48 protein-coding genes and 3 pseudogenes (2 of these 51 running past the window's edge) are annotated in these 57,671 nt (G+C 66.1%); 27 read left to right on the top strand and 24 right to left on the bottom strand.

What is annotated here, in order from left to right; all coding sequences use genetic code 11:
• From ACWMMN_RS19365 to ACWMMN_RS19330, 8 genes are all read right to left on the bottom strand, one after another.
• Positions 1–1,299, bottom strand: the 5' portion of a protein-coding gene (locus ACWMMN_RS19365; RefSeq protein WP_486423808.1) for a HipA domain-containing protein. The gene continues 54 nt to the left of window position 1, outside the view; the window shows 1,299 of its 1,353 coding nt (coding positions 1–1,299); it begins with the start codon at positions 1,297–1,299; the stop codon falls past the left edge of the window.
• Complete coding sequence (locus tag ACWMMN_RS19360; RefSeq protein WP_059239109.1) at positions 1,299–1,625, bottom strand: helix-turn-helix domain-containing protein; 327 nt, start codon at positions 1,623–1,625, stop codon at positions 1,299–1,301. Before ACWMMN_RS19360 ends, ACWMMN_RS19365 begins: the two co-directional genes overlap by 1 nt.
• Before the next feature lie 208 nt (positions 1,626–1,833).
• Positions 1,834–2,274, bottom strand: a complete 441-nt coding sequence (locus ACWMMN_RS19355; RefSeq protein ID WP_059239107.1) for a dihydroneopterin aldolase — start codon at positions 2,272–2,274, stop codon at positions 1,834–1,836.
• On the bottom strand, positions 2,271–2,903 hold the full coding sequence (locus ACWMMN_RS19350; protein ID WP_486423807.1) for a sarcosine oxidase subunit gamma: 633 nt from the start codon (positions 2,901–2,903) through the stop codon (positions 2,271–2,273). The genes ACWMMN_RS19355 and ACWMMN_RS19350 overlap by 4 nt, the downstream gene beginning before the upstream one ends.
• Positions 2,893–5,904 carry a sarcosine oxidase subunit alpha family protein gene (locus ACWMMN_RS19345; RefSeq protein WP_059239104.1) on the bottom strand — a complete coding sequence of 1,004 codons (3,012 nt, stop codon included), beginning with the start codon at positions 5,902–5,904 and terminating at the stop codon, positions 2,893–2,895. The genes ACWMMN_RS19350 and ACWMMN_RS19345 overlap by 11 nt, the downstream gene beginning before the upstream one ends.
• Positions 5,901–6,200, bottom strand: a complete 300-nt coding sequence (locus ACWMMN_RS19340) for a sarcosine oxidase subunit delta (RefSeq protein ID WP_059239102.1) — start codon at positions 6,198–6,200, stop codon at positions 5,901–5,903. The genes ACWMMN_RS19345 and ACWMMN_RS19340 overlap by 4 nt, the downstream gene beginning before the upstream one ends.
• 14 nt (positions 6,201–6,214) lie before the next feature.
• Entirely contained in the window at positions 6,215–7,459 is a 1,245-nt protein-coding gene (locus tag ACWMMN_RS19335; protein WP_486423806.1) for a sarcosine oxidase subunit beta family protein, read from the bottom strand.
• Between the two features lie 15 nt (positions 7,460–7,474).
• Positions 7,475–8,860: an L-serine ammonia-lyase gene (locus ACWMMN_RS19330; protein WP_486424080.1), complete on the bottom strand. Its 1,386-nt coding sequence runs from the start codon at positions 8,858–8,860 to the stop codon at positions 7,475–7,477.
• A 285-nt stretch (positions 8,861–9,145) separates the two neighbouring features.
• Between ACWMMN_RS19330 and ACWMMN_RS19325 the strand changes: the two genes are divergently transcribed.
• From ACWMMN_RS19325 to denD, 8 genes are all read left to right on the top strand, one after another.
• Positions 9,146–10,213, top strand: coding sequence for a GlxA family transcriptional regulator (locus ACWMMN_RS19325; protein ID WP_486423805.1), 1,068 nt, complete (start codon positions 9,146–9,148; stop codon positions 10,211–10,213).
• Between the two features lie 190 nt (positions 10,214–10,403).
• Complete coding sequence (locus tag ACWMMN_RS19320; RefSeq protein ID WP_059239098.1) at positions 10,404–11,108, top strand: FadR/GntR family transcriptional regulator; 705 nt, start codon at positions 10,404–10,406, stop codon at positions 11,106–11,108.
• Between the two features lie 70 nt (positions 11,109–11,178).
• Positions 11,179–12,069 (top strand): L-threonate dehydrogenase, encoded by an 891-nt coding sequence (ltnD, locus tag ACWMMN_RS19315; RefSeq protein ID WP_486423804.1) that lies wholly within the window; start codon positions 11,179–11,181, stop codon positions 12,067–12,069.
• A 19-nt stretch (positions 12,070–12,088) separates the two neighbouring features.
• Positions 12,089–13,378: a 3-oxo-tetronate kinase gene (gene otnK, locus ACWMMN_RS19310; protein WP_342705356.1), complete on the top strand. Its 1,290-nt coding sequence runs from the start codon at positions 12,089–12,091 to the stop codon at positions 13,376–13,378.
• Entirely contained in the window at positions 13,375–14,013 is a 639-nt protein-coding gene (gene otnC / locus ACWMMN_RS19305; protein WP_059239092.1) for a 3-oxo-tetronate 4-phosphate decarboxylase, read from the top strand. The genes otnK and otnC overlap by 4 nt, the downstream gene beginning before the upstream one ends.
• A 117-nt stretch (positions 14,014–14,130) precedes the next feature.
• Positions 14,131–15,456, top strand: coding sequence for an MFS transporter (locus tag ACWMMN_RS19300; RefSeq protein ID WP_059240909.1), 1,326 nt, complete (start codon positions 14,131–14,133; stop codon positions 15,454–15,456).
• 67 nt (positions 15,457–15,523) lie between these two features.
• Positions 15,524–16,300 carry a 2-oxo-tetronate isomerase gene (otnI, locus tag ACWMMN_RS19295; protein WP_059239090.1) on the top strand — a complete coding sequence of 259 codons (777 nt, stop codon included), beginning with the start codon at positions 15,524–15,526 and terminating at the stop codon, positions 16,298–16,300.
• A gap of 28 nt (positions 16,301–16,328) precedes the next feature.
• On the top strand, positions 16,329–17,300 hold the full coding sequence (gene denD / locus ACWMMN_RS19290; protein WP_486423803.1) for a D-erythronate dehydrogenase: 972 nt from the start codon (positions 16,329–16,331) through the stop codon (positions 17,298–17,300).
• Between the two features lie 28 nt (positions 17,301–17,328).
• Here denD and ACWMMN_RS19285 read toward each other — a convergent pair whose 3' ends face one another.
• The 3 genes from ACWMMN_RS19285 to ACWMMN_RS19275 all read right to left on the bottom strand — a co-directional run bounded on the left by ACWMMN_RS19285 (position 17,329) and on the right by ACWMMN_RS19275 (position 19,996).
• Positions 17,329–18,411 carry a lysylphosphatidylglycerol synthase domain-containing protein gene (locus ACWMMN_RS19285; protein WP_486423802.1) on the bottom strand — a complete coding sequence of 361 codons (1,083 nt, stop codon included), beginning with the start codon at positions 18,409–18,411 and terminating at the stop codon, positions 17,329–17,331.
• A gap of 2 nt (positions 18,412–18,413) precedes the next feature.
• Positions 18,414–19,583: a bacteriohopanetetrol glucosamine biosynthesis glycosyltransferase HpnI gene (gene hpnI, locus ACWMMN_RS19280; protein WP_059239084.1), complete on the bottom strand. Its 1,170-nt coding sequence runs from the start codon at positions 19,581–19,583 to the stop codon at positions 18,414–18,416.
• A gap of 62 nt (positions 19,584–19,645) precedes the next feature.
• The gene (locus tag ACWMMN_RS19275; RefSeq protein WP_059239082.1) at positions 19,646–19,996 is read right to left on the bottom strand and encodes a hypothetical protein; all 351 of its coding nucleotides are present in this window, start codon (positions 19,994–19,996) and stop codon (positions 19,646–19,648) included.
• A gap of 295 nt (positions 19,997–20,291) precedes the next feature.
• On the opposite strand from ACWMMN_RS19275, the gene ACWMMN_RS19270 reads away from it, so the two are divergent.
• From ACWMMN_RS19270 to ACWMMN_RS19260, 3 genes are all read left to right on the top strand, one after another.
• Positions 20,292–20,951, top strand: coding sequence for a response regulator (locus ACWMMN_RS19270; RefSeq protein ID WP_486423801.1), 660 nt, complete (start codon positions 20,292–20,294; stop codon positions 20,949–20,951).
• The gene (locus tag ACWMMN_RS19265) at positions 20,948–22,363 is read left to right on the top strand and encodes an ATP-binding protein (RefSeq protein WP_059239078.1); all 1,416 of its coding nucleotides are present in this window, start codon (positions 20,948–20,950) and stop codon (positions 22,361–22,363) included. Before ACWMMN_RS19270 ends, ACWMMN_RS19265 begins: the two co-directional genes overlap by 4 nt.
• 70 nt (positions 22,364–22,433) lie before the next feature.
• Complete coding sequence (locus tag ACWMMN_RS19260) at positions 22,434–22,961, top strand: cytochrome b (RefSeq protein WP_486423800.1); 528 nt, start codon at positions 22,434–22,436, stop codon at positions 22,959–22,961.
• Positions 22,962–23,138: 177 nt separating this feature from the next.
• Here the strand turns inward: ACWMMN_RS19260 and ACWMMN_RS19255 are convergent, their stop codons facing one another.
• Together ACWMMN_RS19255 and ACWMMN_RS19250 are read right to left on the bottom strand one after the other, a co-directional pair.
• Positions 23,139–23,414, bottom strand: a complete 276-nt coding sequence (locus ACWMMN_RS19255; protein ID WP_059240908.1) for a DUF4148 domain-containing protein — start codon at positions 23,412–23,414, stop codon at positions 23,139–23,141.
• A 71-nt stretch (positions 23,415–23,485) separates the two neighbouring features.
• Entirely contained in the window at positions 23,486–23,830 is a 345-nt protein-coding gene (locus tag ACWMMN_RS19250) for a DUF4148 domain-containing protein (protein ID WP_486423799.1), read from the bottom strand.
• 210 nt (positions 23,831–24,040) lie between these two features.
• Here ACWMMN_RS19250 and ACWMMN_RS19245 point away from each other — a divergent pair, with 210 nt between their 5' ends.
• From ACWMMN_RS19245 to ACWMMN_RS19235, 3 genes are all read left to right on the top strand, one after another.
• Positions 24,041–24,730 carry an aspartyl/asparaginyl beta-hydroxylase domain-containing protein gene (locus ACWMMN_RS19245; protein WP_059239072.1) on the top strand — a complete coding sequence of 230 codons (690 nt, stop codon included), beginning with the start codon at positions 24,041–24,043 and terminating at the stop codon, positions 24,728–24,730.
• A 108-nt stretch (positions 24,731–24,838) separates the two neighbouring features.
• Positions 24,839–25,108, top strand: coding sequence for a MoaD/ThiS family protein (locus tag ACWMMN_RS19240; RefSeq protein ID WP_174993867.1), 270 nt, complete (start codon positions 24,839–24,841; stop codon positions 25,106–25,108).
• 69 nt (positions 25,109–25,177) lie between these two features.
• Positions 25,178–26,326 (top strand): WD40/YVTN/BNR-like repeat-containing protein, encoded by a 1,149-nt coding sequence (locus tag ACWMMN_RS19235; protein WP_486423798.1) that lies wholly within the window; start codon positions 25,178–25,180, stop codon positions 26,324–26,326.
• A 45-nt stretch (positions 26,327–26,371) separates the two neighbouring features.
• Here the strand turns inward: ACWMMN_RS19235 and ACWMMN_RS19230 are convergent.
• Positions 26,372–26,622, bottom strand: a pseudogene (locus ACWMMN_RS19230) (hypothetical protein); the annotation flags it as partial.
• Between the two features lie 353 nt (positions 26,623–26,975).
• On the opposite strand from ACWMMN_RS19230, the gene ACWMMN_RS19225 reads away from it, so the two are divergent.
• From ACWMMN_RS19225 to ACWMMN_RS19215, 3 genes are read left to right on the top strand one after another with little or no spacing between them, the layout of a single operon-like run.
• Positions 26,976–29,204 (top strand): type VI secretion system Vgr family protein, encoded by a 2,229-nt coding sequence (locus ACWMMN_RS19225; protein WP_226196206.1) that lies wholly within the window; start codon positions 26,976–26,978, stop codon positions 29,202–29,204.
• An 8-nt stretch (positions 29,205–29,212) separates the two neighbouring features.
• Positions 29,213–30,244, top strand: coding sequence for a hypothetical protein (locus tag ACWMMN_RS19220; protein ID WP_486423797.1), 1,032 nt, complete (start codon positions 29,213–29,215; stop codon positions 30,242–30,244).
• On the top strand, positions 30,241–31,071 hold the full coding sequence (locus tag ACWMMN_RS19215; protein ID WP_486423796.1) for a hypothetical protein: 831 nt from the start codon (positions 30,241–30,243) through the stop codon (positions 31,069–31,071). The genes ACWMMN_RS19220 and ACWMMN_RS19215 overlap by 4 nt, the downstream gene beginning before the upstream one ends.
• Positions 31,072–31,494: 423 nt before the next feature.
• Here the strand turns inward: ACWMMN_RS19215 and ACWMMN_RS19210 are convergent, their stop codons facing one another.
• Entirely contained in the window at positions 31,495–32,415 is a 921-nt protein-coding gene (locus ACWMMN_RS19210; protein WP_059239062.1) for a LysR substrate-binding domain-containing protein, read from the bottom strand.
• Positions 32,416–32,562: 147 nt separating this feature from the next.
• Here ACWMMN_RS19210 and ACWMMN_RS19205 point away from each other — a divergent pair, with 147 nt between their 5' ends.
• Entirely contained in the window at positions 32,563–32,988 is a 426-nt protein-coding gene (locus ACWMMN_RS19205) for a PACE efflux transporter (protein WP_059240907.1), read from the top strand.
• Between the two features lie 38 nt (positions 32,989–33,026).
• Here the strand turns inward: ACWMMN_RS19205 and ACWMMN_RS19200 are convergent, their stop codons facing one another.
• The 6 genes and pseudogenes from ACWMMN_RS19200 to ACWMMN_RS19175 all read right to left on the bottom strand — a co-directional run.
• Entirely contained in the window at positions 33,027–33,791 is a 765-nt protein-coding gene (locus ACWMMN_RS19200; protein WP_486423795.1) for a hypothetical protein, read from the bottom strand.
• 129 nt (positions 33,792–33,920) lie between these two features.
• Entirely contained in the window at positions 33,921–34,547 is a 627-nt protein-coding gene (locus ACWMMN_RS19195) for a trimeric intracellular cation channel family protein (RefSeq protein WP_174993870.1), read from the bottom strand.
• Between the two features lie 296 nt (positions 34,548–34,843).
• The gene (locus ACWMMN_RS19190) at positions 34,844–35,791 is read right to left on the bottom strand and encodes a choline ABC transporter substrate-binding protein (RefSeq protein WP_059239056.1); all 948 of its coding nucleotides are present in this window, start codon (positions 35,789–35,791) and stop codon (positions 34,844–34,846) included.
• 103 nt (positions 35,792–35,894) lie between these two features.
• Positions 35,895–36,893 carry a GlxA family transcriptional regulator gene (locus ACWMMN_RS19185; RefSeq protein ID WP_046549694.1) on the bottom strand — a complete coding sequence of 333 codons (999 nt, stop codon included), beginning with the start codon at positions 36,891–36,893 and terminating at the stop codon, positions 35,895–35,897.
• A gap of 109 nt (positions 36,894–37,002) precedes the next feature.
• Positions 37,003–37,899 (bottom strand): choline ABC transporter permease subunit, encoded by an 897-nt coding sequence (gene choW / locus ACWMMN_RS19180; RefSeq protein ID WP_059239052.1) that lies wholly within the window; start codon positions 37,897–37,899, stop codon positions 37,003–37,005.
• Positions 37,892–39,343 (bottom strand): annotated as a pseudogene (locus ACWMMN_RS19175) (quaternary amine ABC transporter ATP-binding protein); the annotation flags it as partial. The gene choW and the pseudogene ACWMMN_RS19175, both read right to left, overlap by 8 nt.
• A gap of 335 nt (positions 39,344–39,678) precedes the next feature.
• Between ACWMMN_RS19175 and ACWMMN_RS19170 the strand changes: the two are divergent.
• The 3 genes from ACWMMN_RS19170 to ACWMMN_RS19160 all read left to right on the top strand — a co-directional run bounded on the left by ACWMMN_RS19170 (position 39,679) and on the right by ACWMMN_RS19160 (position 45,172).
• The gene (locus ACWMMN_RS19170) at positions 39,679–43,059 is read left to right on the top strand and encodes a DUF2339 domain-containing protein (protein ID WP_486423794.1); all 3,381 of its coding nucleotides are present in this window, start codon (positions 39,679–39,681) and stop codon (positions 43,057–43,059) included.
• Positions 43,056–44,414, top strand: a complete 1,359-nt coding sequence (locus tag ACWMMN_RS19165) for a DUF3999 domain-containing protein (RefSeq protein ID WP_486423793.1) — start codon at positions 43,056–43,058, stop codon at positions 44,412–44,414. Before ACWMMN_RS19170 ends, ACWMMN_RS19165 begins: the two co-directional genes overlap by 4 nt.
• A gap of 185 nt (positions 44,415–44,599) precedes the next feature.
• Complete coding sequence (locus ACWMMN_RS19160; protein WP_256087174.1) at positions 44,600–45,172, top strand: lytic transglycosylase domain-containing protein; 573 nt, start codon at positions 44,600–44,602, stop codon at positions 45,170–45,172.
• Positions 45,173–45,187: 15 nt separating this feature from the next.
• Here ACWMMN_RS19160 and ACWMMN_RS19155 read toward each other — a convergent pair whose 3' ends face one another.
• From ACWMMN_RS19155 to ACWMMN_RS19145, 3 genes are all read right to left on the bottom strand, one after another.
• Positions 45,188–45,886, bottom strand: a complete 699-nt coding sequence (locus ACWMMN_RS19155) for a winged helix-turn-helix domain-containing protein (RefSeq protein ID WP_486423792.1) — start codon at positions 45,884–45,886, stop codon at positions 45,188–45,190.
• A 28-nt stretch (positions 45,887–45,914) separates the two neighbouring features.
• Entirely contained in the window at positions 45,915–47,999 is a 2,085-nt protein-coding gene (kdpB, locus tag ACWMMN_RS19150) for a potassium-transporting ATPase subunit KdpB (protein WP_486424079.1), read from the bottom strand.
• A gap of 361 nt (positions 48,000–48,360) precedes the next feature.
• Entirely contained in the window at positions 48,361–49,149 is a 789-nt protein-coding gene (locus ACWMMN_RS19145; protein ID WP_486423791.1) for a GNAT family N-acetyltransferase, read from the bottom strand.
• A gap of 281 nt (positions 49,150–49,430) precedes the next feature.
• Here ACWMMN_RS19145 and ACWMMN_RS19140 point away from each other — a divergent pair, with 281 nt between their 5' ends.
• The 6 genes and pseudogenes from ACWMMN_RS19140 to ACWMMN_RS19115 form a co-directional block, all read left to right on the top strand.
• On the top strand, positions 49,431–49,736 hold the full coding sequence (locus ACWMMN_RS19140) for an NIPSNAP family protein (RefSeq protein ID WP_486423790.1): 306 nt from the start codon (positions 49,431–49,433) through the stop codon (positions 49,734–49,736).
• Positions 49,737–50,046: 310 nt separating this feature from the next.
• On the top strand, positions 50,047–50,697 hold the full coding sequence (locus ACWMMN_RS19135) for an NADPH-dependent FMN reductase (RefSeq protein WP_059239036.1): 651 nt from the start codon (positions 50,047–50,049) through the stop codon (positions 50,695–50,697).
• A 238-nt stretch (positions 50,698–50,935) separates the two neighbouring features.
• The gene (locus ACWMMN_RS19130; RefSeq protein WP_006480563.1) at positions 50,936–51,154 is read left to right on the top strand and encodes a hypothetical protein; all 219 of its coding nucleotides are present in this window, start codon (positions 50,936–50,938) and stop codon (positions 51,152–51,154) included.
• Positions 51,155–51,249: 95 nt separating this feature from the next.
• Entirely contained in the window at positions 51,250–52,152 is a 903-nt protein-coding gene (locus ACWMMN_RS19125; protein WP_059239033.1) for a hypothetical protein, read from the top strand.
• A gap of 961 nt (positions 52,153–53,113) precedes the next feature.
• A pseudogene (locus ACWMMN_RS19120) lies at positions 53,114–53,185 on the top strand (ESPR domain-containing protein); the annotation flags it as partial.
• A 309-nt stretch (positions 53,186–53,494) separates the two neighbouring features.
• Positions 53,495–57,671: the 5' portion of a YadA-like family protein gene (locus tag ACWMMN_RS19115; protein WP_486424078.1), read on the top strand. The gene runs 3,431 nt beyond the window's last position; the window shows 4,177 of its 7,608 coding nt (coding positions 1–4,177); its start codon is at positions 53,495–53,497; its stop codon lies off the right edge, out of view.

Raw genomic sequence — 57,671 nt, 5'->3', positions numbered from 1 at the left:
TTCGGCCTGATCGCATATGCAGTCCGAAATATTTCGCACCCACTCGCGCTCCTCGTCCGTGTACACGTCCGACTCGGCCAACTCGGGAGCCAGCTTCCTGGCCAGCGTCGCCATCTTCGTCAATTCGCGTGCGACGAACGCCGGCCGGATGTGCACGCGATGCGCAAAATCCGCCAACGCGAAAGCGGTCAGTTCCTCGGGACGGAATACGTCACCGTAAGCCATCGCCATGTCCTGGACATATGCGTCGCCGTACACATTGACGCAAACGAGATCGTAAAGCGGCGCGGGAGCGAGACCGCCGCTACCGACAAAAAACGAAATGTTCTTGCCGTGTGCGTCGCTGTTGCCGATCAGCAATTGCAGCAGCGCCCAGCGCAACATCGCCGAGCGCGCGGCGGCCGGAGTCTCGAGACACGGTGCCAACGAAAACAGCTTCTCGAAGCTCACGCCCTCTCGAATATTGCGGACGTCCGCATTGTTCCCGAGGTTGCGTTCGTACTTGAGCGTTGCCGGCAAATCCAGTGCCTGGCATCCATCGATGATGTGGAGGCGCCGCACTGCACGGACACGCTGCGGATCCCCCGGTTCGATCGTCACGATCCGGTCGAATCGCTCGACAAGCAGAATGGGTTCGGGAATGCGCCGCATCTCGACATGCGCCACCGGCAGCCCCATTCGGGCAGCCAGCGTCATGCAGAAATGTTCGTTGGCAACCATGAACGGGGCGTGCGGATTGCGGGACTCGGGCTTCAGGATATGCGTGCTGCTGAGCGCCCCTTCGACGAGCGCGAATTGCTCGCCCTCGACCAGTACCTGCAGTTTGTCCTGATGACCAGCAATCGACAGGCGAACCCGGTCGTCCCAGACGGGAAATGGAATTGCGTCTCGCTTGCGAATCCGGTCGGTCAACTCCTCCGCGGATATCACACGCCGCACCGGTTCGACGGCCGCCGGCGCCTGCACATCGGCACCATCGTCGGGAACGAAGCTCAACGCACCGACTGGCTCTTTCCCAAGCATGCGGATCAAGCCAAAGACGTTGTCCTTCGATATCTGATACATCGCCGCGGCCACTTCGAGCGCGCGGCCCTCGGGCAGCAAATTGCCGATGAAGCGCTGGACCGCGCCCGCGGGAAGCGGGCCGCCGTCGAGCGGAATGCACGGAGACAGTGAAAACGCGTCGGCGCGCGCCTGCCACGACGGATCGTACGCAAAACCGTAGTCGTCCTGACGGGCGTCGTAGGTCAACCGGCCGACCGGCGAGCCGTTGGTCGAAATGCTCAGGCGATGGACCATCAGGCCGACTCCTGCGACCCTGGCGCAACAGCCTGCGATGCCATGTGTTCGTGCAACGCCTTGCGGGCGACGGGGACGTCGCGTTTCGGCACGACAAGCAGATTGAGACCCAGGCCGTCGAGCACCTTGAACAATTTATCGAGGCTCACCGCCCGGCCGTTTTCCAGCCGGGACAACACGTCCTTTGAGACACCGAGCATATCGGCCGCGTCGTCGATCCGCATCTGGTTCTGCGCTCGCCGGTTGCGCACGAGCGCCCCCAGCGCGGCCAGATCCAGTGCCAGCGGATCGGGGTTAGCAATCGGGCGAGGTAAGGTACGAGCCATAATTCCGGAATTCCAGGAACAAAGTGGCGCCAGCCAGGTTTGGCACCATTGTTACGAAAACACCAGAACTATACTCGCAAAAGCTTCAGGCCGCCGATTGTTCTTGTATTTCAGGAACAAAGCAACCCAAACTCCCAGTCCTCTAATTATTCTCATATTTCAGGAATTACTGTTCTCGACGAACCGGGACGACCGCGCTGCCCTGACCTCAAAGCTGCCCCGCCGCCCCCGTCCACCGCAGGTAATCGCCGCGTGTCCAGTCGAGCGATACGCCGACGCGCTTCGTCCCGGGCCGGATCTTCGGCTTGTACACCGACAGCGTCAGCGACTCCAGCGCCGGCCACTCACGGAACGACAGCACCGCGATATCGGCGACGAGCGTTTCGAGCAGCCGCGTATGCGGCTTGTGCGACAGGAACGACGCGACGCGCGCGCAATAGCCGTCGTAGTCGATCCACTCGCCCTGCTCGCTCGGCTCGCAGCGATACCCGAGCCGCGCATCGATCACGATCGGCTGCGGCGATTCATGCTCGTGCGCATGAATGCCGATCCGCGCGGGTACTTTCAGTTCGTCGACGAACACGCTCCAGCCGCGCCCGCGCAGGCGCGGCGCGTCGATCGCCACGAACGGTTCGTCGAACGGCTTCATGATGCGAGCGGCGCCGCGGCGTCGAGCATGATGCGCACGAAATAGTCGGCGAAGCTGCGACGCAGGACGATCTCGAACGTGTCGTCGCCGGTCGGGATCAGCGTGATCGGCGACTTGAAGTAGTGCGACTGCGCGCACTGGCCCGGCTTGAACACGCGCGGATGCAGATCGAGCGGGCAGCCGCGCGCGATCACGTCGCGCACGCGTTCGCCGCTGATCTCGACGACCGTATAGCCGCTGCCGACATCGACGGCCGCCGCATACGCACCCTGCACGGCCTCCGCCAGCTTCGCCTCGAGCACGCCCGCCTGAACGGGCCCGTTCGACCGCACGAGCCATTCGTCGGGGCCGAGCCACAGCACGTCGTAATCGGCGCCACGTGCGACCGTGTTCGGCTGCGCGGGCGGCCGGCAGCCGACCACGCGCTCGAACGCGCTGACGAACGCCGGATCGCTCAACTCGCCGCGCACGTTGACGAGATCGAGGAACGGCCGCTCGCGCAGCATGAACTTCTGCGATGCGCGCGCCTGGTGCGGCTTCAGCACGTCGGCCGCACCGACGAACGGCGATTCAAGCGTCACGCCGCCCGCGCCCGCCACCTGCGTCTGGTTTCTCGTTTCATTCCACATGCTGGCGCACCCCTTCGGTATCGTAGAAAACCGGGCTCGAGATCTTCGCGGTGATGCGCTTGCCGTTGGCCAGCGGAATCACGACGCTCTCGCCCATCTTGTTCAGGCCGCCCTTCACCACCGCGAGCGCGATCGAGCGCTTCAGGATCGGGCTGTAGTAGCTCGACGTCACGTGGCCGATCATCGGCGTCGGATCGACCGCCGACACCTGCGTGTCCTTCGCGATGATCTGCGCGCCTTCCGGCAGCACGAACTGTTCGTCTTCGGTCAGGAGGCCGACGAACTGCTTGCGGCCCTCCTTCGCGGTATCGGAGCGCGTCAGCGAGCGCTTGCCGAGGAAGTCCTTCGACTTCGCGACGACCCCGCCCATCCCGAGGTCGTACGGCGTGATCGAGCCGTCGGTATCCTGGCCGACGATGATGTAGCCCTTCTCCGCGCGCAGCACGTGCATCGTCTCGGTGCCGTACGGCGTGATGTCGAACTCGGCACCTGCCGCCATCAGCGCTTCCCACACCGCGCGGCCCGCGTTCGCCGGCACGTTCACTTCATAGGCCAGCTCGCCCGAGAAGCTGATCCGCATCACGCGCGCCTTCGCGCCCGCGACGGTGCCGTTCCGGTAGCTCATGAACGGGAACGCCTCGTTGCCGAAGTCGATGTCCTGGCACACCTTCTGCACGACCTTCCGGCTCTTCGGGCCGACCACCGCGAACGTCGCCCAGTGATCGGTGACGGACGCGAGCCGCACCTTCATGTCGGGCCATTCGGTCTGCAGCCAGCGCTCGAGCCACGTGAGCACGCGCGCGGCGCCGCCGGTGGTGGTGGTCATCATGAAATGCTGGTCGGCGAGGCGCACGGTCACGCCGTCGTCGAACACCATCCCGTTCTCGTCGAGCATCAGCCCGTAGCGGCACTTGCCGATTTCGAGCTTGTTCCACGGGTTCGTGTACATCCAGTTCAGCAGCTTCACCGCGTCGGGGCCCTGGATGTCGATCTTGCCGAGCGTCGACGCGTCGAGGATGCCGACGCTGTTGCGCACCGCGAGGCATTCGCGCTTCACGGCCGCATGCAGGTCTTCGCCGTTCTTCGGGAAATACCACGGCCGCTTCCAGTTGCCGACGTCCTCGAACGCCGCGCCGTGCTCGACGTGCCATTCGTGCACGGCCGTCTTGCGGATCGGGTCGAGGAAATCGCCCGTCTCGCGGCCGGCGAAGGTCCCGAACGACACGGGGGTGTAGTTCGGGCGGAACGTCGTCGTGCCCGTTTCCGGAATCGTCTTGCCGAGCGCGCCCGCGAGAATCGCCATCCCGTTGATGTTGCCGAGCTTGCCCTGGTCGGTGCCGAAGCCCATCGCCGTGTAGCGCTTCACGTGCTCGACCGACTCGAAGCCTTCGCGCGCGGCGAGCAGGATGTCGGCAGCCGCCACGTCGTTCTGGAAATCGACGAACTGCTTCGGCCCGCGTGCGGCTGCCTCGCGGCTGCCGACGAGCCACAGCGGCTGCAGTGCGCCTTCGACCGCTTCGGCGACTTGCGGTGCGGCCGGACGCTGCGCGGCCGCGAAGCCCGCGGCCTTCGCTGCTTCCGCGCCTGCATCGACGGCGAGCCGCAGCGCGCGCGCCAGGCCGAATTCGCCGGCCGCCGCACCGATGCTCGCTTCCGCCTGCACGGGCTTGCCCGGCAGGAAGCACGCCTTTTCGTCGTTCCAGCAAGCCTTGCCGCCCGACTGCGCGAACAGGTGCAGCACCGGGCTGAACCCGCCCGACATCGCGACGAGGTCGCACGGCAGCGTCTGCAGCTTGCCGCCCACCTGGCCGTTCGAGAGGGACGCGACGTCGACCGACGATACGCGCCACTTGCCCGATGCGGCCGTGACGACCGCGCCGCTCATCACCGTCACGCCCTGCCGCTTGGCAGCAGCCGGCAGCGCGCCGTTCGACGAGGCGCGCGAATCGACGACCGTCACCTTCGCGCCGCATGCCTTCAGGTCGAGCGCGGTCTGGTACGCACGATCGTTGTTCGTGAACACGACCGCGTTGCGGCCCGGCAGCACGCCGAAGCGATGCACGTAGGTCGATACCGCGCCGGCGAGCATCACGCCCGGCAGGTCGTTGTTGCCGAACACGATCGGACGCTCGTGCGCACCGGTCGCAAGGATCACGCGCTTCGCGCGGATCTTCCACAGCAGTTCGCGCGTGCCCTTGCGCATCGACACCGGCAGGTGATCGGTCAGGCGCTGCGTGACCGTCACGAGGTTGTGGTCCTGGTAGCCGAACGCGGTGCTGCGCGACAGGATCGTCACGTCGGGCAGCTTGCGCAGTTCGGCCTCGATCTTTTCGACCCACTGCAGCGCGGGCTTCGCGTCGATCTCCGCGCGGCACGACAGCAGGCTGCCGCCGAGTTCGCGCTGGTCGTCGACGAGGATCACGCGCGCGCCGGCCGTCGCGGCCGCATGCGCGGCGGCGAGGCCCGACGGGCCACCGCCGACCACGAGCACGTCGCAATGCGCGTAGCACTTGTCGTAGCGATCGGCGTCGAGCACTTCAGGCGCCTTGCCGAGGCCGGCCGCTTCGCGGATCTTCTCTTCGTACTTCGGCCACATGTTGCGCGGCCACATGAACGTCTTGTAGTAGAACCCGGCCGGCATGAAGCGCGAGAACTTCTGGTTGATCGCGTACTTGTCGTTCTCGAGCGTCGGCTCGGCGTTCACGCTCGTCGCGACGAGCCCCTGGTACAGCTCGATCTCGGTCGCGCGCGCGTTCGGCACGGTATACGGGCCGGACTCGAGCTGCACGACGGCATTCGGTTCGGCCACATCCGCCGTCACGATCCCGCGCGGGCGGTGGTACTTGAAGCTGCGCGCGACGAAGTGCACGCCGTTCGCGAGCAGTGCGGACGCGAGCGTGTCGCCCTGGAAGCCCTGGTACGTGCGGCCGTTGAACGTGAACGTCAACGGAATCGCGCGATTGATCCGGCCACCGGTGCCGAGACGGTCTTTCTGGCTCATTTGCTCGTACCCTCTTCGTGTGCGTTGCCGGCAGCGGCGCCACCGAATTTTTCGTAGCCCTTGATATCGTAGGTCACCGTGTCGCGCGTGACCTTGAACCAGCGGCGGCAGCCCTGCGTGTGCAGCCATTGCTCCTTGTGCAGCCCGCGCTTGTTCTCGCGCATGAACACGTACTCGCCCCATTCGCGGTCGGTCATGTTCTCGTTCGCGACCGGGCGCACGATGTCGGCTTCACCGCCGCACGAGAACTCGGATTCGGCGCGCGGCCCGCACCACGGACATTCGATCAGCAACATGTGTTTCTCCTCGTTCAGTGCGCGACGGCGGCAGCGCCGTGCTCGTCGATCAGGTGGCCCGTGTAGAAGCGGTCGAGCGCGAACGGCGCGTTCAGCGGATGCGGTTCGTCGCGGGCGATCGTGTGCGCGAACACCCAGCCCGAGCCCGGCGTCGCCTTGAAGCCGCCGGTGCCCCAGCCGCAGTTGAAATAGAGGCCCTTCACGTCGGTCTTGGTGATGATCGGGCACGCGTCCGGCGACACGTCGACGATGCCGCCCCACTGGCGGTTCATCCGCACGCGCGAGAACACCGGGAACATCTCGACGATCGCCTGCAGCGTGCTTTCGATGATGTGGAAGCTGCCGCGCTGGCCGAAGCCCGTGTACTGGTCGATGCCCGCGCCGATCACGAGGTCGCCCTTGTCGGACTGGCTGATGTACGCGTGCACCGCGTTCGACATGATCACCGAGTTGACGACCGGCTTGATCGGCTCGGACACCAGCGCCTGCAGCGGGTGGCTTTCGATCGGCAGGCGCACGCCGGCCATGTCGGCGAGCGTCGTCGTGTTGCCGGCCGCGACCACCGCGACCTTCTTCGCCTTGATGAAGCCCTTCACCGTATCGACGCCGATCACCGCGCCGCCTTCACGGCGAATGCCCGTCACCTGGCAGTTCTGGATGATGTCGACGCCGGCGCGGTCCGCACCGCGCGCGAAGCCCCACGCCACCGCGTCGTGACGCGCGACGCCTGCACGGCGCTGGATCGATGCGCCAAGCACCGGATAGCGGCTGTTCAGGTTGATCGTCGGCTCGATTTCCTTGATCTGCGCGGGCGTCAGGAATTCCGCGTCGACGCCGTTCAGCCGGTTCGCGTTCACGCGGCGCTCGGTGTCACGCACGTCCTGCAGCGTATGGGCCAGGTTCATCACGCCGCGCTGGCTGAACATCACGTTGTAGTTCAGGTCCTGCGACAGGCCTTCCCACAGCTTCATCGCCTTCTCGTACAGCGCGGCCGATTCGTCCCACAGATAGTTCGAGCGCACGATCGTCGTGTTGCGCGCGGTGTTGCCGCCGCCGATCCAGCCCTTCTCGAGGATCGCGACGTTCGTGATGCCGTGTTCCTTCGCGAGGTAGTACGCGGTTGCGAGGCCGTGGCCGCCGCCGCCGACGATCACGACGTCGTATTCCTTCTTCGGTTCCGGGCTCTTCCACTGCTTTTCCCAGTTCTCGTGATACGAGAGGCCGTTGCGGAACAGGCTGAATATCGAGTAGCGGCTCATGTTAGTGATCCTTCGTTAGCATTCGATGACGTTCACGGCGAGACCGCCGCGCGACGTTTCCTTGTATTTCGTCTTCATGTCGGCGCCGGTTTCGCGCATCGTCTTGATCACGGAATCGAGCGATACGTAGTGCTGGCCGTTGCCCTTGAGCGCCATGCGCGACGCATTCAGCGCCTTGATCGCGCCCATCGCGTTGCGCTCGATGCACGGGATCTGCACGAGCCCGCCGACCGGGTCGCAGGTCATCCCGAGGTTGTGCTCCATGCCGATCTCGGCCGCGTTCTCGACCTGGTCGGGCGTGCCGCCCATCACGGCGGCGAGCGCGGCGGCGGCCATCGAGCACGCAACGCCGACCTCGCCCTGACAGCCGACTTCCGCGCCGGAGATCGACGCGGTTTCCTTGTAGATGATCCCGATCGCCGCGGCCGTCAGCAGGAATTCGACGATGCCGGCTTCGTTCGAGCCCGGCACGAATTTCACGTAGTAGTGCAGCACCGCGGGGATCACGCCGGCCGCGCCGTTGGTCGGCGCGGTGACCACACGCCCGCCGGCCGCGTTCTCTTCGTTCACGGCCATCGCATACAGGTTGACCCAGTCGAGCATCGACAGCGGGTCGCGCAGCGACTCTTCCGAACGGGCGCGCAGGTGGCCGTTCATCTCGGCCGCGCGGCGCTTCACGCGCATCGGGCCCGGCAGGTCGCCCTCGACCTTGCAGCCGCGCTCGACGCAGGCGGCCATCGTGCGCCAGATCGCGAGCAGCCCGGCGCGCACTTCGTCGGCGGAGCGCAGCGCGCATTCGTTGCGCATCATCAGCTCGGCGATCGACAGCCCGTGTTCGCGGCACTGGCGCATCAGGTCGTCGCCGGTGCGGAACGGGTAAGGCACCTCGACCGCCGCGCGCACGCCGTTCACGCGATCGCCGTCGCGGTTCACGACGAAGCCGCCGCCGACCGAGTAATACTCTTTCTCGACGAGCAGCTGGCCGTGCTCGTCGAACGCCTGGAAGCGCATCCCGTTCGGGTGCACGATGCTCGTGCCGCTCATCAGCTTGCGATAGAAGCCGATGTGTTCCTTTTCCTCGAAGCGCACCGTCTGCTTGCCGAGCAGCGACAGCGACTTCTCCGCGCGGATCGCGGTGAGGCGCGGCTCGATCAGGTCCGGATCGATCGTGTCGGGCAGGTGGCCCTCGAGGCCGAGCAGCACGGCCTTGTCGGTGCCGTGGCCCTTGCCGGTCGCGCCGAGCGAACCGTACAGCTCGACCCGCACGCGGCGCACGAAGCCGAGCAGGTTCGCGTCCTCGACGTGCGACGCGAAGCGGCACGCGGCGATCATCGGGCCGACCGTATGCGAACTGGACGGGCCGATACCGATCTTGAACAGGTCGAACGCGCTGACGTTCATCTGGCTTCCTCTGGGTGGCATGCGTGAAATGTCGTTGGGCATCAGTACATCAAAGCGTAAAATCGGCCGATAGAACAAAAACGGCATCGGCGTGGGATAGCGCCGCCAAACCCCGCACCGGCCGGGCCGGAAGTGCGTTTTGGCGATGGTTCGCGACGAAAAACCACAAGTCCGGCCGCAGCCGATCGGCGACGCTGGCTGCATCCGTGCCGCCCCGGCAGCCGTAACCTGCAAACAGAGTGAAACGAGTGAGACCGCCCGCCCGGCGTGACGAGATTGGCCGCGATGACACCCGACGTACCCGCTTCCCCCCTCGCTGAACCTGCGCCGCAGCGCATCCGCTTCGGCATCGTGCTGCTGCCGAACTTCACGCTGACGGCCTTCTCCGGCTTCGTCGACATGCTGCGGCTGTCGGCCGACGACGGCGACTACAGCAAGCCCGTGCGCTGCGCGTGGAGCGTGATCGGCGAGACGCTCGCGCCGGTGCGCGCGAGTTGCGGGATCCAGATCACGCCGTGGGAGACGTTCGACGCGGCCGAGCCGTTCGATTACGTGGTGGTGGTCGGCGGGCTGCTGCATTCGGGGCCGCAAGCCGGCCCTCAAACGCTCGACTTCATCCGCCGCGCGGCGGCGCGCGGCGCGACGATCGTCGGGATCTGCACCGGCGTGTTTACGCTGATGCGCGCGAACGTGCTCGACGACTACCGCACCTGCGTGAGCTGGTTCCACTACTGGGATTTCATCGAGCGCTTTCCGTCAGCCGATCCCGACCTGCTGATCGCCGACCGGCTGTTTGTGATCGACCGGCGCCGGATCACCTGTTCTGGCGGCCGTGCGTCGATCGACGTCGCCGCCGCGATCCTGCTGCGCCATTTCGATCACGCCACGGTGCAGAAAGCGTTGCGCATCCTGCTCGTCGGCGAGATGCAGAAAGGCAACGCGCCGCAACCGCATCCGCCGGGCCTCGAACCGGCCACGCACCCGAAGGTCAAGCGCGCGATTCTCCTGATGGAACAGCATGTCGGGCGCGCGCTGCCGCTCGAGGAACTCGCGTGCAAGCTCGATCTGTCGACGCGGCAGCTCGAGCGGCTGTTCAAGGCCGAGACCGGCAAGAGCCCGCAGGCGTTCGCGAAGCAGGTGCGACTGCGCACGGCCGCGTGGCTGCTGACGAGCTCGGACCGCACGGTCGCCGATATCGCGTCGAGCTGCGGATTCGCCGACGCATCGCACCTCGGGCGCGAATTCCGCAAGCAGTTCGGCGTGCCGCCGGCGACCTACCGCGAACGCGGCGGCGAAGTGGCCAAAGCCGCCGAACCGGCGGCGGCCGATCCCGTCGAGGACATCGCCGACTGACGGCCACGGGGCACCCACCCCTTCCCTGACCGACCGCCGAACGACACACGTTCGCACCGGTTTCGATTCATTTGGAACCGGTTCCAAGCAATTTGACTGACGTTGCGCGTCGTAAATCGAGGGTTATCCCGGATGCTGATGCTCGTTCAAATTTGTATGATGACCACATCACCTTACAAACCTGAGCATCATGTTCGAGAAAATTCCCGCCCGTGCGATGAGCGACCATGTCGCGCAGCAACTGCTCAAGCAGATCGAAGCCGGCAGTTTCTCGGCCAGCGGCAAACTGCCGACGGAAGCGGTGCTCGCGCAGGAATTCGGCGTGAGCCGCACCGTGATCCGCGAGGCGATCTCGCGGCTGAAGAACGAAGGCGTGGTCGAACCGCGCCAGGGCAGCGGCGTGTTCGTGAACCAGCACGGCGCGATCCGGCCGCTGCGGATCGATTACGCGGAAGCCGTCGAAGCGAGCTCGCTGCCGCACCTGCTCGCGGTGCGCCGCGCGATCGAGGCTGAAGTCGCAGCCGAAGCCGCGCTGCACCACACCGCCGACGACATGGCGGACATCGACGACGCGCTGCGCAAGATCGACGATGCGGTGGCCGAAGGGCGCGACGGCGTCGCGGAAGACGTCGCGTTCCATCGCACGATCGCGGCCGTCACCGGCAACCCGTATTTCCTGAAGACGCTGCAGTTCCTGAACCAGTACCTCGAAGCCGGCGTGAAGGTCACGCGGCGCAACGAGGCGACGCGCGAGGACTTCTCGCGCCAGGTGCGTGAAGAACACGCGGCGATCGCCGACGCGATCCGCTCGCGCGACCCGATGGCCGCGCGCAACGCGGCGCGCACGCACATGTACAACGCCGCCCGCCGTCTCGCGGAAGCCGGCATCTGCTGAAGCCGGCGGCCGCTGCCCGGCCGGGCGCCGCCGCCGTCACGAACCTCTCCCGAATCGATCAAGGTTGACCATGTCACGAAATGTTGGAGTCATCGGCCTCGGCGCGATGGGCCTCGGCGTCGCACGCTCGCTGCTGCGCGCCGGCCTGCGCGTCCACGCATGCGACGTGCGCGATACCGTGCTGCAGGCGTTCGCCGCCGAAGGCGGCGTGGCCTGCAAGACGCCGGCCGAACTCGGCGCGCAGTGCGACGTCGTCGTCACGCTCGTCGTCAATGCCGCGCAAACGGAAACGGTGCTGTTCGGCGAACACGGCGCGGTCGCGGCGATGAAGCCGGGCGGCGTCGTGATCGCAAGCGCGACCGTCGCGCCGGAACTCGCGGTCGCGCTCGGCGCACGCATCGAGGCCGCCGGCCTGCAGATGCTCGATGCGCCCGTGTCGGGCGGCGCCGCGCGCGCGGCCTCCGGCGAGATGACGATGATGACGTCGGGCCCGGCCGCCGCGTACGCGGGCTGCGAAGACGTGCTCTCCGCGATCGCCGGCAAGGTCTATCGCTTGGGCGACGCGCACGGCATCGGCTCGAAAGTGAAGATCATCAACCAGCTGCTGGCCGGCGTGCACATCGCGGCGGCGGCCGAAGCAATGGCGCTCGGCCTGCGCGAAGGCGTGGACGCCGATGCGCTGTATGACGTGATCACGCACAGCGCAGGCAATTCGTGGATGTTCGAGAACCGCGTGCCGCACATCCTGAACGGCGACTACACGCCGCTGTCGGCCGTCGACATCTTCGTGAAGGATCTCGGCCTCGTGCTCGATACCGCGCGCCGCAGCAAATTCCCGCTGCCGCTGTCGGCCACCGCGCACCAGATGTTCATGAGCGCATCGAGCGCCGGCCACGGCGGCGAAGACGACTCCGCCGTGATCAAGACTTTCCCCGGCATCACGCTGCCGCCCGCCCGCTGATTCGAACGACGTTCCTGCCATGACCGCTACCGCTTCCCGTCCCCTGCTCGGCTGCATCGCCGACGACTTCACCGGCGCGACCGATCTCGCGAACATGCTCGTCAAGAGCGGCATGCGCACCGTGCAGACGATCGGCGTGCCCGCCGACGGCGCCGCGCTCGATGCCGACGCGATCGTCGTCGCGCTGAAGTCGCGCACGATCCCCGCGGCCGACGCCGTCGCGCAATCGCTCGCCGCGTACGAATGGCTGCGCGCGCAAGGTTGTCGCCAGTTTTTCTTCAAGTACTGCTCAACGTTCGACTCGACCGGCGCGGGCAACATCGGGCCCGTGGCCGACGCACTGCTCGATGCGGCCGGCGGCGGCTTCACGATTGCGTGCCCGGCGTTCCCGGAGAACGGCCGCACGATCTATCGCGGCCACCTGTTCGTCGGCGACGTGTTGCTGAACGAATCGGGCATGGAAAACCATCCGCTCACGCCGATGAAGGACGCGAACCTCGTGCGCGTGCTGCAGCGGCAGACGAAGTCGGCGGTCGGCCTGATCCGCTACGACACGATCGCGCTCGGCGCGGCTGCCGTCCGTACGCGGATCGAACAGCTGCGTGCGGAAGGCGCGCGCTTCGCGATCGCCGACGCGCTGTCGGACCGCGACCTCTACGTACTCGGCGAAGCGTGCGCGGGCCTGCCGCTCGTCACCGGCGGCTCGGGCATCGCGCTCGGCCTGCCCGCGAATTTCCGCCGCGCGGAGCAACTGCCCGAGCGCGACAACGCGGCATCGCTGCCGCGCATCGACGGGCTGTCGGCCGTGCTCGCCGGCAGCGCATCGAAAGCCACCAACGCGCAGGTCGCCGCGTGGCGCGCGACCCGGCCGAGCTTCCGCATCGATCCGCTCGCGGCGTCGCGCGGCGAACCCGTCGTCGACCAGGCGCTCGCCTTTGCGCGCTCGCACCTGCCGCAACCCGTGCTGATCTACGCGACCGCGACGCCCGACGAAGTGAAGGCCGTGCAGCACGCGCTCGGCGTCGAGGCGGCCGGCCATCTCGTCGAAAGCACGCTCGCGGCGATCGCCCGCGGCCTGCGCGAACTCGGCGTGCGCAAGTTCGTCGTTGCCGGCGGCGAAACGTCCGGCGCGGTCGTCCAGGCGCTCGACGTGAAGTCGCTGCAAATCGGCGCGCAGATCGATCCGGGCGTGCCGGCCACGGCCACCATCGACGCGCAACCGCTCGGCCTCGCGCTGAAATCCGGCAACTTCGGCACGACGGACTTTTTCGACAAGGCGCTGCGCGCGCTGGACGGAGCCGAGCGATGAGCAACGAAGCGAAACTGCGCGAAGAGATCTGCGTGGTCGGCGCGAGCCTGTATGCGCGCGGCCATGCGGTCGGCAGCGCCGGCAACATCAGTGCGCGCCTGCCTGACGGCTGGCTCATCACGCCGACCGACGCGTGCCTCGGCCGGCTCGACCCGAACGACATCGCGAAGGTCGGCACGGACGGCCAGCCCGTATCGGGCGGCAAGCCGTCGAAGACGCTCGCGCTGCATCGCGGCATCTACGCGCGCAACGCAGAAGCGAACGGCATCGTCCACACGCATTCGACGCACCTCGTCGCGCTGACGCTCGCGGGCGTGTGGCGCGACACCGACGTGCTGCCGCCGATCACGCCGTACTACGTGATGAAGGTCGGCCACATTCCGCTGATCCGCTACCGGCGCCCTGGCGACCCGGCCGTCGCCGCCGAAGTCGCGGCACTGGCCGGTCAGGTGCGCGGCGTGCTGCTCGAGCGCCTCGGCCCCGTGATGTGGGGGCCGTCGGTATCGCAAGCGTCGTATGCGCTCGAAGAGCTCGAGGAAACGGCACGGCTGTGGCTCATGACGCAGCCGAAGCCCGAGCCGCTGTCCGACGCTGCGCTCGACGAACTGCGCCAGACCTTCGGCGCGCGCTGGTAACCCGGCGCGCGTCACGCACCGATTCCCATGCCCGCCGTGTGCGCGGGCCCTTCCGTCAGCACACACACGATCCGGCGGCGTACGCGCCGCCGGCACACGATATTCATGGAGACGACGATGACTGCTCTCGACGCGGCCGCAAGCCGCTCGCCCGCCGCGCCCGCCCATGCGGCCGAACTCGACCGCACCTACAAGAAAGTGTTCTGGCGCATCGTGCCGTTCCTGATGCTCTGCTACGTGGTCGCGTATCTCGACCGCGTGAACGTCGGCTTCGCCAAGCTGCAGATGTCGCAGGATCTCGCGTTCAGCGAAACCGTGTTCGGACTCGGCGCGGGCATCTTCTTCCTCGGCTATTTCCTGTTCGAATTGCCGAGCAACATGCTGATGCACCGCCTCGGCGCGCGCATCTGGATCGCGCGGATCATGATCACGTGGGGCCTGTTGTCCGCGCTGTTCGCGTTCGTGAAGACGCCGACGCAGTTCTACGTGCTGCGCTTCCTGCTCGGCCTCGCGGAAGCCGGCTTCTATCCCGGCGTGATCCTGTACCTCACGTACTGGTTCCCGTCGCATCGCCGCGCGAAGATCATCGCGGTGTTCATGTCCGCGATTCCCGTGTCGGGCATCTTCGGCAACCCGCTGTCGGGCTGGATCATGGAGCGCTTTCACGGCGGCTCGGGCTTCCACGGCTGGCAATGGATGTTCATGATCGAGGCCGTGCCGGCCGTACTGGTCGGCATCGCGACGATCCTGTATCTCGACAACAGCATCCGCGGCGCGAAGTGGCTCGACGAGCGCGAGAAGCAGCTCCTCGAGGACGAGATCGCCGCGCAGCCGCAAGAACAGCAGAAGCACGGCCATTCGCTGAAGGCCGTGTTCTCGGACCCGCGCATGTGGTGGATGTCGCTGATCTACTTCGCGTTCGTCACGGGCCAGTACGGCCTCACGTTCTGGATGCCGACGCTCGTGAAATCGACCGGCATCACCGATACGCTCCAGATCGGCCTGCTGTCGGCGATCCCGTTCCTCGTCGCGATCGTCGTGATGAACCTGTTCGGCCACAGCGCGGACAAACGCCGCGAGCGCCGCTGGCACCTGATCGTGCCGGCGCTGATGGGCGCGGTCGGGTTTGCGGTCGCCGCGTCGTACTCGCACAATACGGCGGTGTCGATCGTGTTCCTGTCGCTCGCGGCAGGCGGCGTGCTGACCTGCGCCCCGCTGTTCTGGTCGCTGCCGACCGCGTTCCTCGCGGGCTCCGCGGCGGCGGCCGGCATCGCGATCATCAACTCGGTCGGCAACCTCGCCGGTTTCGCGAGCCCGTACGTGATCGGCTACCTGAAGGACGTCACGCACAGCACGTCGTCCGGCATGTACGTGCTGGCCGCGATGCTCGTGATCGGAGCGATCGCCGTGTGGCTCACGCCCGCGAAACTCGTGAACCGCTGATCCGGCCGCCTTCGTTCGACGCGGGGTGCATGGCGCCCCGCCCCACTCATTCACAGGACCCGCTGCCATGCCACGCTTCGCCGCCAACCTCTCGATGATGTACACCGAGCATGCGTTCCTCGAACGGTTCGCCGCTGCCTCGTACGACGGCTTCAAGGCCGTCGAGTACCTGTTCCCGTACGATTTCGCCGCCGAGGACATCCGCGCGCGCCTCGACGCGCACAACCTCGAACAGGCGCTGTTCAACGCGCCGCCGGGCGATTGGGCCGCGGGCGAACGCGGCATCGCGTCGCTGCCGGGCCGCGAGGACGAGTTCCGCCGCGGCATCGACCAGGCGCTCGACTATGCGCGCGTGCTCGGCAACCGGAAGCTGCACGTGATGGCCGGCATGGTCGCGCCGGGCGCCGACCGCGCGCGCCATCGCGACACCTACCTCGCGAACCTGCGCCATGCGGCACAGGCCGCTGCCGCGCACGGCATCACGATCCTGATCGAACCGATCAACCAGCGCGACATGCCCGGCTATTTCCTGAGCCGCCAGGACGACGCGCAGGCGATCTGCGCGGAAGTCGGTGCGCCGAACCTGAAGGTGCAGTTCGACTGCTACCACTGCCAGATCGTCGAAGGCGATCTCGCGATGAAGCTCAAGCGCGATTTCGCGGGCATCGGCCATATCCAGATCGCGGGCGTGCCCGAGCGCCACGAGCCGGATGTCGGCGAACTCAACTACCCGTACCTGTTCGCGCTGATCGACGCACTCGGCTACGACGGCTGGATCGGCTGCGAATACCGCCCGAAGGCCGGCACGTCCGAGGGCCTCGGCTGGCTCAGGCCGTACCTGTAATTCAAGCATTCCTCAGAGGGTAACGAACATGAAAGTACTGATCACCGGCGGCGCCGGCTTTCTCGGTCAGCGTCTCGCGCGCAAGCTGCTCGAGCGCGGCGAACTGACGGGCCCCGACGGCCGGACCGGCAAGATCGACGAGCTGGTGTTGCTCGACGTCGTCAAGGGCAACGATTTCGACGATGCGCGCGTGACGTCGATCGTCGGCGACATCGCCGATCGCGCGGTGCTCGAAAGCGCGATCGACACGCAGACGGACGCGATCTTCCACCTCGCGGCGATCGTCAGCGGGCAGGCCGAAGCCGATTTCGATCTCGGCATGCGGATCAATCTCGACGCGTCGCGCACGCTGCTCGACGTGTGCCGCGCACGCGGCCATCAGCCGCGCGTCGTATTCACGAGCTCCGTCGCGGTGTACGGCGGCGCGCTGCCCGACGTCGTGCAGGACGACACCGCGCTGAATCCGCAATCGTCGTACGGCGCCGAAAAGGCGATCGCCGAGCTGCTGCTGTGCGACTACGCGCGGCGCGGCTTCGTCGACGGCCGGGTGCTGCGGCTGCCGACGATCAGCGTGCGGCCGGGCCGCCCGAACGCGGCCGCGTCGTCGTTCGCGAGCGGCATCATCCGCGAACCGCTGAACGGCGAGGAAAGCGTATGCCCGGTGCCCGGTTCGACGCGGCTGTGGCTGCTGTCGCCGCGCGGCGCGATTGAAGCGCTCGTCGCCGGTTGCGAGATCGACGGCGCGAGGCTCGGCAACAAGCGCGTGATCAACCTGCCGGGCCTGTCGGTATCGGTCGACGAGATGATTGAAGCGCTGCGCGAAGTCGCGGGCGACGACGTCGTGAAGCTGATTCGTCATGCGCCCGACGAGCGGGTCGAGAAAATCGTCGGCAGCTGGCCGGGTCGCTGGGACACGTCGCGTGCGGAAGCACTCGGGCTGAAGGGCGATACGTCGTTTGCCGACGTGATCCGCAGCCATATCGCCGACGCACAGCGCTGATTCGCGCGCCGCGTCGCGCCCGGCTGCGTCAGCGCGGCCGGGCGGATTCCCCGATGGGTAACGATGCGGGCTTCGTGCCGCCCGGCCGGTTCGACGAACCGGCCGCCCACTGCCACGCGAGCAGGCCCGGCAGATAGAACAGCAGGTCGCGCACGCGGCGGGCGCCGGCCAGCGCCAGGCAGGTCGGCGGGTCGAACCCGAGCAGCCCGCCGATCAGCACGAACCCGCCCTCCTGCACGCCGAGGCCGCCCGGCATCAGGAACGCGATGCTGCTCACCAGCTGGATCAGCGCCTCGATCGCGAGCGCCTGCGCAAAGGTCGGATCGGCGCCGAGGAAATACAGCGCCAGCCAGATTTCCAGCGCATAGCCCGCGAACTGCAGCGTCTGCCAGATCCCCAGGTAGCGCACGACGATGCCCGTCTTTCTCCAGATCAACCGGATCGACTGATCGGTACGCGCCGATTCGCCGACCAGCGCCACCACCTTGCCGCTCGTGACGCGGTTGAGCACGCGCATCGCGCGCTCGAACGGCCGCGCATGCTGCACCAGCGCGAACAGCAGCAACACCGGCACCAGCGCGGCCATGCCGATCGCGAGGTTCGCGGCCACGCGTGCGGCATCGGACGACACGCGTTCGAGCACGTAGCCGATCGCGACCAGTGCGAAGATCAATTGACTGATCAGCGTCAGCTGCATGTCGGCGACGAGGCTCGCCACGGCGGTCGCCGGGCGCACGCCGGCCTGCCGCAGCAAGCCGAACGACACGATCTCGCCGCCGATGCGTGCGACCGGCAGCAACCCGTTGATCGATTCGCGGATCCACACGAGCTTCAGCATCGTCATGAACGACGGCCGGCGCGGGCCGCGGATCAGCATCCGCCAGTCCCACGCATTCGCGAGCATCGGCACGATGTGCGCGAGCGCAGCGACCAGCAGCCCGGCGCCGGCGATCTGCAGGCGATGCAGGATGTCCAGCGGATGCTCGCGCCAGATCAGCCACACCGCGAGCGCCAGCCCGCCGAGCGCGGCCACGCGCCCCGCATGGCGAAGCCGTGCGTCGCCGCGCGAGGCGCCCGGGCCTGCATGGGGGGTGCCGGTGTTCGGCGCCATCGTCACGATTCCCCCGCCGGCGACAGCAGGCCTTCCCGGTCGACGCGAAACCGCGTGCCGCGCCACACCACATGCGACGCAAAGAAGCTCGAGACGAAGATCACGAATTGCAGGAGATCGACGAACGGCAGCCAGAGTGCGCCGCGCAGGCCGGCGCCGGTTGCGCGGCTCGTTCTCAGCATCAGCAGTGCGCGCGCCGCCAGCGCCGCGACCGTCAGCGCGCACGCGGCGGCAGCGCCGCCGGAAAACAGCACCGCCAGCAGCGCGAGCGGCACCGGATGCATCAGTACCGAGCCGAGATGACCGAGCCGGTCCGCCGCGCGAATCGTGCAGCTCCAGCGCAACTCGTGAGCGTACAACCGGGCGAACGTCTCTTCGACACACGCGTGCCCGACGACGAACGGTGGAATGACGACCTGCGCGCCCGCGTGGCGCACCGCTTCGCCGAGTGCGTGATCTTCCGCCAGGTGATGCGCGAAACGCGCCAGCCCGCCGATGCGTTCGAGCGTCTCGCGCGTGATCGCAATCGTCTGTCCAAAGCACGGCCGCGCGCGCCCGATGAAGAGCCCGGTGATCACGCCCGGCAGGAAATGGTAGTTCGTCATCGCGACGGCAACTCCGGGCCAGAACCCCGGCGATGCGACGCCGCGATACACGCTCGTCACGATGCCGACATCCGGCTGCTGTAGCGCGCCGACGACGGCGCGCAAATAATCGCGCTCGACCACCACGTCACTGTCGGCAAAACAGAGCACCGAATACTCCGCGTGTTCGAGCATGTTCACGAGATTGGCGATCTTGCGGTTCGGCCCGTACAGCCGCGCATCGGCGACGACCTTGATGTTCGCGTCCGGGTACCGTGCGCGCAGCGTCTCGACGGCCGCGAGTGCCGCGTCGCCCGCATCGTGCACGCCGAACAGGTGCTGGACGGGCCCCGGATAATTCTGCACGAAGTAGCTTTCGAGATGCTGTACGAGATCCCATTCGTCGCCATGCAGCGGCTTCGCGACGGTGACGCCCGGATACGTGCGCGGTTCCGCCGCCGCCCGGGAAAAGAACCGGCCGACGAGCACGCTGGCCGTGAGCGTGTACGCAATGCCCAGCAACACGCCCAACCCGCAGGCAATCGACATTGCGCCGGCCAGCGCGCGCAGCACATGCAGCAAAACCATGCTTCTCCCCAGTGGTGACCCGTACAACCGCGACGCCCGGGAACGGCCGCGTGCACGCGGACTCACCCGTGCACGCCGCCGTATCGGTTCCCGTTGAGCCGGATATGAAGAACGACCAACCGACGGTACGCGCAATCAGATGACACAACTACCGTGCGGCGATCGATTCCGGTCACCCGCACGTAGCCGCATGCGACTGCGGCCTTGAATGCCGCGCCGGCAAGCTTACGGGCCGACAGGATCGCGGTGGCAACGGCCACGACGATCCAGAAGCGAAACGTCATCGTGGTGAAAAATGATTCGGGTACGCGCCATGCAAGCAACGAAACCAGCACGAAACACTGGATGAACATGCCGGCCAGTGCGGCGATCAGCAGATAGGCGCGCCATCGCCCGGTCGTCGAGGGTGCCATCAGGATTGAACCTCCCGTACGGGCGATGCGCATCGACCGTACGTCGATCGAAAGGGTCGCGGGTTGACGGGCGGGTGCATCCGGCACGTGCCGGACATGCCCGACCCGGTTCGGGATCGGGGGAAGCGGAGAACCGCCCGAGAAATGTCGTGGCCGATGGTAGCGGGATTGCCGGCGCCCAACCTTAAGCGTTCTTCAGAATCGCGCAGCATTTGAACGGGGTCCGATTACATTCCATTGCACGGCGCACGCGGCCAGGCTCGTACAATCGCGAATGCCTGCACATCAATCGACCATGCGACTCCTCCTTGTTGAAGACGACGACCTGATCGGCAGCGGCCTCGAGATCGGCCTCAGCCAGGCCGGTTATCACGTCGACTGGCTGCGCGACGGTCACACGGCCGCCGCGGCGCTCGCGACGACGCGCTTCGCGCTCGTCGTGCTCGACCTCGGCCTGCCCGGGAAATCGGGAACGGAACTGCTGCGCGCGCTGCGCGACGCGGGCGATACGGTCCCCGTGCTGGTGCTGACCGCGCGCGGCACCGTGGCCGACCGCGTCCGCGGCCTCGACGACGGCGCGGACGACTATCTCGCGAAACCGTTCGAGCTGTCCGAAGTGCTCGCCCGCTGCCGCGCGCTCGTGCGACGCTCGCAGGGCCGCGCCGGCGATGAAATCGTGTGGCGCGACATCACGATCGACCTGACCGCCCATACGGTGACGCGCGATGCGTCGCGTATCGCGCTCACGTCGCGCGAGTGGGCGATCCTCGTTCAGCTCGTCAGCCACCCGGGCATGCCGCAGTCGCGCGCGCGCCTCGAGGACAGCCTGTACGGCTGGCAGGAAGGCATCGAAAGCAATGCGATCGAGGTCCATGTTTCGAACCTGCGCAAGAAACTGGGCGCGGAACTGATCCGCACCGTCCGCGGCATCGGCTACGTCGTCGACCTCCCATGATCGCCCGCTCGATACGACGCCGCGTGTCGCTGATGGCAATCGGCTGCGTGACCGTCGTATGGCTCGTCGCCGTGTTCGGCAGCATCCACTACGCGACGCGCGAGATCGGCGAATGGGAAGATGCCCGCCTCGCCGAGTACGCGTCGCTGCTGGTCAATCTCGCACCGGCCGACCTCGACCGCCTTGCCCGCGTGCCGCCCGACGCGCGCGTCGAACTCTCATTCGGCGCGCCAGGACACGGGTCCGACAACGACGGCGACCGCTTGCCACGCGACGTGCTGTTCGACGTGCGCGACGCGCAAGGCAACGTCGTTGCGTCGAGCCTTCCCGCTGCCGCGGCAGGGCGGCCCGATGCGCGCGACCCGCACGGCGCGCCGCAGACGATCGCCATCGGCGACATGCAGTGGCGCACCTACGCGCTGCGCGACAACACGTCGGGGCGCCGCGTGCGGGTGATGGAGACCATCAATACGCGCAGCGATCTGGCGACCGGCATCGCACGCGGCATCGTCCTGCCGCTGATTGTCGCGTTGCCGGTGCTCGCGCTGCTGCTCTGGGTCACGATCGGCCGCAGCCTCGCGCCGTTGAAGACGCTGTCCGCGCTGATCGGCGCGCGCGATGCGCGATCGCTCGAACCGCTCGGCGTCGCGACCGTACCGGACGAAGTGCGCACGCTGGTCGACGCGATCGACCGCCTGCTGGCAAGGCTGCGGCAATCGATCGTGCGCGAGCGCGCGTTCACGTCCGACGCCGCGCACGAACTCAAGACCCCGCTCGCCGCAATCAAGGTGCAGGCCCAGGTGGCGATCGCGACCGACGATCCGGCGCGCAAGCAACTGGCGATGCAGCGCGTCGTGCAAGGCGTCGACCGCAGTGCGCGGCTCGCCGAACAGTTGCTGTTGCTCGCGCGGCTCGACGAGTACGAACGCATCCCGACGCGTGCGGTCGTCGTGCGCGAACTCGTCGATGCGGCCATCGATCGCCATCTGGCGAAGGCCGCGGACAAAGCCATCGCCATCGTGACCGGCGATCTCTCCACACGCGCGATCGACGCCGATCCGATCCTGATCGGCATCCTGCTCGACAATCTCGTCGACAACGCCGTCAAGTACGGCCGCCACGGCGGGCGCATCGAACTCGGCGTACACGACGACGGCGCACTGCAACGCATCGTCGTGCGCGACGACGGGCCCGGCGTCGCACACGACGAGCACGAACGGCTCGGCGACCGCTTCTATCGCGGCACCGGTGCGCAGTCGCCCGGCAGCGGGCTCGGGTTGTCGATCGTCACACGCATCGCGCAGTATTTCGGCGGCACCGTGCAGTTCGAGTCCGGTATCGGCGGCCAGGGCCTCGGCGTGGCGATCGCGCTGCCGTCGGCGGGTGCGGGCCGATCGACGGCGCCTGCTTAACGTTTCGTTAAGGATTCGATCGTAGAATCCGCCCGAAACCTGCCATCCCTGCCGCCCATCAGGAGCCTTCATGTCCGCACCCGCCCGTTACGACGCCGTCGCCCGTCTTCTTCACTGGCTGATCGCGGCGCTGGTCGTCGCACAATACGCGATCGGCTGGACGATGCCCGACGTGCATCGCGACACGCAACCCGTCGGCCTGATCGCCGCGCACCTGATCGTCGGCACGGCGCTGCTCGCGGCAATGGCGTGCCGCGTGCTGTGGCGCGCGACGCATCGGCCGCCTGCGAGCAACCTGTCGCCCGCGATGCGCGCGCTGTCGGGCGTCACGCATGGCGCGCTGTACGTGCTGCTGATCGCGGTGCCGCTGCTCGGCTGGATCAACGCGTCGTCGCGCGCATGGGCCGTGACGCTGGCCGGCGTCATCCCGTTGCCGGCGCTGTCGACGGCCGGCTCCGCCTTCGGCCATGCGATGGGCGACGTGCACGGCATCCTCGCGTGGGTGCTGTTCGCCGGCATCGGCCTGCACGTGGCGGCCGCGCTGATGCACCGCTTCGTGCTGCGCGACCAGGTCGTGCAGCGCATGATGCCGTGGTGATCGACCTGCCGGCTCATCGCGACCGGCCGACGAGCTGATCGCGACGCCGCGCGAAGCGGCGTGCAATGAGCGGCATCGCAGCCGGCGCCCTTCGGCCACGTCGCGTGGCGCGAAGGGCAAGTGGTTTGCCGTCCCGCGAACACGACGGCCAGACTTCACACACGATCATGTCGGCACCTAGTTGCTGGTTTGCGCCGGCATGCCGGGCGCCGGCGCATGCGCGGCGGCCGCCGCCATCCGCGCACGATCCTGCTCGGCGAGCTTCGCTTCCGCGGCCTGGATGTCCGCCGGATACTCGCCATCGTCGCCCTTCGCCGGGTCGTACCCGGCCGCTTCCAGACGCATCAGTTCGTCGCGAACCTGCGCGCGCGTCAGCGGCGCGGCCGATTGCGCGAATGCGGACTGACCGACGATCGCTCCGATCATCGTCAGTAGTACGATATATGTTTTCATCATGAACTCCTTCAATGTTGCGTATCGATCAACCGTGGTGAATGCGTGACCTGCCGATGCAGGCGGGTGTATCAGCTTCCGAAATAGATCGCGCAGAAGCTCGCGGGGCCAACGCATGCGGCCGAGCCCTGATGCCGCGACAGCGCCGCCGGCTTGCCGGCTTCGGACGACATGGCCGGATCGCTGCCGACCGCCGTGCTGGCCTGACGCTGCGGCATCTGGTCGGCCTGTTGCTGAAACAGCGGGCTCACATCGGGGTACGACGTATCGGTCACAAAGCGCAACCCGTTGTTTTCCGCGTCGATCAGTTCCTGCCGGACCTGTGCGCGCGTGAGTGCCTGTGCCGACGCTTGCGTCGCGACACCCGCGAGAGACATTGCCGCCACCGTGGCGGCCACCAGCCAATACTTGTTCATGTTCCACTCCTTCAGAAGTCAACGAGACGACGTGCTACACCCGTATGACGACGGAGGGGCTGCGTTTATTCCCGGCCTTCCGGTCCGCTCGTGCCGCGCATTCATCAAACTGTCATTCATTCGTCAGCCGGCGTAACCTGACGTAACGCAGCGCCCTTTGCGGTTCGGGCAGACTGACGTCACCTCATACGGATCGCGTTCCGATCGACCATGTCCGTCGCTTACGACTATGCAGCCGGCCTGCTGCGCACGCTGTACGACCGCCATATCGATGGCGGCGCCGTGCTCGACACGGCCGCGTTCCCGGACGCCGAGCGTTTCGTGCGCGCGTGGCCCGCGATCCGGGCGGAAGCGCTCGACGTGGCGCGCGACATGCCGCGCATCCCGCGCTTTCACGAAATCATGCGCGAGCAGTACGACATCTCGGCCAACGATGCGCGCGACTGGCGGATGTTCATCATGCAGGCGTACGGCCAGCCGTTCCCGCGCAACCTGTCGCGCTGCCCGACCATCGCGTCGCTCGTCGCGGCATCGCCGGACGTGCTGTCGGCATCGCTGTCGTTCCTCGCGCCCGGCAAGCACATCCCGCCGCATCGCGGGCCGTTTCGCGGCATCCTGCGCGGCTATCTCGTGCTGTCGATGCCGAAGCGCGCGGACGGTACGCCGGCCGCCGTGCTCAAGGTCGACGGCCGCGACTACCGGCTCGACGAAGGCCGCTTCCTGCTGTGGGACGACACGTTCATGCACGAGGTGTGGAACGACAGCGACGAAGTGCGGATCGTGCTGCTGCTCGATATCCGCCGGCGCGGGATGCCGCGCTTGCTCACCTGGCTGTCGAACGCGGTAATCGGCGTCGTGCGGCTGGGTATCCGGATCCGCGGGCGGTCGATTCCGGTCTAGCGCACCGGGCGGAACGCACGGGGCGCAGCGCCCTCCTGACTTTCGACTACCGGCGGATCGCCTACACTACAGACCGTCCCCACCGCGAGGCTCCTGCCAGCCACCGCCATGGCGCACCTCTTCTTCGCCGCGTCGATCCAGCGGCATGTCGAAACGCCCGAGCGCGACATCGACGCGCAGACGGTCGGCGAAGCATTCGACACCGTTTTCCGCGAACAGCCGCGGCTGCGCGGCTACATCGTCGACGACCAGGGCGCGCTGCGGAAACATCTGTCGGTATTCGTCGACGGCCAGCCGATACGCGACCGGCAGCATCTGTCCGACGCGCTCGGCAATGCCAGCCGGGTGTATGTCGTCCAGGCGCTGACAGGCGGATAAAGGGACGGATGCACGGGCCGATACCCGGCTGCGCCATTGCACCGGCCGGACCATCAGGAGACATCCGACATGAACGATCGACTGCTTGTCGCCACCCGCAAGGGCCTGTTCGTCCTGGCGCCCGACGGTAACGGCAGCTGGGCCCTCGGCGAACCGCATTTCATCGGCGAGCCCGTCAGCATGTCGCTCGCCGACCCGCGCGACGGCACGCTGTATGCGGCGCTCAACCTCGGGCATTTCGGCGTGAAGCTGCATCGCCTGCGAGCCGGCGCCACCGACTGGGAGGAATGCGCAGTCCCGGTTTATCCACCGCAGCCCGCCGACACACGCCCTGCCGGCACTGGCGCGCATGCCACCACCGGCGACCCCGACGACGAGCCGCCCGGTGCGCCGCAACCGCCGTGGACGCTTCAGCAGATCTGGTCGCTCGAAACCGGCGGCGCCGACGAGCCCGGCGTGCTGTGGGCCGGCACGATTCCCGGCGGACTGTTCCGCTCCGACGACCACGGCGATTCGTGGGTGCTCAATCGCGCGCTGTGGGACCGCCCCGAACGCGCAGAATGGGGCGGCGGCGGATACGACGCGCCGGGCATCCATTCGGTGATGGTCGATCCGCGCGACAGCCGGCATGTGACGGTCGGCATCTCGTGCGGCGGCGTCTGGCAGACCGCCGACGGCGGCGCGACGTGGCGCGTGACCGCAGAAGGCATGGAAGCCGACTACATGCCGCCCGAGCGGCGTGGCGAGCCCAACATGCAGGATCCGCACCGCGTCGTGCAGTGCGCGGCCAACCCGGATGTCCTGTGGACGCAGCATCACTGCGCGATCTTCCGCTCGACCGACGGCGCCGAACACTGGCGGCGGATCGAGGCGCAACCGTCGAGCTTCGGCTTCGCGGTGGCCGTGCATCCGCACGAACCGGACACCGCGTGGTTCGTGCCGGCCGTGAAGGACGCGTGCCGGATTCCGGTGAACGGCCGGTTCGTCGTCACGCGTACGCGCGACGGCGGGCGCAGTTTCGACAGCCTGTCGAACGGATTGCCGGCCGCGCCGGCATACGACCTCGTGTACCGGCACGGGCTCGCGGTGGACGATTCCGGCATGCGCCTCGCGATGGCGTCGACGACCGGCGGGTTATGGACGTCCGTCGATGGCGGCGAACACTGGCAACAGGTATCGGCGCATTTGCCGCCGGTGTATGGCGTCAGGTTCGGGTGACAGCGGGCGACGGACAACCGGAACCCGATATGTTCGGGTTCCCGCTCACTCGGCGGATCTCACCTCCATGTGTTCATCCGTTCGGCGGTCGCCTGGCATCATCCGCGCCACCACGGCACGCGTCTGCGCGACTTCCGCTTCGAGCCAATCGAGAAACCGCCTGACCTGCGGCTCACGTTCCCTCCCCGGCCCCGGCACAGCGCGACGAAGCGTGCGCCGTCGAGCCGCACCGACGGCTCGATCGCCGTCAACGCGCCGCACTCGACATGCCAGTCAATCAGTACCGAACCGGCCAAGTCGGCGACCATCGACGGATGATCAATCCGTCCCGCCAGTACGCGTTGGCGATCGTGCTCCCTTCGCCTTCAGGCTCATCGCCTGACGAAAATGCACGGCTACAACGCACGTGTTGCAGGACCGTGCCTCGGAAAATGCAGCGGAAAATTTCGAATATGTCTCATAGACACGAGGCGAGGCGCTAGCGATTCTACCGATCTGAAAAATCCGTGACGTGCCAACCGCACGCTATCGGCATTCACAGTGGGGTGTCACATCCTATGTCGTCGTTCATGACACGGGGGCGTAACAGGACACGCCTCGGACCGTGTTTGTCGCCCGGAGAATCGTTACGATGTCACAAGCATGCCAATTGAGCTTCACCTTCTCGATTCCAGACACAACGGACTTCGAAGTCGTCGCATTCCGACTGGAAGAACAGTTATCCGAAACTTTCCGGCTGGAGCTGGATCTGGCGAGCGCCAATCCATCGGTGGACTTCGGCAAGGTCCTCGATCACAGCGGCTTGCTGACCATCTGGCAAGGTGATCAACCGGTGCGCTACGTTCATGGCACCGTTTCGTCGTTCGTTCAGGGAGAGACGGGATTTCGCCGCACCCGCTATTCTGCCGTGGTCGAGCCACGCCTGGCGCGCCTGAAGTTGTCTTCCGACTGGCGCATCTTCCAGATGCTCAACGTGCCGGAGATTGCGCAGGCCGTGCTCAAGGCACACCGCCAGACGCTGGACTACGAGCAGCGCGTCACCGCCGAACATCTGTCGCGCGAGTACTGCGTGCAGGCTGGCGACACCGACTACGACTTCGTCGAGCGTATCCTGCGCGAGGAAGGCTTCTTCTACGCCTTCCAGCACCGCGCCGACGGCCACCGGCTGATCCACTGCGATCGCCTGTTTATCTTTGGCCGCCAGCAGGGCGAGCCCGTGCTGTACAACCCGACGCCCGGCGGCGACCCGCCGCAACCCAGCCTGCGCACGTTCGCCTATACCGAGAACGTGCGCTCTACGCGCCAGGTGCAGCGCGACTACACGTTCAAGAGTCCACGCTATCCGCACGAGTATCCGCGCGAGGGCACCGACCTCGATCACCAGGGCCGCGGCTACGCGCGCTACGACTACCCGGGCCGCTACAAGCACGAAGCCAGCGGCAAGGCTTTCACGCAGGACCGCCTGCGTGGCCACCGTCGCGATGCGCGAATCGCCCGTGTGAGCGGTGACGATGCGCGTCTACAACCCGGCATCGCCTTCGACCTCACCGGCCACCCGCGCGAAGACATGAATCGCGGCTGGCGTACGGTCAGCATCACCCATCACGGCAAGCAGTACACCAGTCAGGCGGAAGAGAGTGCCGATGCGCAACAGGGCACGCATTATCGTTATGAAGCCATGCTGGTGCCGGACGATGTCGAGTGGCGTGCCGAGCCGCTGCCGCGCCCGCGCATCGACGGCTTGCAGCCTGCGACAGTAGTGGGCCCGGAAGGGGAAGAGATCTACACCGACGAGTACGGCCGGGTGAAAGTGCAGTTTCCGTGGGATCGCGAGGGCAAAAACAATGAGCACAGCTCCTGCTGGATTCAGGTTGCGCAGAATTGGGCCGGCGCGCTCTGGGGGCAAATGGCGATCCCGCGGATCGGGCAGGAGGTGATCGTCGGCTACCTCGACGGGGATGCCGACCAGCCGCTCGTCCTGTCACGGGCCTACAACCGCCTGCAGCTGCCTCCGTACGAGCTACCCAGGCACAAGACGCGGATGACGATCAAAAGCCAGACGCACAAAGGCGACGGCTTCAACGAACTGCGGTTCGAGGATGAAGCCGGTCAGGAGGAAATCTACGTCCACGCGCAGCGCGATCAGAACATTCACGTCAACCACGACGAAACCACGTTCGTCGGGCATGACCGCAGCGAACAGGTCGAACACGACGAAACCGTAGCTATCGGGAACGACCAGCGACTTGCGATAGGTCGGGACCGTCGTGAACGAGTGGGACAGGACGAAGAACTCACCATCGAGCGGCATCGTGTGATTCATACCGGCATGAATCACACGGAGACCGTAGGCAACAATCGTCACGACACCGTTGTCGTCAACCACCGCTCCGATGTCGGCGGCCATGCGGAGCACCTCGTTCACGGCAGCCACCGCCTAGAAGCCGGGCAGTGCATCGAACGGAGAACCCTTCACTACCAGTTGCAGGCCGCAGAGCGTGTGGTTCTGCAAGGCCCGGGAGGCAGCATCGTCATCGACAGTTCGGGTATCACGCTCGACGCCGTTGCCATTCGCTTCAAGGGGCCGATACAGCAGCAGGCCGGCGGCAAAGGCAAGCTGCTCGACCTGTTGTCACGGGCTGTCAACAACCCCGAAACCAAGTTCAGCGAGCAGTTTCTCGTCAAGCACGCGCGCACCGGAGAGGTGTTGGCCAATGTCCTGTATTGCGTGGAAACGGCAGAAGGTCAGCGCTTCGTCGGGCGTACCGATTCGCAAGGGCTTACGGCGCGCATCTATACCGGCCAGCCTGACGCCGCAACGTTGCGATGGGGAAGAGACGCGGCGATGCACTTGCGCAAACAGAACATCAGCTACTGAGGTCCGTCATGGAACAACAAACGCAAAGTCGGACCAGCCCGAATAACCCGACGACCGAAGTGGCGGCGATTGCCGACCTTGATTATGTAACTGTGGTTGGTTGCTCTAACCCGGCTTTCTATGTACGCGCCAGGAAGGGCAACAGGATGATGTTCATCAATCAAGGGATACGGCAGTTGCGCCAATACCCGGATGGGACGCCGGACTATGCGATTCAGCGTGTTTTTCTGATTTTCTCGAAGGACTATCCGCGCAAGCTTCTGGACGAACTTAAGAAAATTGTAGAGGTTGGCTATTGCGCCAGCTATCAAGAACTGACTGATGTTGCCGATCTCGTCACATTCATTGCAGCAAGTCGAAGCAAGAAACGGCTGATCAAGCAGCTAGATATCTTCTCGCATGGCCTCGTGCACAGCATCGAATTCGGATACGACGTCGGCGAGTCATGGCAAACCCGCTACGGGCTGAATCAGGCGCGCATGCTGGCGCCATTGGCGTTCGATGATGATGCAACCATATTCTCGTACGCGTGCCGTACGGGGCTTGGGCACGACATAGGAGCAAAACTCGATCCCGGGGAGGACCCCAGGTATGAAGAGAGCCTCGCACAGGTCATGGCTGATGCGGGTGATGTGGAAGTACAGGCTTTTCCTCGAAGGTCCAACTATGACGAAACTTATGGGACCCGGGGGGAACTCGTTGCGGCACAGAAGACGCTGCCGAAGATTGGCGAATATGAACGAGCTGTCGATGCCTACGATCGTCAGATGGCCGCTTATCGGAAACGAACATTGGCATTGGGAAAGGGGCCCATGAACGAAATTCCAGGAGAGCCTCCACCCACACCACCCGCTAGACCTTACACCGACCGGGAATTCCAGTTGGCAAAGCATATGGAGGCGCGGCGTCAACATGAAAAAGACGTGGCCATCGGTCTGCCTCTGGACCCGTTGGGCGCCGTGAATCCCGTCAGGTCAGGCAGTACGCCAGAGGGATTGCCCATGGGACTTCATACTTTCAGACCAAAAGCGCGCGCATGAACAAAAGAATCGCGGCGCTAATCGTAATGATGACACTGGCAACTCTTTTTGCAAGCCGGACGACGATCAGCGGGAAATCCATGAACGAAAAAATCATGATGCGAGTATTGGAAGATGACCCTCCATTCGATGCCACTCAGTGGTTTGCCAATGGCATGTATCAGCGAATCTCTCTAAAAGATGAAGACAAGGTCTACTACCCGAGAGGGGTGCAGTATAACGACACCACAATGCTTCGAATATCCCCACCTCCATTTACCGACGAGCAAGTTGAAATCCTTCAAATGAGGATAGTCCGCGCCCTCAAAGGTGAAATATTTCCGGCAGACTTTCCTCCTAAGGTTCCGCCCTCGGTCGACGAACTTGGCTTGGATTCCGATTTCGATCCCAGGCCACAGATCGTCTATCTCAGCAGTGGATTCATGGACTTTGGGGACGACAAGCCCAAGGTACCCGTCGACTACTACACCTTCTACACCCTGCTGGAAGGAAAGCGCTTCTATGTCTTTATTCATCGTAACGGAGCGACAGGTGAGATCCTTCTCACTTCCCGCTCACGCAGCAGTCATATCCCCGAAGACGAGGAAGAACGTCGGTTCCAGCCGTTGCAATCCAAAGCCGATCTCCAGTCCAGGCTGGACGAGCCTGGCTGGAAACAGCGCTCCGGCGAACTCTGTCCGTGGCCCGGTACGTGGGAATGCCTGGAGTTGCCGGTAGGCAAGCAGACGTTTGCTCACAACATGCCGTTTCCAAAGATCAAAGGGCAGGATGTCACGTGGCGCTTTGTTCCACCAACACGCCGGACCTGGCGCTGCCCAGGAACTTGAGTTGGCAAGGAATATGCGGGTGTGACGTCAATATGAAAAAGACGTGGACATCATTTTTCCCCTGGACTCGTTGGGTGCCACAAATCCAGTCAAATCGGGTAGTACGTCATAAGGGTTGCCCGTGGGACTTCGTGCTTTCAGGCGAAGAGCGCGTTCATGAAAAAAACCTCGGTTTTAATTGCGGCTATGGTACTGGCTGCTCTTATTACGGGCTGGATGGCGAATGAAGGGAATTTCATGAACGAAAGAATCATGATGTGAATATTGGAAGATGATTCACTATTCGATGCTACACAGTGGCTTGCCAACGGTATGTATCAGCGGGTTGGCAAGCAGGCGTTTGCTCATAACATGCCGTTTCCAAAGATCAACAGGCAGGATGTAACGTGGCGTTTTGCTCCACCCTCGCATTGAGCCCTGCTTTCACAGTCTGGCCATCCGCGCCACCGCCGCACGCGTGCGTGCAATTTCCGCTTCGAGCCAGTCGAGAAACCGCCTGACCTGCGGCTCGCGCTCCCGCCCGGGGCGGCACAGCGCGACGAAACGCGCGCCGTCGAGCCGCACCGACGGCTCGATCGGCATCAGCGCCCCGCGCTCGACGTGCTCGGCGGCCAGCACCGAACTGAGCAGCGCGACACCCTGCCCGTGCAGCACGGCCTGCAACGCGTAATGCTCGTCGTCGTAGTGACGGAATACTGCGCGTTCGAGCCACGCTTCGCGGCCCGCCGCGCGGCACCACGATGCCCAGTCGACCGACACCGGCAACGGCGTATCCCATACGGTCTCGATCAAGTCGAGCGGCTCGTCAGGGCGATGCGCATCGAACCCGGCAGCCGCGTACGCGCCGAAATACTCGTCGATCAGCGCAATCTCGTGCAGCGCGGGAAACGTGCGCGACGTCGCGCGAATCGCGAGATCGATCCGCGCATCGCGTTCGAGATCGGCAAGCGTGTTGCCCGTTTCGACCTTGATGTGCAGGTGCGGATCGACACGACGAAACGCGCCTAGACGCGGAATCAGCCACATCGCCGCAAAGGCGGGCGTGGTGGTCAGCACGAGCGTGCGCTCGCCGGAAGTGTCGGGCCGCACCGCATCCAGCCCTCGACCGAGCGCGAGCAACGCATCGTGGCTCGTGCGAAACAGTTGCTCCCCTGCCGCCGTCAGCCGCACGCCGCTCGCGCCGCGCTCGAACAGCAACACGCCGAGCCGGCTTTCGAGCGACTTGATCTGGTGCGACACGGCGGCCGGCGTCACCGACAGTTCGTCCGCGGCGGCCTTGAACGTGCCGAGCCGCGCCGACGACTCGAATACACGCAATGCGGTCAGGGGAATTTTCGAGAACACGGGGCCTCGCTGGCCGGATCCGGCCGGGTTGAATTCGATTCAATCGGGGTGAGATTAGGTGAATTGAAGCGGGCGTGCAACGCGGGTAGCCTTGCGGGACGTCGCGGCACGATGCCGCGGCGGGTGCCGTCGAACCGGAGGAACAACGTGCAAGGCCTACCGCGCAGGATCACGCAGGCGGTGCTCTACGAAGCGATCGCCATTTCCTGCATCTCGCCCGCGATCGCGGCGATCTTCAAGCAGGATCTCGTCTATTCGGGCGCGCTGTCGGCGACGATGTCGGCGATCGCGCTGCTGTGGAACATGATCTTCAACGCGCTGTTCGAGCGCTGGGAAGCATCGCGCCGGCAGCCGGCGCGTACGCTCGGGCGGCGGATCCTGCATGCGACCGGATTCGAAGGCGGGCTGATCTTCATTCTCGTGCCGGTCGTGTCGTGGTGGCTCGACATCTCGTGGTTCGACGCGTTCGTCGTCGATATCGGGCTGTTCGCATTTTTCTTCTGCTACGCGTTCGTGTTCCAGTGGGCGTTCGATCGCGTATTCGATGTGCCGGCGGCGACGAAGGGGTTGTGACGCGGGCGCATGGCGCTCGTTGTAGATGACAGGGGCGATCAGATCCGGTCGAAGTTGAACGGCGTCACGTCCGGCAAGCCGTCGACCCACTGTATGTCGACGCCGCACCACGCGCCGATCATGCCGGCCGTGCGGCGCGCTTGCTCGCCATCGTTGATCCGCCCCATCAGGTCGATCGGCCGGTGGTTGCGAAACACGAGCACGAGCTGCGCCAGATCGTTCTGGATCCTCACCAGCGAGCCGCCCACGACTGCGCCGTCGATGCTTCGCCGACCGCCGACCAGCAGATGCGCCAGATCGCGGCACGCGTAGGTATTCAGCACCGGCTTGCGCAGCAGGCGCGTGGTGCTGATATCGATCCACCGTTCGTCGTCACGCCAGCAGAAGCGGGTTTCGCGCAGCGGGCCGGCGAACCAGCGCGAACGCATCAGCTTGCGGCCGATCCAGATCAGCAGCGCGCCCACTCCGACGATGAACACACCGAAGACGCCGAGCCCGAGCCATTCGTACCATGCTTGCAATTCGTCGCCGGTCACGCTTCCGGCAAGCAGCGGTACGCCGGTCATGCAGGCCAGTCCCAACGCACTCAGGCCAAAGCCGAACGACCACCACACGAAGTGACCGACGCGCATGCGCCGCGGCGACAGGATCAGGTTTCGACCGTCGGGCACGCACGCATAACCGGCCTCGAACACCCACCGGTCCGGCGTCAGCGGCCAGATCATCATGCAGAGCAGGCCGAGTGCGGCAAGCACCAGCGTGGTCCAGCCCAGGATTGCTTCGACGAGAGGCGACATAGGCATACCCGATTGCGATCCGCTGCACTGCGCGAAACGGACGTCCGGTCCGGTTCAATCGTCGCGATGCTGTCCGATCCCCCGCCGGGCGGCAAGCGGATGCGACAGTGTGAAATATCTTTCTGGAACGGCTTCTTACGCGCCGGCGGCGATTTTCGGCAGCTGCCAGCCGTAGCGCACGGCCGCCATCCGCAGCGCAAAGCACGCGATGCCGCCGAGCACGGCCGCGCCGACGGGCGGGCATCCGAGCCGCCTGCACGACACGACAACGACCGCGCCCAGCAGCGCCGCGCTCGCATAGATATCCGTGACCAGCACGACCGGTATCCGCGCGAGCAGCACGTCGCGCACGACGCCGCCGCCGCAACCGGTCACGGCGCCCATCAGCGTCGCGATGAACGGGTGGACGCGGAATTCGAGCGCCTTCACCGCGCCCGCGACCGCAAACAACGCGAGGCCGGCCGCATCGAGCGTCGTGAGCATCGACGGCGAAAACTCGGCCACCCGCGCATGAAAGACGAACGCGAACAACCCGGCCGCGAACGCGAGCGCCGGATAACGCCAGTCGCTGACGGCACTGGGCGGCCGCGCGCCAATCAGCAGGTCGCGGATCACGCCGCCGCCAAGCGCGACGACGAGCGACAACACCATCACGCCGAACAGGTCGAGCCCGGCGCCGATCGCCGCATTGGCGCCCTCGATCGCGAATACCACCGTGCCCGCGAGATCGGCGGCGAGCACGACTTGTTCGATGCGCTTCATGCGCGTGAATGGCCGCGATGCGGCATCGTCCGGCTGCAGCCTGCGTCGCGACGCGCTGACGCGCCGTTCGGCCGCCTGTCGGCTTCCTGCCGCCATCCGGACACTTCAAACGTACTGCGGATCATTGCCGCCTCCTCGATCGGGATCGAGCAGTCTAGCGCATCGTCCGCTCACCGACGGGCCGCGCGTGACGCGACAAGCAAAAAGCCGGCGGAAGCAGGATGGGCATCCCGCTTCCGCCGGCTCGAGAACACGTCAGGCTTCCGGCCGAAACCGCACAGCCCGATGCGTCAGGCTCAATGCACGCCGAGGTAGGCCTTCACCGCCGGCAGACCCGGCTTGCCGTCGAGCGTCGTCACGCCGGCGAGCCACTTGTCGAGCGCCTGCGGGTTCGCCTTCAGCCACTCGGCCGCCGCCTTGTTCGGGTCTTCCTTGTTCATGATCGGCACCATCACGTGGTTCTCGATCGTCGTCGTGAACTGCAGGTTCGACACGAACTTCGCGACGTTCGGGCAGCGCTGCGAGTAGTCGGGCGGCGTGGCCGTCAGCACCTTCGCTTCGCCGTAGTTCGGACCGAACACGTCGTCGCCGCCGGTCAGGTAATCGATCTTCATCTGCACGTTCATCGGATGCGGTTCCCAGCCGAGAAACACGATCCACTGCTTGTCGCGCGCCGCCCGGTTCACCTCGACCAGCATCCCGGCCTCGCTCGACTCGACCAGCTTGAACTTGCCGAGCCCGAACTGGTTGCTGTCGATCATCTTCTTGATCAACTGGTTGCCGTCGTTGCCCGGCTCGATCCCGTAGATCTTGCCGTTGAGCTTGTCGGCGTACTTCTGGATGTCCGCGAACGACTTCAGGCCACCCTGGTACACATAGTCGGGCACCGCCAGCGTGTATTTCGCGCCGGTCAGGTTCGGCGTCGCGAGCACCTTGATCGTGCCGGCCTTCGTGAACGGCTGGATGATCGGGTCCATCGTCGGCGACCAGTAGCCGAGGAACACGTCGATCTGCTTGCTCTTGATCCCGGCGAACGTGATCGGCACCGAGGCGATCGTCTTCGTCGGGTTGTAGCCGAGGCCCTGCAGCATCGTCGACGCGAGACCCGTGGTCGCCGCGATGTCGGACCAGCCGACATCCGCGAAGCGCACGTTCTTGCATACGGGCGGATCGGCCGCATAAACGGCCGACATCGGCGCGGTTATCCCGATTCCGCACACCGCTGCGATCAATAGGCGCTTCATCTTGCTTCTCCTCAAAGTGATGTCGTTTGCTTGAATGCGGGATCGTTTATTGAAGCCGCGCGCCGCGATCCCGGCGACGTCGCGGACCGGATGCATCCGTCGATCAGCGCCCCGGCAACCGGCGCTCGTAGCTCGGCGCGTGGCCGAACTGCGCGCGGTAGGCTTTGCTGAAATGACATGGCGAATGAAAGCCGCAAACCGTCGTCACGCGCGCGATCGACGCGTCGGTCGTGCGCAGCAGGTCGCGCGCGCGTTTCAGGCGCAGCGTCAGGTAATAGTGGGTCGGCGATACGTTCAAATACACCTTGAACATCCGCTGCAGGTGCCGCTGCGACAGCCGCACGAGCCGCGCGAGTTCCTCGAGCGACAGCGGCTCCTCGATGTTCGCTTCCATCAGCCGCACGACCTCGATCAGCTCGGCGCGCGAGAAGCCGACACGTGCATCCACCGGAATCGGCTGCGTATCGGTCGAGCTGCGGATGCGCTCCAGGATGAACTGCTCGGACACCTGCGCGGCCAGTTGCTGGCCGAAGCGCATGCCGACGAGATTCAGCATCAGGTCGAGCGGCGCGGTGCCGCCGGTACAGGTCAGCCGGTCGCGGTCGACGACGAACAGCTCGTCGGCGAAGCCGACCTGCGGAAACTCGGAATGCAGCGCCGACAGGTTCTCCCAGTGCACGGTACAGCGATAGCCGTCGAGCAGCCCGCTCGACATCAGCGCGTACGCGCCCGTGCAGATGCCGCCGAGCGGCAGCCCGCGTTCGGCGAGCGCCGCGAGCGTGTCGCGTGCGCCCTCGTCTACCACGTCGCGGATACGGATGCCGCCGCACACGATCATCACGTCGGGCAGGTTCGTGTAGTCGAGCGCCTGCGTGGGCCGCACCGCGATACCGTTGCTGGCGTGTGCGGGTGCGCCGTCGAGCGAGTAGATCGACCACTTGTAGTGGTCGGCGCGCCCGACGTAATTCGCCATCCGAAGCACTTCGACCGCGCTCGAGAACGCAATCATCGAGAAGTTCGGCAGCGTCAGGAAGCCGAAATGGGCGAGGGACGAAACCGGTGAAACGCAGGCGGCGGGCGCGACAGCGACGGCGGACGTCACATCGGTCTCCTGGCGAGGAGGTTGCAGGGGGCCACCCCCGCGGCCGAAGCCGCGGAAGTCGTTATCTATATTCAGGGTGAGCGGCCGGAGGCACTCCGGCCGCCGGAGGTCACGCCTGTGCGGGCGCAGCCTTCACACGAAAGAGCTGCTTGAGACCGGCGAACAGCGGTGCCTTCACGGTGCCCGGCGCGCGGCCGAAGCTTTCGGTGATGCGGTCGAGAATGATCGCGAGCAGCACGACCGACAGACCGCTTTCGAAACCGAGGCCGATGTCGAGGCGCTGGATACTGGCGAGCACGTCGTTGCCGAGACCACCCGCGCCGACCATCGACGCGATGATCACCATCGACAGCGCCATCATGATCGTCTGGTTCACGCCCTGCATGATCGACGGCAGCGCATTCGGGAACTGCACCTTGTACAGCAGCTGCCACGGCGTGCAGCCGAACGCCTGGCCGGCTTCGACGATCTCGCGGTTCACGTGGCGGATACCGAGGCTCGTCAGGCGCACCGCCGGCGGCATCGCGAAGATCACCGTCGACAGGATCCCCGGCACGCGGCCGAGACCGAACAGCATCGCGGCCGGAATCAGGTAGACGAAGGCCGGCATCGTCTGCATCAGGTCGAGGATCGGGCGCACGATCGCGGCAACCCACTTGCTCTTCGCGGCCCAGACGCCGAGCGGAATGCCGAGCACGAGGCTGATGATCGTCGAAGACAGCGTGAGGCCGAGCGTGATGACCGTTTGATCCCAGAAACCCGTCGCGAAGATCAGCAGCAACGACGCGGTGGTGAACAGCGCGAAGCGCCAGCCCACCCGCCACAGCCCGACGCCGATGAAGATCGCCATCATCAGCCACATCGGGATCGCCTGCAGGCTGTGCTCGACGAATGCCGCGAGACCTTCGATCGCCTGACCGATCGCGTCGAACGTCTTCGCATCGTGGTCGAGCAGGTAGTGAACGGACTGGTCGACCCAGGTACCGAGCGGAATCATTTCAGACATGGGAGCCTCGCGAACGCGTGATGGCCTTCAGGATGAGTGCACGGTCGACCGAGCCGCAGTAGCAGCCGTCGTCGTCGACGACGGGCAGTGCATTCGGGCTGGCGACCACACGCGCGACGACATGTTCGAGCGACGCGTCGCGCCGGATGCTTTCGATCGGCCGCACCGACGGGGTGTCCTGACCGATCGCGTCGCGCGTGACGAAGCCGCGGATCTTGCGGGCGGCGTCGAGCACGAACGCGTATTCGGCGCTGCCGTTCAGCGTCGCCGCGACGTTCGCGGCATCGCACTTCGACATGATCGGCACGGCGCCCGTCTGCATCAGGTCGCCGGCCGTGAGGTAGCGGCTGGTGTCGATGCCGTCGAAGAACGCACGCACGTAATCGTCGGCCGGGTTCGCGATGATGTCCTGCGGCGTGCCGACCTGCACGAGGCGGCCACCCTCCATGATCGCGATGCGGTTGCCGATGCGCAGCGCTTCTTCCAGATCGTGCGACACGAACATGATCGTGCGGCGCTGTTCCTTCTGCAGTTGCAGCAGCACATCCTGCATTTCGCGGCGCTTGAGCGGGTCGAGCGCGGAGAACGCCTCGTCCATGATCATCAGCGACGGGTTCACGGCCAGCGCACGGGCGAGGCCGACACGCTGCTGCATGCCACCCGACAACTCGGACGGCAGCTTGTGCGAGAACGGCGCCAGGCCGACCTGCTCGAGCACTTCCATCGCGCGGCGTTCGCGTTCCTTCTTGCCCATGCCCGCGACTTCCAGGCCGAATGCGGCATTCGACACCACGGTGCGATGCGGCATCAGCGCGAACGACTGGAACACCATGCTCATGTCCTTGCGGCGCAGCGCGGTCAGCGCCGAGCGGCGCGCCGACGCGACGTCGAGCCCGTCGATCATCACCTTGCCGGCGCTCGGATCGACCAGCCGGTTCACGAGGCGGATCAGCGTGGACTTGCCGGAGCCGGACAGGCCCATCAATACAAAAATTTCGCCTTCCTGCACATCGAAGGAGACGTTGTGCACGCCGACGACCTGACCGGTGCGCTTGAGCACATCGTCTTTCGTCGCGCCGGCGGCGAGCATGTCGAGCGCCTGCTGCGGATTGCTTCCAAACACCTTGCACAGACCTTCGACCACGACCTTGGGGGCATCCATCGAAACCTTCTCCTCGTGTAGCGGGGACTCGCGCTTGTCATAGCGTGCCTACATAGTTGCCAGAAAAAACCCCGACCTGCCGACGAATTACGACAAACGCTTGCGCAAATACGACACGGGCTCCAGCCCCGCCTGGCGGGCCGCGCCATGCGGCGGCACCCGATTGCGGCGGCGCAGTACGCGCACACCCAGCAACGGCGGGCGTCGCCCGTCGGACTTGTGCGCAGCAGCGCGGCGCGCATCGCACGAGAATTTGCGCCAATGCGCATCGGCCGCACGTCGCTTTCCGACAAATTCACGTCCGATCCGGCGGCGATCTGCTCAGACGAAAACACGTATCGCATTCGCCGGTAAAAAGCATGACCGTGCAAAAAGCCGTTCGACGACACCGGACGGCGCACGCCGCGATACCGCGCGAAGCCCGGAAATCCGCGACGGGCCGCTGTGATACATTCCCCGCAAACACGCTGATCGCGACGTTGCCGCAGGCCTTTCGCACGAGGGTCCACCCACACGGCGCGCGCATGCCGGTTCGCCTGCCGGCCGTGCTGAAACCGCCTCGATCCGGTGCGATCCGCGATCGATGGACGATAACGATAGTGAGAGGGAGCAAGGCGTTGAACTGGGCATTCGCCGTAATCGGTTTCGTCGTGGGCGGCATCGCCGCCCTGATCGGGGATTTCTCGGCCGCGAACGGCTCGCTGCTCGGGGCCGCCGTCGGGTTCTGCATCGGTCACGCGCTGCAGCAGCACAAGCTCAAGAACAAGCCAGCCGCGCCCGATGCGTTCGCGATGTCCGCGACCCCGACGCCCACGCCGTTGCCGCTTGCCGATCGCGTCGCGCGCCTCGAAGCGACCGTCGACACGCTCACGCGCGAACTCGACGCGTTGCGCGCCCAGTTGGCAGGCGCGAAGGCCGGCGCGGCAACCGCCGGTGGCGTCGCGCAAACGGCGTCGGCCGGTGCGGCAGCCGCGCCGCCGTCGCCGCCCGTCCCGACGCCGCCCGTACAACCCGCACAACCTGCCATTGCACGGGCAGCCACACCGGCCGCCACCTCGGTACCGGCGCCTGCCGCACCGCCCGCGCCAGCATCCGCGGCACGCCCGGGCGCACCGGCGCCTGCTCCCGTCAACACCACGGCAACGCCCCCCGCCGCACCGGCCCGCCCTGCCCCGCCCGCGCCGCCCGAACCCGGCATCGTCGACCGTGCATTCGGCGCCGCGCGCGACTGGCTGCTCGGCGGCAACACGGTGGTGCGCGTCGGGATCATCGTGCTGTTCTTCGGCGTCGCGTTCCTGCTCAAGTACGCGGCCGACAACAACATGCTGCCGATCGAATTCCGCCTCGCGGGCACGGCGCTCGCCGCGGCCGCGCTGCTCGCGATCGGCTGGCGCGTGCGCGCGCGACGCGCCGCGTACGGCCTCGTGCTGCAGGGTGGCGGCGTCGGCATCCTGTACCTGACGATCTTCGCCGCGACCAAGCTTTACGCGCTGCTGCCCGTCGGCGCCGCGTTCCCGCTGATGGTCGCGGTCTGCGCGCTGAGCGCGTTCCTCGCGGTGCGGCAGAACGCGCTGCCGCTCGCGTTCATGGGCAGCGCAGGCGGCTTCCTCGCGCCGGTGCTGCTGTCGACCGGCCAGGGCAACCACGTCGCGCTGTTCAGCTACTACGCGCTGCTGAACGCGGGTATCTTCGCGATCGCGTGGTTCAAGGCCTGGCGCCCGCTGAACCTGCTCGGCTTCGTGTTCACGTTCACGATCGGCTCCGCGTGGGGCGTGACGGCCTATCGTCCCGCACTGTTCGCGAGCACCGAGCCGTTCCTGATCCTGTTCTTCCTGATGTATGTCGGCATCGCGCTGCTGTATGCGGTGAAACGCGAACTCGCGCTACGGCACTACGTCGACGGCACGCTCGTGTTCGGCACGCCGATCGTCGCGACCGCGCTGCAGGCGTCGCTCGTGAAGGGCATGCCATTCGGGCTCGCGTGGAGCGCGGTCGCGCTGTCGGCGTTCTACGTCGCGGTCGCGGCCTGGCTCGCGCGGCGCCGCGACCGCCTCGGATTGCTGTTCGAATCGATGCTCGCGCTCGCGGTGATCTTCGCGACGCTGGCCGTACCGCTCGCATTCTCGGGCCCGACGACCAGCGCCGCGTGGGCGATCGAAGGCGCGGCCATCGTATGGCTCGCCGTGCGCCAGAAGCGCCTGCTGCCGTTCGGCTTCGGTCTGCTGATGCAGGTCGCCGCGGCCGGCGCGTTCTTCACCAGCCTGCTCGGGGCGGCCGACACCACCACGCTGCCCGTACTCAACAGCCCGTACATCGCGATGCTGCTGATCGCGCTGGCCGGCGTGTTTACCGGCTGGTGGCTGCACGGACGCGACGACGCGCGCGCGTGGCACGCGTGGATGCCTGAAATCGGTGCTGCCGCTGCCGCATGGGGACTGCTGTGGTGGGTCAGCGGCGGGCTGCACGAGATCCTCGTTTATGCGAGCCGTCACGTCGACCTGCATGTCGATCGCTTCGTCGTCGATACGACCGCGCTGTTCGCCGCCGGCACCGCGTGGCTCGCGCATGTCGCGCGCCGCCGGCTTGCGTGGCCGCTCGCCGAATGGCCCGCGCTCGCGCTGGCGCCGGTGCTCGCCCTGCTCGCGCTGCGCGCGTTCGATGCGCATGAAGCGCCGCTGTCCGGCATGGGTGCGTTCGCGTGGCCCATCGTCGTCGGCGCGGGTCTTGCGCTGCTGTGGCGCCAGTCGCGCGGCACGGCCGGCGCCGAGACCGCGAACGGCACGGTGCCATCGATCGCTGCCGGCATCATCGCGCCGCTGCATACGCTGACGTTCTGGACCCTGTGCGGGCTGCTGTCGCTCGAAGGGTTCTGGCGCCTGCGCGCGTTCGTCCCCGAAGGGGCATGGAGCTGGAGCGCGTGGGCGTACGGCTTCGGCGCGCTGCTCCTGCTCGTGTCGGGCCCCGGCTCGCGCCTGCGCTGGCCCGTCGCGGCGTTCCCGCGCGCCTACCAGGTGTGGGGCGCGGCGCCGCTCGCCGCGCTGCTGTGGCTGTGGAGCCTCGCCAGCACGATCAGCGACGGCAGCGCCGCGCCGCTCTTCTGGCTGCCGCTGCTCAATCCGCTCGACGTCGCGCAGTGCCTCGTCTTCGTTGCATTCGCCGTATGGCTGCGCCGCCTGAAAACGCTCGGCATCGCGTGGCATCCGCGCGTCGTCGACTATGCGGCGCTCGCGACCGTGTTCCTGTGGTTCAACGTGCTGATGCTGCGCACGCTGCATCACCGTTTCCACCTGGGTTACGACGTCGACACCGTGCTGTCGTCGTTCGGCATCCAGCAGGTGTTCATGGTCGGCTGGAGCCTGTTCGCGTTCGCCGGGATGTGGCTGACGCGCCGCGACGGCATCGCCCGTATCTGTGCGTTCGCGTCGCTGCCGCTGATCGTCGTGATGTGGGTGTGGACCTTCTACGCAAACTTCACGCAGGACGGCGGAAGCTGGGCGCGCGTGCCGCTCTTCAATCCGCTCGATCTCGTGCTCGTGGTCGTCTATGCGCTTGCCGCATCGTGGTTCGTGCGTGCGCGCAAGCTCGGCTGGTCGTTCGGCAAGTACCGCGTCGAACTGCTGAGCGCGGCCGGCGCCACCGCGTTCCTGTGGCTGAACGCGATCCTGCTGCGCACGCTGCACCACTGGGCCGGCGTGCCGTACGAATTCGGCGCGATGGCCGAATCGACGCTCGTGCAGGCGTCGGTGTCCGTGTACTGGACCCTCTGCGCGCTCGCGATCACGATCTGGGCCACGCGCCGCGGACTGCGCCCGCTGTGGTTCGTCGGCGCCGCCCTGCTCGCGCTGACGGTCGTCAAGCTGTTCCTGTTCGACCTGTCGCACGTGACCGGGATCGAGCGCATCGTGTCGTTCATCGGCATCGGCGTGCTGCTGCTGCTGATCGGGTATTTCTCGCCGCTGCCGCCGAAGGCCGCCGCGCAACAGGACGACCAGCCATGAAGCGACTCGCCGCCCTGCTCGGACTGAGCCTGCTCGCGTCGTTCGCGGCCGCCGACGGTGCGCCGGACGCCGGACGCGTCACGCAACGCTTCGCGCTCGACCTCGACGGCAGCGCCGCGTATTACCAGCTCACCGTGCCGCAGCCCGTGTATGCGGCGAGCCGGCGCGACGATCTCGGCGACGTGCGCATCTTCAACGGTGCGGGCGAGCCGGTGCCGTATTCGCTCGATGCCCCCGTCGCGGCCGCGCCCGCCGTACCGCCGGCGCGCACGCCGGTGCACTGGTTTCCGCTGCCGCCCGCCCGCGCCGATAACGGCAACGCGCCGCTCGGCGTGACGGTCGGCCCGGACGGCGCGCTGCGCGCGGCGACCGCCGCACCGGCGCGCACGAAGCACGGCGCCGATCTCGTCGACCTGTCGCATGCGGACGGCACCCTCGATGCGCTGCTCGTGCATGTGGGTGACGCCAGCTACCAGGGGCGTGTCGCGATCGAAGCGAGCGACGACCTGCGCAGTTGGCGGTCGCTCGGCAGCACACAGCTGCTGAAGGTCGGCCGCGGCGACGACATGCTGGTGCAGGAACGCATCGCGCTCGAAGGCGCGGCGCCGCGCTACCTGCGGCTGGACTGGCTCGACGGCGCGCCCGCGATCGCGTCGATCGACGTCGAGACGCATCCGCGCGACAGTCGCGGGACCGATACCGCATCCGTGCCGCGCCAGTGGCGCGACGCCGTGCGTGTGCACGCCGGCAGCGCGCCGGGCGAGTATCTGTTCGACACCGACGGCGCGTATCCGGTCGATCGCGTACGCATCGACCTGCCGCAGCCGAACACCGTCGCACGCGCGACGCTGCAGAGCCGCCCCGATGCACAGGCGCCGTGGCGCGACGTTGCGGGCGCCGTGCTGTTCCGGCTGCAGGGCAAGGCCGGCGAGCAGCGCAATCCGCCGCTCGAATTCGCGGCGAATACGGATCGCGCATGGCGGATCGTCGTCGACATGCGCAACGGCGGGTTCGGCGGCGGCCAGCCGGCCATCGCGGTCGGCTGGCATCCTGCCGCGCTGACCTTCGTCGCGCGCGGCACGCCGCCGTTTACGCTCGGCGTCGGCGATGCGTCGCTCGTGTCGTCGGCCGTGAGCCGCGATGCGATGCTGGTCGGCATGGCGCCCGAAGTGCGGCCCGCGCGGGTCGGTGCGGCGCTGCCGGTATCGGCGGTCGCGCCGGTGCCGGCAGCCGATACCGACGCGACGCGCCGCTACGTGCTGTGGGGCGCGCTGGTTGTCGCGGTGGGCGTGCTCGGCACGATCGCATGGCGGCTCGCGAAAGGCGGCGGCGACACGCGCGGCCGCGACGACTGACATCCCGCGTCTTTATGCGGCGTTTATCCGGCACACCTGTTTCTTTCGACGCTCGCAACGCGTAACTGCGTACAGTCGTCGCATCGGAACCACGATGCGACGACATGCAGGAAACCTATTCATCGCATGACCGGCCGGCACAACGCATGCGTATGCGCCCGGCCCTGCCACTGAAGCGGCTTCTGTTGCTTTTCCCGATCGCGCTGTCGCTATCGGCCACACTGCCCGCGCGTGCCGACGACATGCCGGCGGCACCGGTCGGCGCCGCCAGCACGCCCGATGCATCGCCGCCTCCCACCCTCGACACGATCGTCACGGCGCTGCGCAACCGCTTTCACATCGCGTATGCCGAAGCACGCACGATCGCCCGCGCGGTGCAGACCGAGTCGGACCGCTACGGGCTCGCCCCGGCGCTGCTGCTCGCGATCATCGCGGTCGAATCGGGCTTCGATCGCCACGCGACCAGCGTCGCGGGTGCGCGCGGACTGATGCAGGTACTGCCCGCCGCGCATCGCGATCTCGTCGCGCATGTAAAGGATTTGTCCGATCCGGCGACCAACGTACGGATCGGCGCAGCGATCTTCCGCGGCTATCTCGACGATGCAGACGGCGACGTCGAGAGCGCGCTCGTACGCTACAACGGCGGTACGAAGCGCTATGCGCAGCGCGTCGCACTGCGTGTGCAGCAATTCGATGCGCAGTTGCGCCGGTCGAGCGGCATGCCGGCCGACGAACTGCGGACGGCCGCAAACCCCTGAACACACCGCTCCACGTTACGCGGCGCCGGCAAGCCGGTAGCCGACGCCCCTCTCCGTCACGATGTATTCGGGCCGCCGCGGCTCGGACTCCAGCTTGCGCCGCAGATGGCCGACAACCACACGCAGGTCGTGCGCATCCTTGCCGTGCGCCTTGCCCCACACCTCGCTCAGCAACCGGTCGTGTGTCAGCAGCCGTCCCGCGTGATGCGCGAGGACAGCCAGCAGCCGGTATTCGACCGGGCTCAGATGCACGCGTTCGCCGCCGCGCACCACCTGGCGATCGCCGAGATCGACGGTCACGTCGCCGAGGCGCACGCGCACCGCATCGATGCGCCCGCCGCCGGCCTGCCGCCGCAGGTGCGCACGCATCCGCGCGATCAACTCGGCCACGCCGAACGGCTTGGTCAGATAGTCGTCCGCGCCCGCGTCGAGCGCGGCCACCTTGTCGCATTCCGCGCTCCGCGCCGACAGCACGATCAACGGCGCATCCGAGCACGCGCGCAGCGCACGGATCAGTTCGGTGCCACCGAGATCGTGCAGGTTCGTATCCGCGACGATCAGGTCGGGGGGGCGGGCGGTGACGGCAGCCACGCCTGCGGCGCCGGTCGCGGCCTCGTACACGTGCATGCGTTCGGCCTTCAGCGCGACGCGGACGAAATGCCGGATGAACCTGTCTTCGTCGACGATCGCGATGACGACGGTCGGCTCGCTCATGCGGTCATGCCTCCGCGCGTCACCCTGTTCACGCCCATCCGCATGCAACCAGCACCACGTCGATCAGCTTGATGAACGGGAACGGCAGCAGCACGCCGCCGAGGCCGTACAGCAGCAGGTTCCTGCGCAGCAATGGCGCCGCGCCGAGCGGACGATACCGCACGCCCTTCAGCGCGAGCGGAATCAGCGCGACAATGATCAGCGCGTTGAAGATCACCGCCGACAGGATCGCCGACGCCGGGGACGCGAGATGCATCACGTCGAGCACGCGCAGTTGCGGGTAGGTGGTCGCGAAGGCTGCCGGGATGATCGCGAAGTACTTCGCGATGTCGTTCGCGATCGAGAAGGTCGTCAACGAGCCGCGCGTCATCAGCATCTGCTTGCCGATCTCGACGATCTCGATCAGCTTCGTCGGGTTCGAGTCGAGGTCAACCATGTTGCCGGCCTCCTTCGCCGCCTGCGTGCCGGTGTTCATCGCCACGGCCACGTCGGCCTGCGCGAGCGCCGGCGCGTCGTTGGTGCCGTCGCCCGTCATCGCGACGAGCCGGCCGGCCGCCTGGTGCTCGCGGATCGTCGCGAGCTTGGTTTCCGGCGTCGCTTCCGCGAGGAAGTCGTCGACACCCGCCTCCGCCGCGATCGCCGCGGCCGTCAGCCGGTTGTCGCCCGTCACCATCACGGTCTTGATGCCCATCTTGCGCAGTTCCGCGAAGCGCTCCTTGATGCCGCCCTTCACGATGTCCTTCAGCTCGATCACGCCGAGCACGCGCGCCACGCCGTCGCGCCGCTCCGCGACCGCCAGCGGCGTGCTGCCGCGGCGCGCGATGTCGGTCACGGCCGCCTCGACCTCGCGCGTGACCCGGCCGCCATGCGACGTGACGTAGTGCACGATTGCGTCGGCCGCGCCCTTGCGGATCTCGCGGCCGGGCGCGCCGGGCGACGCCCCGGCAGGAAACAGGTCGACGCCGCTCATCCGCGTCTGTGCGCTGAACGACAGGAATACCGGACGCAGCGCCTGCATGTCGCGCTCGCGCAAATTGAAGCGCTGCTTCGCGAGCACGACGATGCTGCGGCCTTCCGGCGTTTCGTCGGCGAGCGACGACAGTTGGGCCGCATCGGCCAGCGCCTCCTCGGTCACGAACGGCGCGGGCACGAACGCCGCCGCCTGGCGGTTGCCGAGCGTGATCGTGCCGGTCTTGTCGAGCAGCAGCACGTGGACGTCGCCGACCGCTTCCACCGCGCGGCCCGACGTCGCGATCACGTTCGCCTGCATCATCCGGCTCATCCCGGCCACGCCGATCGCGGACAACAGGCCGCCGATCGTCGTCGGGATCAGGCACACGAGGAGCGCGACGAGCGCGGTGATCGTCACCACGTGGCCGGCCTTCATCGCCTCGACCGAGAACATCGAGAACGGCAGCAGCGTTGCGGTGGCCAGCAGCATCACGATCGTCAGCGCGACGAGCAGGATCGTCAGCGCGATCTCGTTCGGCGTTTTCTTGCGCTTCGCGCCTTCGACCATCGCGATCATCCGGTCGAGGAATGCCTCGCCCGGATTGACGGCGACCCGCACGACGATCCAGTCCGAAAGCACGCGCGTGCCGCCCGTCACCGACGAGAAATCGCCGCCCGATTCGCGGATCACCGGTGCGGATTCGCCCGTGATCGCCGATTCGTCGACCGACGCGACACCTTCGATCACGTCGCCGTCGGCCGGGATCACGTCGCCGGTCTCGACCAGCACGACGTCGCCACGGCGCAGGTCGGTCGACGCCATCACCTCGACGGCGGCCTTCGCACGCGGCGCCGAAAGCTTCTTCGCGACCACGTTGTGTTTCGCACTGCGCAGCGACGCGGCCTGCGCCTTCGAGCGCCCTTCGGCGAGCGCTTCGGCGAAGTTCGCGAACAGCACGGTGAACCACAGCCACAGCGCGATCGCGACGATGAAACCGGCGGGCGCCTCGGCCTGGCCGGCGAGCGCCGCGATCCACAGGAGCGTCGTCAGGATGCTGCCGACGTACACGCAGAACATCACCGGGTTGCGGAACTGCGTGCGCGGCGTGAGCTTCCTGAACGCGTCGGCGATCGCCGGACGCACGAGCGCGGGATCGAACATCGAGCGCGCAGCGGTGCGCGGATGGCCCCGCTGCTCGGGACGCGGGCCTGTCACACGATCGAGAGACATGGCGGTTTTCCTTTTGCCGGCGCGGCGGTGCGGTGGCAGCCGGCATCGGTCAGGCGAGCCGGCTGACTGCACGCATTCGCACGTGCGGCTTCCGTTTCCACGCAACCATCTTATGAAGGTTCGCGTGAAGATCGCGGCAAAGGATCACGTCAGGGCATAAAAAGCGCGTAAACATCCGTTTCGCCGCGATGCGGCGGGGGTGTCTCGAGGGCCGTACACGAGCGGGAGCGCCACACTCCGCTCACGCGATGTCTACGCGGCAAAAGCTGGAAAGGAACCGGGCGCCCGTCGTTCAGCCGAACGTGTAGCGCCCGTGCTGACGCGGCCGCCACGGCGACGAGCGGCAACTTGCGGCGCCGGCCGCGCGTCGTGCCGCCCATCCGGCACCGCGGCGCACACGGAAGTCGCGCCGCGCCACTGCGGCCACGCGCGACGGCAATGCATACGCAAGACGCCGTACGGCCGCGACACGTGCCGCCAGCCGCGACGCCGGCGACACGCGGCGCGAGATACGCGCGACGGGGCGCTTGCAGAGGATCGCGCTCTCGTAGCGCTTGCCGGCAAAGCGCATCACGTCGACAACCTCGAAGCCCTGCGCGCCGTAGAATGCCAGCAGGTGCGCAGCCGGATGCGGCGTATCGAGCGCGAGCAGCGTATAGCCGCGCAACGCGGCCCACTGCTCGGCGAACGACAGCAGCAACGCGCCGATCCCGCGGCTCTGGCACTCGGGGTCCACGGCCACCTGGCGCACGCTCGCGACGCCTTCGCGCCGGTACAGCGAGCACGCCGACGACGGATCGGTCGCATACAGCGTCGCCGTGCCGATCACGCGCCCGCCGCACACGGCGACATAACACTCGCCCGCTTCCGCGCGGCGGCGCGTAACGTCTTCGTCCTGATCGACGCACGTGCAGTTCAGCCCCATCGCGCCGAGCCGCGCGAACGCACGATGCAGCATCGGCGTGAGTTGCGCATAACTGTCGACTGCCGGATCGAAGCGCCGGACGATCACCCGATCGGCGCACACGGAAGGCGGCGCGGCAGGGGTTCGTTCGGCGATCGCGTTCCAGGGTATCGACATTGCCATGCTCCGTGGTTGGGATGCACGAAGTCTATGAGCGCGCCGGTCGCCGTCGCAAGAAAAAATGTCGTAAAAGTTTGGGGAAACGGGCGTGGCAGACGCGATGACGACGGTGTCGTCCGGCGCGCCGCGCTCGCCATTGCGAACGCATGAAAGCGCACCGATCGTTGCTCACGCAAGCAACGCGTCGCACGACCGAATCGACGCCTTGCGTGCGCGCCGTTGACACGTGCCGCAACGCGCTCCAGACTCGCGGCTCCCTCACCGCATTGCGAGTGCACATGATTACCTGCTACCTCCGCTACGTCATCGATCCGTACAAGCTCGCCGAGTTCGAAACCTACGGCAAGATGTGGATTCCGCTCGTCGAGCAGTTCGGCGGCACGCATCATGGCTACTTTCTGCCGTCCGAAGGCGCGAGCAACATCGCGCTCGCGATGTTCTCGTTCCCGAGCCTCGCCGGATACGAGCGCTATCGCGAGCGCTCGAAAGACGATCCGGCCTGCCAGGCCGCGTTCCGTTACGCGGAGGAAACGCGGTGCATCGTCAGCTACGAGCGCAGCTTCTTCCGGCCGGTGTTCGCATAACGGGCGACAGCCCGGGGCATCGCACCCTTTTTCCTGGCCTGGACGAAAAAAAGCCCCGCCTGCATCCGCGCGGCGGGGCCAACCCATGTCAGTAGAGACATCATGGAGGAGACGAGCCCATCTTATCGACCGCGGCGTACCGTCCCAACCAAGCATTTCTGCTATCGATCTGCGGGGTCGCACACACGGTCGCCCCCGCCGCGCGGCATATCGATAGAACGAAAAGTCGTTTTCAGAGTGGCGACAGGGTCGTTACCATCTGGTTTTAAGCCTGTGCTTAGCCGGGCAAGCCATCCCCGAGGAGCGCCCCTTGACTGCATTCGATCAACACCGCCGCCCGTTCGTCGTCGGCATCGGCGGTACCACCCGAGCCGCGTCGTCGACCGAACGCGCGCTGTCGTTCGCACTGCGCGGCGCGCAGGCCGCCGGCGCCCGTACGCGCCTGTTCGACGGCCCGTTCCTGCATACGCTGCCGCACTACGCTCCCGAACACAAAACGCTGACCGACGCGCAACACGAGCTGATCGACGCCGTGCGCCAGGCCGACGCGATCATCATCGCGACACCGGGCTATCACGGCGGCGTCTCCGGTCTCGTGAAGAACGCGCTCGACACGCTCGAGGAACTGCGCGCGGACGAACGCCCGTATCTCGACGGCCGCGCAGTCGGCCTGATCGTCACTGCCTACGGCTGGCAGGCGGCCGGCACGGTGCTGACGTCGCTGCGGTCGATCGTTCATGCACTGCGCGGCTGGCCGACGCCGTTCGGCGCAACCGTGAACACGCTGGAAACGCGCTTCGAAAGCGCCGACAGCTGCTCGGATCCGAAGGTCGTCGCGCAACTCGAGACGGTCGGCGCGCAAGCCGCCGAATTCGCGCTCGCGTTCGCGTCGCATCGCGCGACCTCGCATGCGGCATCGGTCGATGCGCTCGCGCCCGTGCTGAAGGTCGCCAACCAGTAATCCTCCCTGCATTGCGCGCGCGCCCCCCGCTCGACGAGGTTCGACGGGCGCGCGCGGCACGTCTTCGGATGCGCGGCGCCGGACCATGCACGCCGTCGCCTCCCCCGCGTCGCCCCTCCCCTGCGTACCGCCCCGATAACGATTCAGCCTGCCGCGTGATTAGCATTGGCCGAAAGATTGGTTCACGTCGCCGGCAGGTTTTCGTACGCTGAAAGTCCGAACTCTCTCCGTGCACGCCATGAACCGTACGATCCGCTACAAGGGCTATGAAGTCGCCCCCGCCGCCGCCCGGTTGCCGAACGGGCTGTTCGCCGCCAACCTGACGATCGAACGGGCAAGCGGCGGGCCGTCGCCGCGTTCCGTGTCGTTCGACGCGATCGATTTCTTCTTCGAAGAGGAACACGCGCTCGCCTACGCGTCGCGCTGGGGCCGCCTCTGGGTCGACACGAACGCGTGACGCGCGCGGGGCCGGCGCGCACATGGCCGCTCGAAAATACGTGATTACGGAAGCTATGCAAAAATCTTTCGACCCGTAATCGCATAACAACAGCCATGAGTGACACGCTGCAGGAAGAGCATGCAGCCGCAGATCACGCAATGCGCAACTGGACCTTCGAGAGGCAAGGTCCGGTCCGGATCGGTTCCGATGCGCACATGCAGATGTTCTGCCGCATGCTGCTCGACACACACAACCCGTACAAACCGGCCGTGATCGACTGGCCGGCGCTCAAGCCGGATGAACTCAGGCGGCTCACGTCGCTGCCGATCTGGGACATCGCGGTACAGACCGAAGGCCGCGCGTCGATCCGCGTGGCAACCTACGCGGCAACAGTCGACGATCCGCTGCTGCGCCGCGCGCTCGAGATGGACGGCGGCGAGGAAGCGCGCCACAAGGTCGTACTGTCGAAGCTCGTCGAGGCATACGGCATCCGGCTCGCGCCCGAGCCGGCCTACCCGGCGCCGGCCGATCCCGAGTGGTCGTGGATGATGACGGGCTTCAGCGAATGCATCGACAGCTTCTTCGCGTTCGGCCTGTTCCGCTCCGCGCAGCGCTCCGGCTATTTCCCGCCCGAACTCGTCGACACCTTCGAGCCCGTGATCCAGGAAGAAGGCCGCCACATCCTGTTCTTCGCGAACTGGTACGCGTGGTACTGGCGCACCATGCCGTGGTGGCGCCGGCCGTGGTTCTTCGCCCGCGTCGCGGCCGTGTGGGTGCAACTGATCCGCGACCGCATGAACATCGCGCGCGGCATCGATGCCGATGGCGCTGCGCGCGACGCGAATTTTCCGGCAACCGGCACCGCCGACCTCGGCGACGCGCTGAACCCGCGCGAGCTGATCGAGCTGTGTCTCGTGGAGAACGACCGGCGGATGGCCGGGTACGACAGGCGCCTGCTGCGCCCGATGTTCGTGCCGCGGATGGCCCGGCTCGCGCTGCGGTTTCTCAGAAAGTAAGGTCGGGCGTTGCCGCAATCCATGCGGCAAGCGGCCGGTTCGGCCCACATTCGTGGGCCGGATGCGACACGCCCGACACGATCGATCCGCCCCCTTTTCCCTCCGCCACGCCGACGCCCCCTCGGCGTAGCGGACACATTGCCGCACCCCGAATCTGACATTTCGGGCGCCTGGCCCCGGCCGCCGCCCCTCGTCTTTGACAACCCGTCGGCATCGCGCGGGACATCCGTCCCGAAGCCGCGCCCTCGGCGGCCCGGCGCGCGCCCCAATTCCGTCGCAGCACCGATATCACCGATATCGTCAATAGGACAAATCCTATATCTGGATGCCGAAAATCCCATCTGTCGCTCTGTAGCACTTTTTTACAAATTCGACGAGCCAACCGGCCCGGAACGCCCGTCACGCGGGCAACTGCGCTTGGCGAAATGCGCAGATCAGCACAGTCCAACATCCTGAATTTCAGATTGAATTGATTTATAGATAATCAATAAAAACAGAAACAAACCCGATACAAAATCGAAACCCAATAAATCAACAAAACCATGAACACATTATCAATCAAGACGCCATTTGACATTACAATGATGAAAGAATCGAGGTGCGCGCAAACGTTTGCTATTTCATTTGTCTTACTTTTGAGACGAAAACGCATGTCACCTACCGCACAAAACAACAGCAAGTCGTTGATTTATATATAAAAACCAAGGATTCTCCCGAAAAATTCAAACCCTACACGACACATTCTTACATCTTTCAAAATCATTCTCGATAGATACATCAAAACACGATGTATTAACCATCTTTTAACTTTCAAAACCCCTTATTTATCACTTTTTATCAATCTATAAAATTCACCTCCAATAAACTCCGCCCATCAATTTTGAGATTCGCGCGAGCGCACGGAGTATTCCTCTAACAAAAGAGACCGGTGTGTGGCGTGCACATTTGGAGGTAGCAGGACATGAACCGCACATACCGCTCGATCTGGAACGAAGCCCTTGGCGCCTGGGTCGCGGCATCTGAACTCGACTCGGCACGGGGCAAGAGCAAACGCTCTGCATCGGTCAAATTGCTCGTCAGCCTGTTGCTGGTTGGCGCTGGGCACGCTGCCTACGCGGGGACCTACTCGTTCAGCGGAGGCAATGGCGGAGCCAATTGTGGCTTCGGCAGCGGTACGGGCCCGGACGGTGTGCGCACCTATGCAGCGGGGAGCAACCCTCAGGACGGCACCGGCGGCTGGTCTTCCGTCGCAGGCTGTAGCGCCAACGGCAACAACCTGTCCGGGGTGACCCTGTTCGGGTCGTTCACGACGGCTTCCGGCGCCGGAGCGGTCGCCATCGGCATGGGTTCAAATGCGGCTCAGTGGGGGCTCGCTGCGGGCCTCCAGGCAACCGCGTCGGGTCAGTCGAGCACCGCGCTCGGCTATAACACGTCAGCAGGCGGTGTCGGATCCGTAGCGCTGGGCGCCAATGCCGCAACGGCAGCCGACGGTTCGATCGCCATCGGCACGGGTGCCAAGACCACGGGCGGCTCTCAGGACATCAACTCGATCGCGATCGGCAATGGCGCGACGAGCTATGGTCAAAGCTTCGCGCTCGGTACGGGCGCATCGGCCGACCAGAACGGCTATCTGCAGCAGAACAGCAGCGTCGCGGTCGGTGCGTTGGCCACGACGTCGAACAACACGACGCGTGCGGTTGCACTCGGCGTCGGCGCAACGGTCGACAATTCGAGCTCGGTGATCGATGCCGGCATGGCGCTGGGCGCCGGCGCAACGGCGGCAGCCAACAGCGCAGTCGCGCTGGGTACGACCGCCAAGGCATACGGAAACAACTCGATTGCACAGGGCACGAACGCCGTCGCTGGGGTCAGCGGCTCGCTGACTACCGCGAACGACATCGCACTCGGCAACGGCGCAACCGCGTCGGGCGGCAGCTCGATCGCGCTGGGTTCGGGCGCCACCTCCACCGTCGCCAATTCGGTCGCAATCGGCTCCGGCGCCACCGCCAGCGGCACCGCATCGGGTACAACCGGCGGTACCGGCAGCGTAAGCAGCACGACGATCGGTAGCCAAACGTTCGGCACCTATGCCGGCGCAAGCTCGTCCGCCGGTATCGTCAGCGTCGGCAAGGTCGGCTCGGAACGCCGTATCCAGAACGTCGCAGCCGGCCTCGTCAGCGCCACCAGCACCGATGCGATCAACGGCAGCCAGCTCTACTCGGTCGCGAGTACGACGACGTCGAGCATCGCAAGCCTGTCGACCTCGGCGTCGACGGGCCTCTCGTCGGCCAACAGCTCGATCGGCTCGCTGTCGACCTCCACGTCGACGGGCCTCTCGTCGGCAACCAGCTCGATCGGCTCGCTGTCCACCGGCCTGAGCTCGACCAACAGCTCGGTCACCTCGCTGTCCACGTCGGCTTCGACGGGTCTGTCGTCGGCCAATAGCTCGGTCAGGTCGCTGTCCACTTCCACGTCGACCGGCCTCTCGTCGGCCACCAGCTCGATCGGCTCGCTGTCCACCGGCCTGAGCTCGACCAACAGCTCGGTCACTTCGCTTTCGACATCGGCTTCGACTGGTTTGTCGTCGGCTAATAGCTCGATCACGTCGCTGTCGACTTCCACGTCGACCGGCCTCTCGTCGGCCACCAGCTCGATCGGCTCGCTGTCCACCGGTTTGAGCTCGACCAACAGCTCGGTCACCTCGCTTTCGACGTCGGCTTCGACCGGTTTGTCGTCGGCTAATAGCTCGATCACTTCGTTGTCGACTTCCACGTCGACCGGCCTCTCGTCGGCCACCAGCTCGATCGGCTCGCTGTCCACCGGCCTGAGCTCGACCAACAGCTCGGTCACCTCGCTTTCGACGTCGGCTTCGACGGGTCTGTCGTCGGCTAATAGCTCGATCACGTCGCTGTCGACTTCCACGTCGACCGGCCTCTCGTCCGCCACCAGCTCGATCGGCTCGCTGTCGACCGGCCTGAGCTCGACCAACAGCTCGGTCACCTCGCTTTCGACGTCGGCTTCGACGGGTCTGTCGTCCGCGAATAGCTCGATCACGTCGCTGTCGACCTCCACGTCGACCGGCCTCTCGTCGGCAACCAGCTCGATCGGCTCGCTGTCCACCGGCCTGAGCTCGACCAACAGCTCGGTCACCTCGCTTTCGACGTCGGCTTCGACCGGTTTGTCGTCGGCTAATAGCTCCATCACGTCGCTGTCGACTTCGACCTCGACGGGTCTGTCGTCCGCGAATAGCTCGATCACGTCGCTGTCGACTTCGACCTCGACGGGTCTGTCGTCCGCGAATAGCTCGATCACGTCGCTGTCGACTTCCACGTCGACCGGCCTCTCGTCGGCCACCAGCTCGATCGGCTCGCTGTCCACCGGCCTGAGCTCGGTCACGACGAAGACGAACAACCTGGGCACGAGCACCGCATCGGCACTCGGCGGCGGCTCCACGTACGACCCGACGACCGGCACGGTCTCCGCGCCGGCATATACGACCTACAACGCGAATGGCACGACGTCGACCGCCAACAGCGTCGGCTCGGCGATCAACAACATCAACAGCCAGGGCATCAAGTACTTCCACGCGAACTCGACCGGCGCCGACAGCACCGCGACCGGCACCGACGCCGTCGCCATCGGCAGCGGTGCTGTCGCCAGCACGAACAACTCCGTCGCGCTCGGTGCCAACTCGAAGACCGCCGCGGCAACCCCCACGAGCAGCGCAACCGTCAACGGAGTGACGTTCGGCGGATTCGCCGGCGCCAATCCGAACGGCACCGTCAGCTTCGGTGATGTCGGCAAGGAACGACAAGGCACCAACCTTGCCGCAGGCCAGGTAACCGCGACCAGCACCGACGCGATCAACGGCAGCCAGCTTTATTCGGTCGCCCAGCAGGTCGGTACCGCGACCAGCGCCATTTCGTCGCTGTCGACCTCGACTTCGACGGGTCTGTCGTCGGCGAATAGCTCGATCACGTCGCTGTCGACTTCCACGTCGACGGGCCTGTCGTCGGCAAACAGCTCGATCACCTCGCTGTCGACTTCCACGTCGACGGGCCTGTCGTCGGCAAACAGCTCAATCACCTCGCTGTCCACGTCGACCTCGACGGGCCTCTCGTCGGCTAACAGCTCGATCACCTCACTGTCGACTTCCACGTCGACGGGCCTGTCGTCGGCTAACAGCTCGATCACCTCACTGTCGACTTCCACGTCGACGGGCCTGTCGTCGGCAAACAGCTCGATCACCTCGCTGTCCACGTCGACCTCGACGGGCCTCTCGTCGGCTAACAGCTCGATCACGTCGTTGTCGACTTCCACGTCGACCGGCCTGTCGTCGGCCAACAGCTCGATCACGTCCCTGTCGACTTCCACGTCGACCGGCCTGTCGTCGGCAAATAGCTCGATCACGTCGCTGTCGACCTCGACCTCGACGGGTCTGTCGTCGGCTAACAGCTCGATCACGTCGCTGTCGACCTCGACCTCGACGGGTCTGTCGTCGGCTAACAGCTCGATCACCTCGCTGTCGACTTCGACTTCGACCGGCCTGTCGTCGGCTAACAGCTCGATCACCTCGCTGTCGACTTCGACTTCGACCGGCCTGTCGTCGGCTAACAGCTCGATCACCTCGCTGTCGACTTCGACCTCGACAGGTCTGTCGTCGGCAAACAGCTCGATCACGTCGCTGTCGACTTCGACCTCGACCGGCCTGTCGTCGGCTAACAGCTCGATCACCTCGCTGTCGACTTCGACTTCGACCGGCCTCTCGTCGGCTAACAGCTCGATCACGTCGTTGTCGACCTCGACTTCGACGGGTCTGTCGTCGGCCAACAGCTCGATCACCTCGCTGTCGACTTCGACTTCGACCGGCCTCTCGTCGGCGAATAGCTCGATCACGTCCCTGTCGACCTCGACCTCGACGGGTCTGTCGTCGGCAAACAGCTCGATCACCTCGCTGTCCACGTCGACCTCGACGGGTCTGTCGTCGGCTAACAGCTCGATCACGTCCCTGTCGACCTCGACCTCGACCGGTCTGTCGTCGGCAAATAGCTCGATCACCTCGCTGTCGACCTCGACTTCGACCGGCCTCTCGTCGGCGAATAGCTCGATCACGTCGCTGTCGACCTCGACCTCGACCGGCCTCTCGTCGGCAAACAGCTCGATCACCTCGCTGTCGACTTCGACCTCGACGGGGCTGTCGTCGGCAAATAGCTCGATCACGTCGTTGTCGACTTCGACGTCAACCGGCCTCTCGTCGGCAAACAGCTCGATCACCTCGCTGTCGACGTCGACCTCGACTGGCCTCTCGTCGGCTAACAGCTCGATCACCTCGCTGTCGACTTCGACCTCGACTGGCCTCTCGTCGGCTAACAGCTCGATCACCTCGCTGTCGACTTCGACTTCGACCGGCCTCTCGTCGGCTAACAGCTCGATCACGTCGTTGTCGACTTCGACCTCGACCGGCCTGTCGTCGGCTAACAGCTCGATCACGTCGTTGTCGACTTCGACCTCGACAGGTC

The sequence above is a fragment of the Burkholderia cepacia complex sp. TUM26381 genome, assembly GCF_057439935.1.
This window is presented reverse-complemented; position numbering and strand designations above follow the sequence as displayed.

Coding starts and splice junctions, on each gene's coding strand:
- ACWMMN_RS19360 (WP_059239109.1), bottom strand. CDS start 1,625: ATGGCTCGTACCTTACCTCGCCCGATTGCTAACCCCGATCCGCTGGCA.
- ACWMMN_RS19355 (WP_059239107.1), bottom strand. CDS start 2,274: ATGAAGCCGTTCGACGAACCGTTCGTGGCGATCGACGCGCCGCGCCTG.
- ACWMMN_RS19350 (WP_486423807.1), bottom strand. CDS start 2,903: ATGTGGAATGAAACGAGAAACCAGACGCAGGTGGCGGGCGCGGGCGGC.
- ACWMMN_RS19345 (WP_059239104.1), bottom strand. CDS start 5,904: ATGAGCCAGAAAGACCGTCTCGGCACCGGTGGCCGGATCAATCGCGCG.
- ACWMMN_RS19340 (WP_059239102.1), bottom strand. CDS start 6,200: ATGTTGCTGATCGAATGTCCGTGGTGCGGGCCGCGCGCCGAATCCGAG.
- ACWMMN_RS19335 (WP_486423806.1), bottom strand. CDS start 7,459: ATGAGCCGCTACTCGATATTCAGCCTGTTCCGCAACGGCCTCTCGTAT.
- ACWMMN_RS19330 (WP_486424080.1), bottom strand. CDS start 8,860: ATGAACGTCAGCGCGTTCGACCTGTTCAAGATCGGTATCGGCCCGTCC.
- ACWMMN_RS19325 (WP_486423805.1), top strand. CDS start 9,146: ATGACACCCGACGTACCCGCTTCCCCCCTCGCTGAACCTGCGCCGCAG.
- ACWMMN_RS19320 (WP_059239098.1), top strand. CDS start 10,404: ATGTTCGAGAAAATTCCCGCCCGTGCGATGAGCGACCATGTCGCGCAG.
- ltnD (WP_486423804.1), top strand. CDS start 11,179: ATGTCACGAAATGTTGGAGTCATCGGCCTCGGCGCGATGGGCCTCGGC.
- otnK (WP_342705356.1), top strand. CDS start 12,089: ATGACCGCTACCGCTTCCCGTCCCCTGCTCGGCTGCATCGCCGACGAC.
- otnC (WP_059239092.1), top strand. CDS start 13,375: ATGAGCAACGAAGCGAAACTGCGCGAAGAGATCTGCGTGGTCGGCGCG.
- ACWMMN_RS19300 (WP_059240909.1), top strand. CDS start 14,131: ATGACTGCTCTCGACGCGGCCGCAAGCCGCTCGCCCGCCGCGCCCGCC.
- otnI (WP_059239090.1), top strand. CDS start 15,524: ATGCCACGCTTCGCCGCCAACCTCTCGATGATGTACACCGAGCATGCG.
- denD (WP_486423803.1), top strand. CDS start 16,329: ATGAAAGTACTGATCACCGGCGGCGCCGGCTTTCTCGGTCAGCGTCTC.
- ACWMMN_RS19285 (WP_486423802.1), bottom strand. CDS start 18,411: ATGGCGCCGAACACCGGCACCCCCCATGCAGGCCCGGGCGCCTCGCGC.
- hpnI (WP_059239084.1), bottom strand. CDS start 19,583: ATGGTTTTGCTGCATGTGCTGCGCGCGCTGGCCGGCGCAATGTCGATT.
- ACWMMN_RS19275 (WP_059239082.1), bottom strand. CDS start 19,996: ATGGCACCCTCGACGACCGGGCGATGGCGCGCCTATCTGCTGATCGCC.
- ACWMMN_RS19270 (WP_486423801.1), top strand. CDS start 20,292: ATGCGACTCCTCCTTGTTGAAGACGACGACCTGATCGGCAGCGGCCTC.
- ACWMMN_RS19265 (WP_059239078.1), top strand. CDS start 20,948: ATGATCGCCCGCTCGATACGACGCCGCGTGTCGCTGATGGCAATCGGC.
- ACWMMN_RS19260 (WP_486423800.1), top strand. CDS start 22,434: ATGTCCGCACCCGCCCGTTACGACGCCGTCGCCCGTCTTCTTCACTGG.
- ACWMMN_RS19255 (WP_059240908.1), bottom strand. CDS start 23,414: ATGAAAACATATATCGTACTACTGACGATGATCGGAGCGATCGTCGGT.
- ACWMMN_RS19250 (WP_486423799.1), bottom strand. CDS start 23,830: ATGAACAAGTATTGGCTGGTGGCCGCCACGGTGGCGGCAATGTCTCTC.
- ACWMMN_RS19245 (WP_059239072.1), top strand. CDS start 24,041: ATGTCCGTCGCTTACGACTATGCAGCCGGCCTGCTGCGCACGCTGTAC.
- ACWMMN_RS19240 (WP_174993867.1), top strand. CDS start 24,839: ATGGCGCACCTCTTCTTCGCCGCGTCGATCCAGCGGCATGTCGAAACG.
- ACWMMN_RS19235 (WP_486423798.1), top strand. CDS start 25,178: ATGAACGATCGACTGCTTGTCGCCACCCGCAAGGGCCTGTTCGTCCTG.
- ACWMMN_RS19220 (WP_486423797.1), top strand. CDS start 29,213: ATGGAACAACAAACGCAAAGTCGGACCAGCCCGAATAACCCGACGACC.
- ACWMMN_RS19215 (WP_486423796.1), top strand. CDS start 30,241: ATGAACAAAAGAATCGCGGCGCTAATCGTAATGATGACACTGGCAACT.
- ACWMMN_RS19200 (WP_486423795.1), bottom strand. CDS start 33,791: ATGCCTATGTCGCCTCTCGTCGAAGCAATCCTGGGCTGGACCACGCTG.
- ACWMMN_RS19195 (WP_174993870.1), bottom strand. CDS start 34,547: ATGAAGCGCATCGAACAAGTCGTGCTCGCCGCCGATCTCGCGGGCACG.
- ACWMMN_RS19190 (WP_059239056.1), bottom strand. CDS start 35,791: ATGAAGCGCCTATTGATCGCAGCGGTGTGCGGAATCGGGATAACCGCG.
- choW (WP_059239052.1), bottom strand. CDS start 37,899: ATGTCTGAAATGATTCCGCTCGGTACCTGGGTCGACCAGTCCGTTCAC.
- ACWMMN_RS19165 (WP_486423793.1), top strand. CDS start 43,056: ATGAAGCGACTCGCCGCCCTGCTCGGACTGAGCCTGCTCGCGTCGTTC.
- ACWMMN_RS19155 (WP_486423792.1), bottom strand. CDS start 45,886: ATGAGCGAGCCGACCGTCGTCATCGCGATCGTCGACGAAGACAGGTTC.
- kdpB (WP_486424079.1), bottom strand. CDS start 47,999: ATGTTCGATCCCGCGCTCGTGCGTCCGGCGATCGCCGACGCGTTCAGG.
- ACWMMN_RS19145 (WP_486423791.1), bottom strand. CDS start 49,149: ATGTCGATACCCTGGAACGCGATCGCCGAACGAACCCCTGCCGCGCCG.
- ACWMMN_RS19140 (WP_486423790.1), top strand. CDS start 49,431: ATGATTACCTGCTACCTCCGCTACGTCATCGATCCGTACAAGCTCGCC.
- ACWMMN_RS19130 (WP_006480563.1), top strand. CDS start 50,936: ATGAACCGTACGATCCGCTACAAGGGCTATGAAGTCGCCCCCGCCGCC.
- ACWMMN_RS19125 (WP_059239033.1), top strand. CDS start 51,250: ATGAGTGACACGCTGCAGGAAGAGCATGCAGCCGCAGATCACGCAATG.